Origin of the sequence: Rhizocola hellebori (genome assembly GCF_016862955.1) — a bacterium.
Lineage (GTDB): Bacteria > Actinomycetota > Actinomycetes > Mycobacteriales > Micromonosporaceae > Rhizocola > Rhizocola hellebori.
On sequence record NZ_BONY01000057.1, the window covers coordinates 1 to 57,671 of the forward strand.

The following is a 57,671-nucleotide window of genomic DNA, read 5'->3' on the forward strand; positions in this document are numbered from 1 at the left end:
CCCGCTCACACTCCCCATGGGGAATTACGTGAGCGACGCCGCCGCAGGGTGGGGAATTACGTGAGCGAAACCCAGCTCAAAGTGGGGAAATCCGTGAGCGCTGACACCCCACAGGCCCGATCCTGGCCGCAGCCGCGCGTACGTCGTCCACCGAAATGAGTTCCTGCACACCACATGCTCACCCGAGACCGCCGTCATCGCAACAGGCCGCACGCCTTATCTAGATCGAATACTTAGCGTACTGAGTGCCGTAGTTCTACGGACGACCGCGGGTACCGCGCGTGCCTACGCTCCCAATCGCGCAACGGATCGACAGGAACCGTTGCCGAGACGGAGGGATCGCAATGCACTCATTCAACCTTGGCCGGACCAGGCGGGCACTCGGCTACGCCTCCACGGCGGCCTTCGGCGCCACGCTCATCATGGCCGTCGCGCCGGCTCCGGCGCAGGCAGCACTGCCCGTCCCGGTCGCCGCGGTGGCCCCGGCTGGGACGGTCATAGTCACGACAAAGGGCATTCCACTCGAGGTACAGCTCGCTGCGAAGAAAGGTGCGGGCGAGCGGAGCACGGTGACCAGCCGGCCCGCGGCGATGGCCACGGCCGCGGGCCCGGCGGTGATCAACTGCACCGCGTCGTCGGACTGGCCGCACATCTCCAGGGAGATGCCCTCCTCGGTGGACGGCAAGTCCAAGATCGGGTGCGACGCAGTAGTGGAATATCTGGGGGTGCAGGCAGAGCTTTACCGCTACCTCGACGGGTACGGCTTTTCGCTGATCGGCATCGGGTCGCTCGACTATGACTACCGCAGCGCCGGTCCGAAGCAGTCCACGGCATTCGACTTCTGCCGAGGTATACCGCAGTACTACTACACCAAGGGTTACCAAACCGTGGTGTTCCCGGCCGGCTTCCAGCCACCGGCGGGCACCGCGCAGACGCAGAGCCCAGTGATCGAGGTAACCTGCTGACCGCCACCGGAGTCAGCTCCGGGGAGTGAGGCAGCGACGTCGTGCCGTCTGGACGGATTCGCGGCCCGCGCATGACCGCGCGGGGACTGAGGGGCCGTTCGGGCGGCACGGCGTAGTCAGCGCGCGACGGCCAGGACCATAGGTCCTCCATCCCCTTGGCCTTGTTCGCATGGGAACGGTGAGTGACACGCTTTGTCGATGTCCGCCGCTGGCCGCCTTTAGCGCTTTCGGTGCCTTGTTGCGGTCAGTTCAGGGCCGTCCGTGGCAGTCGAGTGTCCAGAGGGCGATGTGGCCTCCGCCTTGGGCAGGCAGCGATGCGCCCACGATCTGCCCACGGTCGTTGATTGCCATCGCCTCGCTGTAGATGCCGCCGAAGGTGCCCAGATCGGTCATGACACCGCGCTGCCACACAAACGCATGTTCCTCTCCATACGCGGTGTTGGCGATCCCGACCACCTGACCCCATTTGTTCATCGCGTTGGCGCGGCTGACGCTGCCGCCAAGCGTGCCCAAGTCAGTTATGACACCGTCTTCCCAGAAGAACGCGTGTTCCTCACCCGCAGCGGTGATGCCATAACCGGCTACCTGCCCGCGGGCGTTGACCACTTGGGCGCGCGAAAACGGACCGCCTAGCGAACCAAGATCTCTGATCACCCCGTCGCGCCAGATAAACGCGTGCTGCACATCGGCCACCCCAGTGGAACTCCAGCCCACCACATGGCCCGCGTCACTGATATCGGTACTCACGCTATCCGGGCCACCAAGCGTGCCGAGGTCGGTCATGACGCCACGGCGCCAGCGAAACGCATGCGTTTCCATGCCGCCAGGCAAAGCGCTGTAACCAGTGACCTCGTCACGGTTGTTGATCGCCATCGGCTGGCTATAGGAGCCGCCCAAGGTACCCAGAGGCGTGATAACGCCATCCCGCCATATGGCGCCGCTGCCAGTGCCGAGAACATCGCTTCCCCCAGTGACCGAGCCATGATTGTTGACGGCCCTGGCACCCATGGCAGGCCGACCCACGCCACCGAGGTCGGTCAACACCCCACGATGCCAGACGAAACCACGCGGCTCCCCACTGGCCAGGGAACTCGGCCCGATGACAAAGCCTGTATCACTGATGTCAGTGGCCCAAGTGAGATCTCCCCCCAACGAGCCCAAATCAGTGGTGACTCCGCGATCCCACACAAAGCCGCGCACCTGCCCTGCAGCATTCCCCGTCGTGCCAACCACCTGACCGCGTTCATTAACATCCTGGGCGAATCCGCCGTATCCAAGGTCGGCCGTGATCACCCGGCACCCCTGGGCAGCCACTGCTTCGGGCACCGCCGCTATCTGTAGACCAGCTACCACCACGAAGACCACGGTCGCCGCCATCGCCTTGCCACACAGCTGCATCGCTCCTCCTGGCACAGACGGGTCACCTCAGCGGAATCAACCGTCCTCGCCCACTGCCAACTAAGTCAAGCCAATCATTGAAATTAATATTGACATCACTCGTCACGGTGACCCATCCGGAAATGAGACGGCTGTGGGACCCCAACGCAATCGTGGCGGCCGGTCTAATCGTCGAGTCCTGCGATCGCCGCGACATCCTCCTCGGACATGCTCAAAACCGCGGCGATTTCCCTGACAAGAATCGGATGCGGGTTCCAACGGCCGCTGCGAAGGATGTTAATGGTGGACATCGACCGCACGCTTTGCACGGCTGCGTCTCTGATGGAGATCCCGCGCAGATCCATCAGCTTGCTGAACACCTTGCCGAAGGGATGAGGTTCTGGCTGCCCGGCCGGTGCATTCGCAGGACCAAGCACCATGTCGCCGATCTTGGCCTGGAATCGGATCAGCTGGTCGCCTTCAAACCTGACCCTTGCGAAGAACGGCAACGCATCGCCGGATTCGGTGCCGACGAAACCTGGTACGGATACCTCGGTGAATCCTGTCATCGACCGGTCGTGATCGCTCGCGACCTCCGATGGGCGACCGTGCTCAACGTGCGTGACCTTCCAATCGCGATTCCACCACGGCAGCTCCAGCAATAAGGCGTCGAACAACGGTGGCAGAACCGACAGATCCACAGGGTCCGTGGGGACGTCCTTACCAAGTCCGTAGCTATCTGGCCAGTATGTCAACGCCTCGATAACATCTGCGCTCAGCGTGCGGTTAGCAGAAGCCATTGCCGGAGCCTACCGATAGTGGGGCGTTAGCAGCGGTGGCCGCATTCCCGCCACAAGCGACGGGTGCAGCGGCCCACTTCGCACCACAGCCGCCGCTTCGGCGCCGTTGCGAGGTGACAGCCACGCCCATCGGGCTGAGACCATCTCGGCACACCCCACACATCACATCTCGCATCACCACCGACATCCAAAAGGGGCTAGGGAGACGGTGCGCAGCGCCGTCTCCCTAGCCGCCGACAGACCTCTTCGGTGCAGTTGTTGACGTTGGTCGCGAAGGGAACGGTGACTGAGACGAGTTCGCGCTGTCCGCGCGACGATTGCTCTATTCGTTGCTATCCATCGGAACGTTGCCGAGCAGTCGCGCGTCGGTGTCGCGCTGACTCATCTTCTCGGGGCTTGGCTTACGGGGGTGGAGGCGTCCAGCGATGCCAATGCCGATTGGGGTTTGCGTGACGGTACGCCAACAGTGACGATGGTGGTGCGCCGCCATGAGACCACCTGCCGGAGGACACGTGGACCTTCAGTTGAGACGGCTCAGCGAGATCGACTCTGCTGAGATCATCGAGCTGATGAACGATCGGTTGGTTCGACGGCACATGCCACTGGCTGAAGGCGATTTCGGCGCCGCCGAGTGCGCGGCGTTCGTCACAGGCAAGGAAGCCCTTTGGCGCGATCACGGATATGGTCCCTGGGCGTTTCTGGTCGACGGCGAATTCGCCGGCTGGGGTGGCCTACAGCCAGAACGTGACGGCGACGTCGACCTCGCGATGGTCCTGCATCAGCGGTTCTGGGGCCATGGCAGGCAGATTTTCGACCGCATCCTGGACTACGCATTCGACACATGCGGGTTCGACTCTGTGATCGTTCTCCTGCCACCTACCCGTGGCGGCGCCCACGCCGTCGTGCGGCTCGGCTTCCGCCATGACGGTGAAACCAACATCTGGAACAGGCGCTTCGTACGCTATCGACTCCACGCTGATGCCCGACTGCGGTCCTGAACTGTCCTGTCCCATCATCAGTCGATGCGTCGTCAATAGATGGAAGTCGATGACCAGTACTTCGCCCGGCGATACGTTGGCACTGCACTCATTTGGCGCGCTGTTGACCTATTGGTGGCTGGCAGCCGGGAAGGTCAACTGCGTGGCGGTCGCTCAAAGCGAGAAGGAAAGTGCCTCCGAGCAGCCGATAGAAGCTGTGCGGGGTTCGTCGATGGCACCCTCGTCATGCCGGGCTACAAGAACTGGTTGACCTTACGAACCTCCGCAGCAGAGGTAGACGCTTTGCTGTGGGCTGACAAATCGGGCTCGACCACGTCGGCGGTGAGCGGGAACTCATCGCCAAATCTCACACCTTGGTTGGCGTCCAGAGATAGGCTTTGGGAAGGGCGGGGAAGCTTCTAGCGCGGTCTGATGGAGCTCGTGCTCGAAGGAGACACCCAAGCGAGCCGACCAATCAGGAACCCTGAGGAAGATGTGTCCGGGGACTTGACTTGGGGTTAATGCTGGCATCGCAGAGTTTAGGGCTACCTCGGCTCCATTTCGGATGGTGAGGGGACTCGACTTAGCGTTGGTTACCGCTGGTCAGTGTGGTCTGGTGTAGATTCTGCGGAGTCTTGCGATCGTTGCAGGGGCAGCTGGATCCAGCCCCCGATGTCACGCCGGCCGGCGCGTTCGGCGGCGTGGCGGGCTCCCTGGTTGTTTGCGTGGATGGTGCCAACCAGGATGCGGGTCGCGTCGGGCAAGGCCCGCGCAAGCAGTGTGGTGAGGTATGGCCCGTAACCACGGCCGCGGAACGGTGTGGCCAGGACGAGTTCCTCAACGATGTACGCCGGCATGCCGAGGCTTTCACCATTGGTGCTCACGGCCAGGTAGCCTGCCCACCGGTCGTCGATGGTGACGTCGAATAAGGTGCCGTTGGCCAGGTTGTCCTGCAGGTCTTCGAGATCGGCGATCCCGGCCTGTTCGGGGTGACCTGGATGTTTGGTGGCCATGGCGTCGTAGGCCGCTCTGGCATGTGTGTAGTGTTCCAGTGAGCTGGCTGGCGCGAGCCCCAGTCCGGTGGGGACGGGTTGGCCAGCGCCGGCGCGCAGGGCCGTGACAGGGGCGGCAAGGAAGCGTTTGTCCGGGATGGTGTCCGCGAAGCGGCTTGCCGGTGCGGCACTCCATAGACGCAGATACCGGGGTTGGAGGGTGCCGTAGGTCTTGGCCGCCGCTTGCGCCAGCGCTGCCATGTCATCGGCGGTGAACGGTCTGCTCAATACCGTGGCGTCCACGAACGGCTTGGCCGGGTCGAGGCCTTGGTACCGGATGCTCATCATGGCGTGAAGATCAGCGGCAGCGGCGACCCAGTAGTTGAGGAGCGCCTGTGCCGGCTGCCGGGGTGCAAATCGCCGCGCCCGTGATGCGGCGACCGTCACATCGGTGGCCAACAACACGTCGTCGGACCGCTGCTCGGCCAGTAGCGCCAATCGGGCGCCATCGTCCACCCACCGGCGGGTGAGGGGGTGCTGAGCGGCCAAGAAGAACTCAGCCAACTGCTGTGCCGTCGGAACGCCAAATTCCATGCCCGGGACGCTAGCGCGGCGGAGCGGCTTGGCGCTCGATCTTTTTCCTCTGAACCAGCCAGGATCAGGCGGGATAGTGCATAACCCATGGGTTGAGCATCCAGCGGGCGTCCGCGCCAGGCGAGTCGGGGCCGTAGCGGAGCCGGGCCTGTTCTGGCGTGGTACCAAGCAGTGTGGCGATGTCGTGCCAGCTGCAGCCGTCCTCACGGGCTTCGGCGATGAGGTGAAAGATGAGGTGAAATAGGCAACGTCGGCTTGCTTAATCAGGCTGAACCTCCAGATCAGCGAGCCGCGATCGCCTTGCGTCTCAGAGCCAACCGCTTGCGGACAAACTGATCTGTCAGCTCCGGAAGGCTACGCACGGATTTGCCGAGAGCCGCGTGCCGACACGCTGAAGGCGGTAAGGACGGAATAGTTCGAGGTGGATCGATATCAGCAGGGAGTGGGAGGATGTGGCAGCATGGTCGGATGTCGGCAGGAGGCGATCAGGTGCTTCGCGACGCGCTGAAGGCGCTGCTGCCGGCGCGGTCGACGTTGGACGGTGTCGTGGCCGAACTCGATGCCGTCTTGTTCGTGGCCGCTTCTGCGGCTACCCCGCCAGCCGCGCGGCAGAGGCTTCTTGCCTGGTTACCGACGGTGGCGGCAGGTGGCGATAGCCGGGTGCAGGCTGTGATCCGCTTGGTCAGCCAGATCGCCCGATTTCGGCTTCCCCAAGACCGCTTGCAGGCCAGCGTCAAACGTGTCAGAAAACTTGCATAGCGTTTATCTTCGCCCGGTCATGCGCACCGCAGCCACGTTTGTCGCGCCGCGAATGCACGGGTGCGCGATCGGTCTTGCAAGTGCCGCCTCGGCGGTGAGTCAGGCACCAGCCGGCTGGATGGCCGGAACGCAGCAGGAGTCCCAAGTGATGTTGGTCAGCGGGCCAGCAGCCACGATAGGCAGCAGACACCCAGCGCGCAGACCGTCCAAGCGTTAACCGCTGCTAAGGTACCGGCCGCTACCGGCGACTCGAACCGGCGAACCAGGAAGGCACGCAGCGGCAGCGCGATCACTAGGCTCACCACCAGGAACGCTGCTGTATGGCGCAGCACGTCCCACCAGTTCGGGAACCATCCGCCGCACCTCATCGGCCCAGTGCAGGGTTTGAACGGAGCCTGCGGCTTCGCGCCGAGATCCAGGAACTCCGTACCCAGGAGCCAGGCGCCCACTACGATCGGCGCAAGCGCGGCAAAGACGTACCAGATGCCCAGCGTCGCCACGCTCCTGCGCCACCTTGCCCGATTCTTCCCGTCCCCGTGTTCATCCATGGACGGCATGGTAACCAGGATCGGTCACAGCCGCCCTTGCAGAACAGACGGCAGAGGTAGTGACAGGCACCCGTTGCACTATGCACGATCAAGCGAATTTGGGGGCGTGGACGGCGAGCAGGTAATGACCGCTTTTGCTTGATCCGCGCGTTGGTCTGAAGATGTCAACAGTGCATCAGCGGATCCGCTGGGTTCACCTTGAAAGGTCCACATGCGGGAGCGGACCTCGATCTGTAGGTGGTGCTGTCGAAGCTCTTTGTGGGAGACCACCAAGGGCAACATGAGCGACAGCAAAGTTGCTGGGTGAACCCCCGCCTCACAGAGGATCCACCCATCAAAGATCAATCGCCTTCAGAATTCTTTCGGCGCGGGTTGCTTCGTTCTATACGGTGGTATCCGCGATGTCGTTGACGGCAATGTAGGCGAACGTCATCGCGGGGCCGATGGTCGATCCCGCTCCGGCGTAGCTGTGTCCCATGACCGCTGAGCTGGCGTTGCCCGCGGCGTACAGGCCCGGGATCACCGAACCGTTCGACCGCAACACCCGAGCGCGGACGTCGGTGACCAGGCCGCCTTTGGTGCCAAGGTCGCCCGGGACGATCTTGCAGGCGTAGAAGGGTGGCAGCCATATCGTTGCCAGGCACGGGTTCGGCCCGACCGCCGGGTCGGTGTAATAGCGGTCGTAGGCGCTGTCGCCCCGCTTGAAATCGGTGTCCCTTCCGGACAGTGCGAACCCGTTGAAGCGGTTGATCGTGGACAACAGCGCGCTCCCCGACAGCCCGATCTTGCGGGCGAGCCCGGCGATGGTCCAGTCCTTGACGACAGCGCCGGAGCTGTACCAGGCGTCCGGGAACGGCAGTGTGGGCAGCACATCGCGGAACAGGTACCGGTTGCGGTAGTTCTGATCGAAGATCATCCAGGCCGGAATGTCGGGCGTGACGGCGTTCTTCTGGTACATGACGTGAACGACGTCGCTGTAAGGCGCGGCCTCGTTGACGAACCGCTTCGCGGCAGTGTTGACGATGATGCTGCCCGGCAGAGTGCGTTCGGCCAGGCAGAAGTAGGGCTCCTCGGGCAGCGGGATCGCCGGACCCCACCACGCGTCGTCCATCAGGGAGATCGCGGCGCCCGCGGCCAACCCGGCGCGGATGCCGTCGCCGGTGTTCTCTTGCGCCCCGACCGTCCAATCCACGCCGATCGGTTGCTGCTGGTAGGTCAGGCGCATGTTCAGGTTGTGTTCGAACCCACCCGAACCGATGACGATGCCCTTGCGGGCTTTGACCAATGTGGACATCCCGTTGCGCCGCACGATCACGCCGGTGGCCCGGCCCATGCCGTCGAAGCGCAGCTCTTCGAACGGAGTGTTGAGCCAGACGGGAACACCAGCGCGCATCAGACCCGCACGCAAGGCGCCGGCCAGCGCCTGGCCCATGGTCAACGGCACCTTGCCCAGGGCGACAGCGGTCAGGTACCGCGCGACGCACTCCGCCGCGACCTCGGCGCCGTGGAGATTCACCGTGGCCAGGTTGAGCCACTTGTAGTCCGTACTGAACACGGTCGTTCCTGCCGGTGTGGGCAGATAGGCGGGATTCAGGTTGGGCAGCTCCGCGCCGAGAAGGTTGCCGTCGAACAGATCGGGCTCAATTGATCGACCCCTGGCGATGCCGCCGGGCAGTTCGGGGTAATAGTCAGAGTAGCCGTCCATGTAACGGAAGCGCAGCGGACTGTTGCGCTGGACGAAGGCGATCATCTCGGGCCCATTGGCGAGGAAGGCCGCCTGCCTGTCGGGCGGCACGTCGCCCTTGACGACCGCCGCCAGGTAAGCGGCCGCCTTGGCTGGGGTGTCGGGCACGCCCGCGGCCAGGATGACCTCGTTGTTAGGGATCCAGATCCCGGCACCCGATCGGGCCGCCGACCCGCCGAAGGTCGGCGCCTTCTCGACCACGACCGTGCGCAGGCCGCGTGCCGCGCCGCGCAGGGCCGCCGTCATTCCAGCGGCGCCAGATCCGATCACGACCAGGTCGTATTCCTCCTCCGCGGCCCAGGCGACGCGGGTGAGAGCGGAGGAGGCGACAAGCGTGCCAGCGCCAAGAGCGGTAGCACCAGCAAGCACCTTGCGTCTACTGTGAGTTGCAGACATAGCAATCCTTAGATGTACTCATGCGTGGGACCGAGATAGTAACCTGTAACACGTTCTAATATCTGACGCACACTCGCACATGTCAAAGCTCAAAAATTTTAGAACATGTTCCTTTAGGTACATCGACGGTTGCGTCGTCGTCAGACCTCCACGAACGGATGATCAACATCATGGAACGAAGGCGCCAAACGGGCATAGGCCTGCAGAGTCGGACGGCGGAGTCAGGGCAGGACATGAAGAACCTCGCGGCACAAGCGATCAACCCCGCTATACCGAATTACCAAGGGAGCGGTCCAGCTGCATGACCCAAACGCCTGCCGCAGCCTATGATCCATTGAGGCGGAACGATCTTCGCCGCCTTCTCAGATGGGTGCTGTCAGAGGACACGTGAAAATGGCTCTGTTGCAATCTTGGTGAATGGCCTGCTCATGCGTTCAGCAGGATGCGTTGACGGGAGTAGTTGGTGGTTGGCGCGGCCGAACATGTTGCGTTTCAACGCCTTCACCTTGTTGATCCGCCCCTCTACCCGGCCGGAGCTGTAGGGCAGGGTGAGCCCGGCGACGACGGCTTTCCAGTCTTTTGCGTAGGCCTGCGGCGAAGGTGGCGATCTCGGGCACCAGACTGGGTTCGGCGTCGGTGACCCAGGCTTCGAGTTCGTGGCCGCGGCGCTCGCGTAGCAGGACGGTAAACCTGCGGGCAGGATCCCGGGTGGCGGCCAGTTCGGGGCTGTCGACACCAACTGGCTGCTACGCCGCCCTGAAGATCTCGACCACCACGAACAGACCACCCTGGCCGCTATTCAAGCCGCATGCCCAGACCTGGACCGGCTCGCCGCACACATCACCGGCTTCGCCAAAATGATGGTCCACCGCACCGCGACCGCCGACCTGGACACCTTGGCTGGCCACCGTGGAAGCAGACGACATCGCCGAACTACACACCTTCGCCCGCGGCATCCGCCAGGACTACGCCGCGGTCCGCAACGGCCTGTCCCTGCCACACAGCTCCGGCGCCTGCGAGGGCAACGTTAACCGGCTGAAATCCTTGAAACGTCAAATGTTCGGACGTGCAAACTTCGACCTGCTCCGAAAACGAGTACTCACCAGACAGTAGGAGCCGCCACAAGATCCTCGCCAGAACCCATGATCGTGGCAGGCGACAGTTGCATCGCCCCGCGCCCGCGAACGTCTTTCATTGCTTGAATCGACTTTCGAAGGTCTAACGTCGTGGCAACGCCATCTGGTGATGGCAGAGCGGCCAGACGCATACTTTGCGCCGCTTGTTCCACAGGTTCCTGGCTGACGCACGCAGCTTCCGTGGGGCAGAAGAGGTTACCGCAGCTGCCGTAGTGCCACATGGCCAGTTCCTTACACCGCAAATTCTCAAACAGGCATTGGACGCCTGGGTCGCAAACACTCAGTGTCGGGAAGCATCCAGTATGCCGGATCTTGCTGTAGCGCTCTTCCGTTCTACCGCACATCTACGCCCGAACGACCTCGACATCTGGCGCCGGTTCCTCGTCGATTGTCAACGGACATTGAGATCTCCGCGTGGTGTGCGGCTGTTGATCGCGGCGGGTGTAGGCACGGTGGAGGCATGCCAACGACTGCGGATCGGCCGTAAGACCGGCTATCGGTGGCGAGCCGAGACCGGCGGGCTGCCACGAGCTCAGGTAACGGCGCCGAAGCGGCCCAGTCGTGCGCAGCCAGCATCAGTACTCCAGCGCTATTTGTCGCTGCTGGAACGCCAGCGCATCGCCACCTTACGTGTCACTGACACTTGCGCCGCGAGGGTTTAAGCGTCCGAGAGATCGCCGCGCAACTAGGCAGAGCACCTTCGACCATCAGCCGGGAGCTACGGCGCAATATGGCCACCTGTGACGCGGCTACGACGGCGATTGGGCGCATGCGCGCGCCCGTGAGCGCGCAAGGCGACCTCACTGCACATGCCCACCAAACCATCCCGATCGGCGAACCGGGTGGAATCAACGACAGCCTGCCCTGTTTCCTTTCTGAGAGCCAGCGTTGGAGGGTACCTGCGACAGCCTTCCGGTGGCGGATGCCGTAGTCGCTCGTTCAGGCCGGGCCAGGCGCGGAGGACCTGAGCGGTCGTCCGCGCCTGGCGATGTGCCAGCCTACGTGGTCAGCTGTAGACCTCGAACTCGAACAGGGAGTAGCCGTATCCGGTGCCGCGTACCGTGCCGTTGATCCGCACATACCGGCCGGTGGCCCCGAGTCCTGTGTTGTCGTCGACTCCGCCGTTTCCGCCGGTGATCGAACGGACCGTCGTCCAGGTGGTGCCGTCGGCGGACGTCTGGATCTGGTACGCCGAACCGTATGCGGCCTCCCAGGTCAGCTTGACCCGGTTGATCGCATACGACTGGCCGAGGTCGACTCGTATCCATTGCGGGTCAGCGAAGGCGCTGCCCCATCGCGTGGTCAGCGAACCATCCACTGCCGCCGAGGCGACGAAGGCGCCTTCGACGCTGGATGCGGTGGCCGGCTTGTTCAGCGCGAGGTTGTTGGTCGGAGGCGGCGGTGTGCCGTCGCCGTAGACCTCGAACTCGAACAGCGAGTACCCGAAGCCGGTGCCGCGGGTCGTGCCGTTGATGCGCACGAACCGGCCGGTGGCCCCGAGACCGGTATGTTCGTCGACCCCGCCGTCAGCGCCGGTGATCGCACGCACCGTCGTCCAGGTGGTGCCGTCGGCCGAGGTTTGGATCTGGTACGCCGAACCGAATGCGGCTTCCCAGGTGAGCTTGACCCGGTTGATCGCATACGACTGACCCAGGTCGACCTGTATCCATTGTGGATCGGCGAAGGCGCTGCCCCATCGGGTGGTCAGCGAACCGTCCACCGCCGCCGACGCCACGTAGGCACCTTCGACGCTGGATGCGGTGGCCGGCTTGTTCAGTGCAAGGTTGCTGCCCACCGGGGGCTGGGTGGTGCCGGAGGTGAAGGTGAAATCGTCGATGTCGAACAGCGAGCCGGTGACGGCGCCGGTGAACACCAGGTACAGCTGGTTCGTTCCGGCCGGCACGGTCACCGTGCCGTTCACATCGACCCATGTCTCCCAGCCGCCGGTCGGAGCGACCGCCACCGTGGACACGACGGTGCCGGTGGGCGAGCCGACTCTTACGGTCAGCGTGCCGCCGACACCGGCCGAGGCGACGCGAGCCCTGAATCCGGTGACACCGGTCAGGTTGTAGGGCGTGAAGGAAATCCAGTCGCCGTTCTCGATGTAGCCGACGGCGTTGCCGCCGTGCGCGCTGGCCTTGGCGGCGAGCATGACACCGTTCATCGTGCTGAAATGCTCAGCCTGCCGGGTACGTGGCTGCAGCTGGGCCTGGGCCTGGACCGCTGTCCCGGTCGGCGGGGTGTACACGGCGGCGAGCACCCCGAACACGTTGGCGGCCGCGTCGTGCTCACCGTCCACTGTGGTCTGAATCGACCCGGTGCAGCCGGTCCTGCTGGTGATGGGGTGCCCGTGACTGTCGTGGCCCAGCACATAGTTGACCACGACCCGGTTGCAGTCGATCGTGCCGACGTTCGGGTCGGTGACCCGCACCTCGTAGGGCACCAGGTCGCCGAACTGGAACACCGAGCCGTTGGGCGGGCCGATGATCTGGATCGACGCCCGGCCGACACCGACGACGACGCTGGCCGTCGACGTGCGCCCGCCCGTGTCGCGCACCGTCAGCGTCGCGGTGTACTCACCGTTGGCCGGGTAGGTGAACGTCGGGTTGGCCGCTGTCGAATCGGTGCTGCCGTTGGTGGTGAAGTCCCAGGCGTAGGTGATCGCGTCGCCGTCGGGGTCGTTGCTGCCGGCCGAGCTGAACTGCACGGTCAGCGGCGCCGCGCCGCTGGACGGATTGGCTGCGGCCTGGGCGATCGGCGCCCGGTTGCCGCCGCTGTTGAACTCGATGCGGTAGACGGCCGAGTTGGCGTCGCCACCGAACCAGGTCGTGCCGTAGTCGAGCACATACAGGGCACCGTCGGGCCCGAACTCCAGATCCATGATCGAAGTCCCGGTGAACGGCACCGGATCGATCGCACCGGCGCTGCCATTGGCATTGATCGTGACCGCCTTGATCCAGCGGCTGGTGAATTCGCCGATGATGGCTTTCCCGTTGTACGAGGCCGGCCACTTCACGTCGGAGACCAGCGCCGGGTTGAAGTTGTAGACCGGGCCGCCCATCGGGCCGCCGCCACCCAGCTCGGGCCGCCACGGCCCCGCGCCGCCGTAGGGCAGCCAGGCTGCCTGCGACGGCGCAAGGACGGTGATGCCGGTGTTGTTGCGCGAGTTGTTCGTCGGCCCACCGGCGCAGTTGTACAGACCCAGCGACGGTCCGGTGGGGAACGTGTACTCGTTATAAGGGGTGTTGTAGTTGGAGCAGTACGGCCAGCCGAAGTTGCCCGGCGCGGTGATCCGCTCGAAGGCCACCGTGCCCGCCGGCCCGCGGTCGGCGATGGCGCCGCCGTCGGGGCCGTAGTCACCGAGGTAGACCACCCCCGTGGCCTTGTCCACGGCCATCCGGAACGGGTTGCGGAAGCCCATCGCGTACACCTCAGGCCTGGTGTTGGCCATGCCCACCGGGAACATGTTGCCCGCCGGGATGGTGTAGCCACCGGTGGCTCCCGGCCTGATCCGCAGCACCTTGCCGCGCAGGTCGTTGCTGTTGCTCGCGCTGCGCTGCGCGTCGAAGGCCGGGTTGCGGTCGGCCCGCTCGTCGATCGGCGCGGAGCCGGCCGAGTCGAACGGGTTGGTGTCGTCACCGGTTGACAGGTAAAGGTTTCCGGCCGCGTCGAAGTCGATGTCACCGCCGACGTGGCAGCACTGCCCCCGGCTGGTCGGCACGTCCAGGATCGTGACCAGCGACGCCGGGTCGATCGTGAAGTCGTCGCGCACCGTGAACCGGCCCAGCTTGTTGGAGCCGTTGAACGGGGCGAACTGCGCCGCGGTGCCGGTTGTCGGGGCGTCGCCGGCCGGGGTGCTCAGCGGCGGGGCGTAGTAGATGTACACCCACTTGTTGGTGGCGAAGTTCGGGTCGGCCTTGATGCTCTGCATGCCCTCCTCGTCGTGGGTGTACACCGGAAGGGTCATCGACACCTTGGTGTTGCCGTTGACGTCGGTGTAGCGGACGACTCCGCTGCGGGAGGTGTGCAGCACACCGCGGTTGGGCAGCACGGTCAGGCCCATCGGCTCGCCGACCTCGTCCACGCCCTTGGCCAGCGTCACCTGGCTGAACGTGCCGACCGGCGGCTGGCTGCCGACCGTGCAGCTGCCGGTGCCCTGCGCCGCGTACCGGATACCGCCGAGCAGGTGGGTGCGGAAGTTGGCCTCGCTGAAGCTTTCCTGGGTGTGCCCGAGGCCGGTGTACCACGAGCGTCCGCCGTCATAGGCGCGGCACCAGGAGATCGGGTGGTCGGCGCCCATGCTGCCACCGGTGTAGGTGGACTCGTCCAAATTGGCCAGCACGTGCACCGCCGAGCGCGGGTTGGTGCGGTAGTTGTACAGCTCGTCGGTCCGGCTCCAGTTCACCGGAATGCCGGCGGTGGACGGGTGGGCCGTGTCCTCGATGCGGACAGTGACCGGCTGGATCGCCGGGTGGCTGGCGAAGTACGCGCCCACCAGGCTGCCGTACCAGGCCCAGTCGTACTCGGTGTCGGATGCCGCGTGCACGCCGACATACCCGCCGCCGGCGCGCACGTAGCGCTCGAAGGCGGCCTGCTGGGTGGCGTCGAGCACGTCACCGGTGGTGGACAGCCAGATCACGGCCCGGAATCTGGCCAGATTGGCGTCGTTGAACTGGGTGGCGTCCTCGGTCGCCTCGACCGCGAAATTGTTCTGCGTACCGAGCTGCTGGATCGCGGTGATACCCACCGGGATCGAGTCATGCCGGAACCCCGCGGTCTTGCTGAAGATCAGCACCGTGAAGTCGGCGGCTTGCGCCGGGGTGACGTTGAAGCCGACCCCGGCCAGCACAAGGGTGACACAGAGCAGCACTCTGCGAATGAACATGATCGGTTGGCACCTCTTCCGTGGAAAAACTATGAAGACGTGCGCCGATCACGTCGGGACCGCGAACTGCCGGCCGCCCCCTGGCGGCACGAAATGCGTGTGCGCCTTCACCTCCTCCCCCTCGTTGACGATGGGAGAGCGCTCTCCAATCAGGTGCAGACAGTTAAGCAGACTCCCCCGCCCTTGTGAAGCCTCATCACGTGCCGACCGCCCGTGGCCCAGCCGACCGGCGCAACCGAATCGTGCTCCCGGCGCATCTTCCCTCCGGAAGCCACGACGCGCGGAGATGGGCAATGATTCTGGACCGGTGGGTTTGCCAGCATGAGCGGCATCTGTTCGACGGGCCGGGGTTCGTGTGGGGCGAGTTTCGCTGCCCACCGGCCGATGGCTTGTGGCGCACCGACAATCGCATTCGTGAGCACGCGGTCGTCGCTTTCGCAGGCTCGGCGGTGCGGATCACCGCGGGCCGCTTCGACACGGTCGCGACCAACGAGAGTGTCTGGTATTCGCCCGGGGTCCGCTACCGCCGCACGATGGTGGCCACCCGCGGCGACCATTGCACTTTCGTGGCCCTGTCGCCAGAATTGGCCGCGCGGCTGCGAATCCGGCCGGGCGTCCAAGCCAGGGTGTGCACAGACAGAGCGGTTATGGCCGCCTATCGTATTCGGCGCGAGATCGCCTGCGGGCATCCCGACGAGCTGGCACTCGAAGAACTCGCGTTGACCACGCTGGCCGAGCTTTCCGGTGCCGACGAGGCTTTGTCTGGTACCAGCAAAGAAGTCGAGAAAATCAAAGAAGCGATCGCCGCCGATCCTGGCCGGCAGTGGTCCTTGGCGGAACTGGCGGCCATCGCGCACTACTCCCCCTGGTTCCTGTCGCGGATGTTCCCCAGGGTCACCGGCATGAGCCTGTGGGCATATAGGCGCCAGCAGCGGCTGCGCGCGTCGCTGCAAGAAGCGCTGCGCCCCGAGGCCAACCTCGCCGCCGTGGCGCAACGCTACGGCTTCTCCAGCCACAGCCACTATTCTCGCGTGTTCCGGGAAGCTTTCGGCTGCACGCCATCGGCCGCCCGAGACGGGTCCGCTAGAGCCCTATGACGTAGACAGTGTTGCGTCCACGGGCGGAGACGAGCATGTCGGCCCGGCCGTCACCGTTCACGTCACCGAGCCCGACCACATCGAATCCGATGAGCTCACCCGCATTGGGGCCCGGATAGGTGACGATGGCCTTGCCCGTCCGTCCGGAGTAGACGGTGAATTTGCCTCCGTGATCCGCCCCGGCGCTGCTCAGGTAGGAGCCGACCACCACGTCGGCGCGACCGTCGCGATCGACGTCGCCCGCGCCCCGGCCCGGCCCCGCGCCCTCACCTGGTTCGGTGCCGGTGAAGCGCCACACCAGCTTGCCGTCACGGCCGTCGAAGACATAGGCGTCGCCGTTGGCCGTGGAGAAGTCGCTGACGTAGACATCGTCGCGTCCGTCGCCGGTGACGTCTCCGGAACTCGCGGTGAAGAACCAGCCGAAGTCGCCGCCCGGCGTCTGACCCGCGACGGTGAACCGCCACCGGCCATGGCGGTCGTAGACCGAGGCCGTGCCGCCCTGACCCTCGCCCGCGTCGGGAGCGCCGATCACGTAACCGTCCGCCAGCGCACCCGCACCCCAGCCGAACGCGTCACCTTCGCGGGCGCCGGTGTGCGTCCGCTTGACGGCCCCGCTTCGGCCGTCGATGACGACAGCCTTATTGGCACACGGCGCACCCACCACGACGTCGCCGCCGCCCGCGCTCGCCACCGCCGCGCCGAACTGGCCGCCCGGCTCCACACCCTCGTGCCTGGCGATCAGCGCTCCCGTCCGTCCGGAGTGGACATAGACTCTGCCCTTGGCTGGCGACTGGACGCAGGCCAGCTGTGCCACGCCCGGGGCGCCGACGACGATGTCGGGCACACTGTCGCCGTCCACATCGCCCGCCTCCGCGATCGAGTAGCCGAACCTGTCACCGGGCTGGCCGTGAAACTTGTGCAGCAGCTTTCCCGTGCGTCCGCTGCGAACCTCGACCAGGCCGACCACACCGGCGGTGTCGGTGTAGCCGGGGGCGCCGACAATGATGTCCGCCACCCGATCGGAGTCCACATCGGATATTCGCGCCACCGCGCCGCCATACACGCTCGCCGGCTGGCCGACGAAAGTGTGCAGGATCCGCGGCTCGCACGGGCGGGCCTGGGCTGGTCCGGTCGCGCCCAGCAGCACAACCACCGCCACCAAAGCTGTGGCCTTCATATGATGCCTCTCTACCCGCGACGGACCGCCCGCCGCGGGTGCCGTCGACGCTAAGAGGCCACGTCCGAGGTCGGCTGTCACGCAGTTGTCCAGTTGCCCCTGCCACAGCCGCTCTCACCGGGCCTAGACGTCCCGGAAGCCCGACAGCTTTGGACTTGCCTTCTGGGCGCGAGCTCGATGTCTGCAGCTGCGCAAGCGGCTGAGGCATTCCGCTTCCACGTCGCGGCAAGCGCTCCCGGCGCGGGGACCTTTCGGGTTCAGTCATTCGTCGATGAATCGCGCCTGTAAGCGTGAGCTGGCGTCAATCGACCGCTACCGCATCAACCTAACCAGACGGTGTCGCACACAGCTATTCGGTGATGACATTGCGTAGTGGCGACCTTAGCGAAGGGTGGAACTATGCGATCAGTTGCGAGCCTACGGCGTCGCATCTCACTGTTTGCCCTGGGTATTGTCGCTGTACCGCTTGTGGTTCTGCTGCGACCTGGCGCCGCCAATGCCACCTCCATTGGTGAACCATGTCCGTCGCCATTTACCGTCTACTCCTTGCCCACAGCGGACAGCAATCCCTATGCCGTGACGACCGGCCCGGACGGGTCTGTCTGGTTCAGCGAGCTCACGGGCACGCACAGAATCGGCCGGATCACGCTTGCGGGCCAGATCACCGAGTACAACACCGAAGTAAACCAAATCGCGAGCTTGGTCGCCGGTCCAGACAGCGCTTTGTGGTATGTCACCAGTTCGGGCAACAGCGGTGTGGTCGGCCGCATGACGACCGACGGCGCATTTACCTCGTTCTCCCTCGGCTCGTCCACGGACGCCTACGGCCTGACCGCAGGACCCGACGGCGCATTGTGGTTCGGCATGACAGTTCAAGGGCAGCCCAAGGTTGGGCGAATCACGACAGGCGGCGACGTTACCAGCTTCACCGTCCCAGTCAGCGCCTACGAGATGACGGCCAACCCGCAGATCTCCGCCATAACAACTGGACCTGACGGCGCGCTTTGGTTTCTTTTCGAGGGTCGCGCCGAAGGCAACGACATTCCGGTCGTCGAAAAGATCGGCCGCGTGAGCCTGGACGGGCAGTTCACCCTCTACCCCTTGGGCAGTGAGCTTAAGGGATTGGTCAGCATCGTGGCCGGGTCTGACGGCGCGCTGTGGTTCACCGAATATCGGACCCACAAGATCGGGCGGATGACGACCGATGGTGAAGTAGCTGAATATGACGCCGGGCCGAATCCGTTCGCGATAACCTCCGCACCTGACGGTACATTGTGGTACACCGGCGGCGACAATGCGGTAAATCGAATCACCCTCGCGCCGTTCGGCATCAGCGCGTTCTACTCGCCCAACCTCGAGTCTGCCCTGCGCCAGATCACCGCTGGCCCAGGCAACTCTTTATGGTTTGCCGACCAGAGTTCGGCGGCCGGCGGAAACCACATCGGCCGGATATCCTTGGACACCCCCGCCATGCCGATCCCGCAAGGATTGACAGCGCCGCAAGAGTGGGTCAGAGCTGCGAGCTTCAGCTGGCAGTCGTTGCCAGGGACGAACCACTACAACGTATGCCGCGACGGGATCATGATTGACTCCACGTCTCAGCCCAGTTATACCGACACCCAAGCAGTTGTTGAAGGCCCACACACCTACACCGTCACGGCCGTGGACCAGTTTGGCCAGGAAAGCTGGCATGCGAGGCAAATCCAAATCGGTGTCGACAACACTGCGCCCTCGATATCGAATGTTGCCTGGACCCTCAACCCCATCGTGGCGGGAGACAACACCACCCTCACCGCCGACGTGGCAGATCACGGCTTAGGTGTGGTCAGGCCGGTCCAGTATCGAGTCGATGGCGGTCCGGCCAAACCGATGACGCTTAGCAGAGGAAAATGGCGGGCAGTTTTCAGCTCCGGCTTGGGCTCGCAAACCGACCTGCCCAACGGCAACCACGCCATCGAAATCGTGGCCGGCGACTCCATCGGCAACGTCAGTGTGTTCACCACTCAGCTCGTTGTCGGGCTGCCCTCACCCACCAACCTGGCCGCCACCAGCCCCACGGGGCTTCCGGTGTTGACATGGCAGGGGGTCACCAACGCTGACCACTATGACGTCTATCGCGACTCGATTCTGCTCGGCTCCACCACCAGTCTGGTGTACAGCGACAACACGGCCAACGACGGCAGCCACAGCTACCACGTTGTTGCCGTCGACGCGTTCGGCTCGACCGGCGCTGCCTCGAACACGATAACGGTCGTGGTCGACAAGACCGGTCCCGCCATTTCAGCGCTGACTTGGACATCCAATCCGCTGTCACAGGGCCAGCCCACACAGCTGAGTGTCGCGGCGAACGACAATCTGACGAACGTAGCGTCCGTCGAATACACAGTCGATGGCAACGCCAGGCAGCCGCTAGGGTACGACGCGGCCACCAACACGTGGAAAGCCGTTCTGGGGGCGAACCTGGCCGTCAACACCTACAACATCGAGGTCTTCGTCACCGACGGCGTCGGAAACGAGAGTGTGGGCGTCGACGTCCTGGCGGTGTACAACGCCACCAACGGCTATGTCACGGGACACGCTAAAGTCCTCCCCAACGCCACAGACACCTTGCCCATCGCCCGCGACGCCTCCAACAACCCAGCCAAAGTGATTGTCGGCTTCACCAATGTCAAGGCTGCTACCTCCACCACGCCAACCTCCGGCAGCTTCGACCTCAGCTATGTGGTGAAGAACAACAAGGATGAGTTCAGCATCTCCAGCACGTCCGTCGACTGGCTTGTGGTGCCCGATAGCCTCCACGCCAGCATCCTCGGCCATGCCACCCTGACGGTCTACAACGGCGGCGTGCAGACCACCACGGCCAACGTGTCAGTGCGCTTCGACCTCACCCTTGGCTCGGCCGGCTCCCCGGATCACCTCAAGATTCGCATCTACGATCCTGGCATCGATCCGTCCGCTGCCCCGCACTGGGTCATCGACGACGATGTACTCGCGAACGGTTCTCACCTGATGATCAGGCAGTAGCCACGATCTGCGCTCAGCACGGGACACGCGAACAGTCGGCTGCACCACGGCGGCACGATAAGCTTCAAACCGGTTATGAGTCGATTGGCTTTGCCGCGTTCGCCCCACAAGCGCGGTGCCGAACGATCGCTGCGCCGCCAAACGGGCTGTCCACCGGCTTCGATGCCGCGCCGGCCGTCCCCAGCCGTCAGCGTTTCCATGTCCTCACGGAAGCGCTCCAGAGCGACAGCTTTTCAGTGCTGTTCGTGGGTGAAATCTAAGCGGGACAGGGTGTCAGCTGAGAACGACGTCCCGAGCGACGCACTGGCCGTCCAGTGAGATTTCAATCGTTGTCCAATCGCGTCTATGAAGCTTCATGCCAACTCGTTGACCATGGCACCTGTTAACGGAAAGGCGAACACATGAAATCCTCGATACGGCGCATATGCACCCGACTCGGTGCGGTCGCCATCGCGACGGCCTTCGCCGTCGGCATCGCCCAGCCAGCCTCTGCAGGCTGGGTCCCCTATGGCTTCTACGACTACTACACAGAGTGCGAAGCCATCGGCAATGGGCGCGAGGGCACCGAGTGGGTCTTCTGGTATTGCGTGATGCTGTCAGGCGGCAACGGGTATGCCCAGCTCATGGTGTTCATGCCCGACGATGTCTGACCGTCTGGGGGGTCGATGTCGTCCTGGGCGTCGATAACGTCGAGACTTTCGCCATCGACCTCTACTCATGTGCCCCACGCGACACTCATTGGTGAAACGGCGTTTGACGCTCGGGCCGAGGCTGAGGGTCCGGCGGGCTGCGCGGCCGATGGATTCCCGGCGGGCGTTGGACCGCAAGGCCGGCAGCTTAGGACTTGCCTCGAACCGCGAGGGGCGGCTCAGGCCGGGTCGGCGCCGGGGATCTCGAGGTTGGAGTAGTAAGGGTTGGTGAAGGGGAAGCAGTCGCGCAGCCAGTGCCGTAGGGCCAAGTACACCTTGGTGTAGTAGCCGCGCTCGTATGCCTGCGGCGTGACCCACCAGCTCGCATCCACATCGTGCTCGATCAGCTGCTCGGTCAGCGGTGTCCGTCTTCCCATCGGATACAGGTAACAGCAGCCGAGGTAGCCGCCTTCCGAGTCGTACAAGGCGTAGGAGAACGAGTAACCCTCACGAAACTCGCACTCGTGCCAGACAAGGTCGACGTAATTGAACTCCTCCGTGACCGGCTCCACGGGCCAGCCGCCGCCCCTGGTCCGTTGAATGAGCTCGATGCTGGCATTGACGCCCCGTACGTCATCGTGCAGGTCCATGCGGCCGAGCACTCGGGCGTGGATGTCGTCGTAGGCCAGCTGTGTGGGCGCCGGGTGGCCCGGCGGAAGCTGCAGGCTCTTGACCAAACCGCTGTAGTCCACAGTTCCCCCATTCGCGCGCAAAGCCCTGCCTGGTCACCTTACTCGGTGCCGGTCAGCCCGACCCGCGAGCGCGGAGCGGCCGGTGAGAATGAAGCGAACATCGAACTCGACCGCCGCCAGCTGACCGAATTGGAGGGAGGGCTGAGGCTGGCCATGCTTTTCGTTCTGCTCGTCGCCGCCGCCGTCACCATCACCGTCGCGGCGGCCGCGCTGCCTCTGGTCAAGACCACCACCGAGCACGACGCGATCCGGTTCGAATGAGCCCGCACTCGCTATGGTGAGCTTCAAACGCTCACCACCGCACGACCAATCCCCGCGCTGAAGGGCAACTCCTGCATGACGTCTCCCACCCACTAGCGGCCCGCGATGGGAACCGGATCCATCGTCGTGGGCCCCGCCTTCTGGATCGTGCTGGCAGTGCTCTGTGCCGCAGCAACGATCGCCTCCGCCGCGGGCAGGTTACGGGTGTGGCGGGCGATGCTCACCGCGTCGGCGCGGGCAACCGTGCAACTGGCGGCCGTATCGCTGGTGATCACCGCGGTGCTCACCGCGTGGAGCCTGACAGCGGCATTCGTCACCGTCATGGTTCTCGTCGCCGCCGCCACCAGCGCCCGGCGCATCACGCGGCACCGCACCGGGCTGTGGGCGGCCGCGGCCATCATCGCCGGTGTCCTGCCCGTGCTGTCACTGGTCGTCGCCGCCGGCACGGTGCCGTTGGCGACCGTCGCGATCGTCCCCGTGGCAGGCATCCTCATCGGCGGCGCCATGACCGCTACCTCGCTGGCCGGGCGGCGGGTGATGGACGACCTGACCCACCGGCGCGGCGAATACGAGGCGCTGCTGGCCCTCGGCTTCACCGACCCGGACGCCGTCCGCGAGCTGTGCCGGCCGTCGCTACGCCACGCGTTGATCCCCGCGCTGGATCAGACCCGCACCGTCGGCCTGGTGAGCCTGCCCGGCGCCTTCGTCGGCGTCCTGCTCGGCGGAGGCGGCCCGGTCCAGGCCGGCGCCACCCAGCTGCTTGTCCTCATTGGACTTCTCGCCACCGAAACCGTGGCGGTCATCGTGATCACCGAACTGATCGCCCGCAACATCATCCAGCACTCCGGTGGGCGCATCAAGAATTGATTCCGATGGCGTTTGTTGCGCGCCGACAATGCCTTTCGCTGCTGTTCGTGGGGGAAGCGCCTGCGGACGCGGCGATCCGGTGACGGCGCACAACGTCCGCTACCCCAGCTCAGCTCAGGGGGCTAACATGACCCCGCTATCGCCGTAGGTGATGACAATTGACCATACGTCGTCGCTGTCGTCTGGGCAGTCCTCGGGTACCTCTACAAAGACCTCAACGCCAGCCTGGGGGAAATGGTATCGCAGATAGCCTTGCACGCTGTCAGCCGTAGGTATCGAGCCGTTGGCGGCTTGGATGGCCCTTGCGAGGTCAGCCCAGACGACTCGGCCCGTACCTTCACCTAATAGCGGTAACTCGGGGCCTGATGGCGGATGGGGACTGTTCTGAACACGGTGCAATTGGATCCCGACAGTGCGGCATCTCCATGCGTCATCGCGGAAGAAATGGAACTCCACAATTCCGTAGTCGCGCCGCAGGAAACGACGCTTCTTGTCCCAGACATCCAGGTATTCGTTACCCATGGCACGCTCTACATCGTCAGGCGTTGGCCGTGCTGCGAAACCACGTAGGCGGCCCGTGAGGCAGATGCTTGCAAGTTCGTCGATTCGGCTCATTTTATCTTGGCCAATGCTTTTATGAGGAAGTTCATCTCACTGGCTCGATTCAACGAGTTTCCCCAGTTGTGACTGTTCATCTCGACCATAGCTGCACCGGCTTTCGCCGTGATGTCCTCGCGAAGAGCGGCACACGACGCGACACAGTCGAGCACATGTTGCACCTGAGTCTCCGTCGCCGATCCCGTTCTCAAACGAACTGGTTCCGCGCCGACCCCACCCGCACCTGTGGGGAACACTCTAACCTCGTTTGCGCCCACGTGGACATGTGCGCCCTTGGTTGCCCAGTCCGATGCCATCGGCGAAACACGTATGTCATTGCAGTTGTGGACGAGGACCGGCGCATCGCCGCCTACCACATAATAGGTATGGAGGTCTTCGACTGTGAGGTTGTTGGCCCGCACCGTGGCGGAACGCTTGCCGACCTCCTGGACGACGACCTGCTCGCCGCTCACGGTGCGCAGGAGGTCGCCCGCTTCGAGGTCTTCGGCGTTGACCCAGGTTCCTTTGCCGGCATCCCAGAAGGGGTGCTCGGTAGTCGCGGTGATGGTGTCGCCCTGGATCTGGATGTCGACGAGTTTCTTTTCCCCTTTGCCTTCGATCAATGCGGTGACGGGCCGGGCACCGCTCTCACCGGTCTGGGGGTCGGTGGCGAGCACCTCCTCGCCCTGTTCGATGTCCGCGATCGGTTTGGTGGTGCCGTCGGCCATCAGCACAGGCGTGTCGGGGGTGAAGCTGTTGCAGGGACGGGGGATCCTGGCGATGTCGTCGAGGAGCGCAAGCTCCGCGCCCATTCCGGCGGTGATCACGTTGAGCGCGCCGCCTATGAAGGCGTCAAAACCTACCTGGCTCCAGTCGACTTTGCGGCCGGACAGGCGCTGCATGCCAAAGCTCATCCCCCCGCCGATCAGAGCGCCGGAGATGAAGGTGGCGGCGATCGGCACAAGTGCCGCCAGGAACGCGAACGTGCCGTTCGGGTCGACAAGGTTGGTGGGGTTGTTGTCGGCGTAGGCGTATAGGTTCGAGCCGCCGGCGTAGCCGATGGGGTCCTGGCTGATGAACCGTTGCAGACCTGGGTGGTAGTAGCGGGCCCGGTGATAGGACAGGCCGGTGCCGTCGTTTTCCCTTCCTGTGTACTGGAACGTGTTGTCGTCGGCGGCACCGCTGGTCTCGGCCGCGCCGAAAGGCTCGTAGGTGTACTCGGTCGCGGGCGGGCCTGCTTGCCCAGCAAGGCCTACGGTGCTGCCGAGCGCGTCGGTGAGGTAGCTGGTGGTGGTGCCGGCGTCGTCGGTGCGGGCGTAGAAGGCGTCGGTGCCTCCGGTCAACAGGTTGGCGGTTGGGGTGGTGCCGTTGAGCTCCTGAACCGGGGTGTCGCCGTCGTGTAGATAGCCGACGGTGGTTGCGTTGACAGTCTTGGCGATGCGCCGTCCCACAGCGTCGTAGCCGAACGCGGCGGAGGTACCGGGCCTGGTGAGGCCGGTGAGCTGGCCACGCGCGTTCCAGGTGTAGGTGGTGCTGCCATCGCTGGTCAGATTGCCGTCCGCGTCGTAGGTGTAACTGACCGCGCCGAGGTTGGTGAGCTGGTCGGCGGCGTTGTAGACCGATCCGGTGAACGCGTTGGGGATAGCTGTGCGCGCGTAGCTGCCGCCCGCAGTCGTGCGCCGGCCGAGGCGGTCGTAGCCGTAGGTGATTTCGCCCAGCGTGCTGGAGCCGCGCTTGTAGGTGATGCTCGTGAGCTGGCCGGCGTCGTCGTAGCCATACGTCTGGCTGACGCCGGTAGGCAGGCTGAGGGTGGAAGGCCGCCCGGCAGCGTCATAGGCGTAGCCGACCGTCTGACCACCTTTGGTGATCGAGATGGGCTGGTCGGCGTTGTTGTAGCCGTAGGTGACCGCAGGCTGCCCGGCGATCTGCATCGACGTGCGGCGCCCGGCGTCGTCGAAGCCGTACGTGATGGTGCCTTGCGCGGTGGTCTCCTGGATGACACGGTCACGGTCGTCGGGGGTCAGCACGATGGCACCGGCCTGGGAGTCGACGATCCCGGTCAGACGGTTACCCGGGTCGTAGCTGTTGGTCACCGAGCTTTCACTTCCGGCCCCGACTACGCCGTACCTGGTGGTGGTGATCCGGTCCAGCTCGTCGTAGTCGAAGGTGGTGACTTTGCCGCTGCGAGCGGTAAGGGTCGTGAGCCTGCCCGCCGCGTCATAGCCGTAGCGCGCGATGCGGCCCAACGGGTCGGTGGAGGTCTGCATCTGGTCGTTGTGGTCGTATGTCCAGGTCGCTGTGTGTCCGTTGGCGGTCCGGCTCAGCATGTTGCCGTTTTCGTCATAGGTAAAAGTGGTGGTGAGCCCGAGCGGGTCGGTCACAGTGGTGGGCTGGTTGCGCTGGTCGTAGGTGAGCCGGGACACCCCGCCGATGGGATTCCTGCTTTCCAGCACCCGTCCGGCGGCGTCGGTGAACATGTGCGTGGTGCGGCCGAGTGGGTCGGTCGTGGCGACCAGGTCGCCGAGCTGGTAGTGGAAGGTGGTGGTTTTGCCGAGCTGGTCCGTGGTCGTGGCGACCTCGCCGGTCGGCGTGTGGGTGAACGTCACCGTCCGGCCTTCCGGGTCGGTGAGGGTGGCGAGGTTGCCTTCGGTGTCGTACGTGTAGCGAGTGGTGTGGCTCAGCGGATCAGTGGTCTCGGTGATCTGGTTGAACGGCCCGCCATACACGGTGGTGGTGGTCGCCGGGTGAGCGGTGCCGTCGAAGGCGGTGACGGAGGTGGTATTGCCGAATCCGTCATGGGCGTAGGCGGTTTCGCGGCCGAGCGAGTCGATGCTGCGTGTGACAAGGTTGGTGCCGGGCTGGCGGACCAGCGTCTTGGTCTGTTCCTTGTCCGTGTCGACGGCGTAGGTGTCGTTGGTGGCGAACCCGTCGGCGTTGAAGATGACTCGGCGCACGTGACCGTTGGGGTCGGTGGCACGGGTCGAGACGACCTTGTCCCCGTTGAGGGTGTAGACGAACTCGGTCACGGCATTGCCCGGCAAGGTCTGGCGCTGGACGCGGCCGTTGCCGTCGTACTGATTGGTCAGGTAGGTGATGCCGCGCGGATCGGTGATCGTGGCGACCTGGTTGGCTTCGTTCCAGCCGTATGTGGTGACCTTTCCAGCCGGGTCGGTGACGCTCGTGAGCCGCAGCCGGCTGTCGTAGCGGTATTCAACGACCCGGCCTAGGCTGTCCTCGGCCCGGCTGACGAGGCCGCCGCCAGTGAGCTTGATCCACTTTCCGTTGGGCGAGGTGATCCTGGTAATGGCGCCGGCACTCGGGTTGCCGTTCACGCCGGTGCGGGTGATGGTGATCTGGTTGCCGTGGCGGTCGCGGATCGCCTGCAGCGGAGTGGTGTCGCCGAAGACGTAGGTCATGCCGTCGCGCCGGCTCAGGTTCCATCCGTTGCCGTTCCAGCTGATGGTGGAGTGGTACCACTCGTTCGGTGTTTTCGTGTTGAGGAATACCGCATCGCCGAAACCTGTCCCAGGGGAAATGCGGTCGTAGTGGACTTTGCCACCATCGGGCAGCACCAGGTCAACCTCCTCATACTCCTGTTTCGAGTGCAAGAAGATGCCGTAGTTGAAATTCTGGCCGAGCCCGAAAGCGCGGACCGTGCCGTCGGCTTGCCGATAGGTGCGGCTCAGCGATATCGGCATCACGTCGGGCAGGAACAGGTCGGTGTGGGTGTCGATGAACAGCCCTGTCCCCAGATCGACAGGATCGCCGCTGAGCCAGTCGAGGAAGTCCTGCTGCGGCCCCGTGCTGGGTCCGGTCAGTGGGGTTCCGGGCTGATTGATCATCGCGCCGGTGAACTCGTACACCCGCACCCCGGGGTCGGGGACGACTTGCTGGCCGTTGGCGGTGACCGAGCCGTGTCCGTAGACGTGCCAGCCGCGCTCCTGCGGGTCGTAGCTCCAGAACTCCACCCGGGTTCCCGGATCCAGATGGGTGTAGTTCGGGTAAACGATCCGGGCGCCCTTGGGGAACACATAGGACCCGCCCGGCTGCACCGTGAAGTAGATCGGCACGATGATGTGCTCGGGCAGCGGGAAAGGCGGCCGGTCAACAGGAATCGCGGTGATCCCCAGCTCGGTCACGACGCGGCCGCGCGAGTCCTCGACGACCGAACCAGCCGGCAAATGGACCTCCAGCCCCGGAATCCGCGGAGTGGTGATCACCACCTCGCTGGTGGTGGGTGAGGGAAACTGCACCTTGTTGCGGGTATCGATGCGGGTGAGCCAGATCGGATAGGGCAGCACAGTGGTACGCCCGGCGGCAACGTCGACCCCGATCTCGTAGATGCCGTATTCACCGCCCTCCACGAGCAACTCGTGATGGCCGGCCGACAGCCCGGTGAGCCGGAATCGGCCGTCGGCGTCGGTAGTACCCCTGGTGTCGTCGATGCTCACGCTTACGCCGCTCAGCGGCCGGCCGGCCAGCGTCTGTACGTGACCCGCCAAGGCGGTCACGCCTTGCGGCGTGCGCTGGGCCGCCGCGTGCGCGTATTCCGGGCTGGGCAGGCGACTGCGCCAGTCTTTTCCCGCGAGGTTGACGGCGCCTGGGATCCACTCGTCTTGCACACTCACACCGAAGCCGGGCGACTTCATTCGCATGGCTCGCATCGCCAGCCACTCGTCGTGATCGGACATCGCGCCGGCGTCAGGCTGATCCTCAATCGTGGCCACGGCTGCGTTGGCATTGGCTGCGGCGGTGAACCTCAGCGCGACCGTGGTCGAGCCGGTTTGCCCGGCGATCGGGTCAACCAGGATCTCGTAGGTACCAGTCGAAGGAAGGGCCGATAGGGCAAGGGTCGCCGTTCCCGCCATGTTGCGGGTGGTCAGCACCGTTCCATCCGGCTTGAGCACACTGAGCCCGACCAGGCCGCTGAAGGTGGTGGCGCTCAGCGCAACCGTCAGCGATTGGCCCGCGGTACCGCCGAACCGGAGCCGGGCGTTCTGCCCTGGACGCGCCAAGGTGGCCACGATGCCAGCACCACCGATAGTGACGACGCCTGCGTCCACATCGGACGATAGGGTAATCGTCACCGACCCGGTTTTGGCCAGCTCGGGGTCGATGAGCACCTGGTAGGTTCCGGTCACCGCAAGCACCGGAAGGTCAAGTTCGGGCGCCGTGCCGCTCAGGACCTTCGGCGTCACCAATACAGTCCCGTCCGGCCTGAGCACGCTGACGGAATATGAGCCGCCGAAGGACAGATTGGTACCCGCCAGGCTCAGCCGCTGCCCTGCCGTTCCAGCAAAAGCCACCCGTGCGTCCTGCCCTGGCCGCACGACCGTAACCGCCGTCCCGGCTCCCACGGCATCGACGATGCCAGCGTCCACTTCGGACGATAGCGTCGCCGTCACCGAGCCGGTGCGGGCGGCGGACGGGTCAATCAGGACCTCGTAAGTCCCGCTTACCAACAGAATCGGCACATCGACGTCGGCTGCGACGCCGCTTATCGATGTCGACGACATCAGCGACGTCCCGTCGGGCCTGTACACGCTCACCCGGTAACTGCTCAGGGTCGAGGCGGTGAAACCCAGGCTCAGGCGCTGCCCGGCTGTCCCGTCAAAGCGCAGCCGCGCGTTCTGGCCCGGCCGCGTGATCGTGACCCCGACCCCGGCACCGGTGGTGGTGGGCACCCCGGCGTCCAGGTCGGCCGAGAGGGTGACCGTGGCGGTGCCCGTGCGGGCGGCCACCGGGCTGATGACCACCTCATACGCTGCGGTCACCGGCAGGATCGGCAGATTGAGCGAGTTCTCTCCGGAGAGGAATTCGACTGGTACCAAAGCCGTGCCGTCGGCTTGGAACACGTTGATGGCAGACGATCCGGTAAACCACGTTCCGGTGAACCCCAGGCTCAACCGCTGCCCGGCTGTCCCGTCAAAGCGCAACCGCATGTTCTGCCCCGGACGGGCCACCGTGATGACGGAGCTGGCGCCGGTCGTGGTGAGCGTCCCGCCGTCCAGCTCCGACGACAGCGTGATCGTGGCACCCCCGGTGCTGCCGGAGGCCGGGCTGAAGAACATCTCGTAGGTCCCGGTCAACGGCAGCTGCGGCACAAGCAGCGTCGCCGAGAAAGCCATCGGGATGACGGTGAGTGGCTCACCGTCGGGCTTGCGCACGGTGACGCTGAGGCTGGAGCTGTAGGTGGAGGCCGTGAGCCCGACAGCGAGCAACTGCCCGGCGGTGCCGTCGAAGCGCAGCAATGCGCTCTGCCCAGGCCGGGCCGAAGAGATGGCGACCCCGGGACCGGTCAGGCTGATCGATCCCAAGTCGGTTGGCGTGGAAAGACTGACCGTGAACGATCGGGGGGTGATACCCGAGTCGACGACGACCTGGAACCGGCCCGTCTGGGGCAGCGGATCCAGCGCCAGCGTCCGGTTCCCCGAGAAGCTCACGGTCGACAGGAGCGCCTCGCCGTCGGGCCAAAAGACGCTGAGCACCATCGTGCCGCTCGCGACGGTGTTGCCCGACAAAGCGACGGTGTAGCGCTGCCCCACCGTCCCGTCCAAGACCATACGGGCCCGCTGGCCCACCCGGGAGATGGCGACAGCGGTGCTCGGCCCAATCCGGTCCAGCGTGCCTGCGTCCAGGTCCTTCGACAACGTCGCCACGACCGAGCCCGTCGCGGCGCTATCGTTCGGGTCAAGAACGACCTGATAGGTCCCGGTCGCCTCCAGCGGTGGCAGGGATATGCTGGTGCTGTTGACAAACGAGTAAGACCCGCTGAACTCGTTGCCACTGAACTCGATTCCGACCGGCTGGTAGAGGCGCACAGTCACAGCCCCCGCAATGGTCTTGCCGGTAAACGCCAAACTGAGCCGCTGCCCCGCCACGCCGTCGAAGCGCAGCACCGCAACCTTTCCAGCAGTGCCGACAGTCGAGGTCGCAGTCGCGCCATCGACCGCGACACGGGTGGTCGAAACCACATCGGCCTGGGCGTAGGTGCCCGGCGCGACGCTGAAGTCCTCGGCGCTGACGGCAACGCCCGCACTTGTCCGCACGGCAATCTTTCCAGCGCCTACCTTCGGCACCTCGACCGTCAAGCTGGTCGACGTGGCCGCGGTGACCTTCCCACGGGCCGCCTGGTTGAACAACACCGTGTTACGGGCGGGGTCCGGGTCGAATCCGGTGCCGCTTATGGTGATGACGGTCCCCTCGCCTCCGCTTACCGGCGAGAACCCGGCGACGGTCGGCGCGTTGGCGGCGACCTCGAGGGTAAACGGCTGGGTGCTGGACGCACTGCCCGCAGACGTCACCACCGCGACCGTCCCAGTCGTAGTCCCGGCCGGGACGGTGACCACCAGCTGTGTCGCGCTGGCCGAGACGACCGCGGCGGGGGCACCCGCGAACGTCACCGCGTTGGCGCTGGCTGTCGCGCTGAATCCAGTGCCACTGACGATCACCTCGGCACCCACCGAGCCCCGGCTTGGGGTTAGGCTCAAAACCGAAACCCGCGACGACGGGTACCGGTTGATGCCGGTCAGGTTGCCAGCCGCGTCGTAGGCGTAGGAAGCGGTGTCACCGGTTGGATCGGTCACCCCGACCAGGCGCGAGGCGTCGTCGTACGAGTATCGGATCGGCTCCGCTCCAGGCACCGCGCCAGCCCGCGCAATCGGGAAAGCCACATTGAACACACCGACAGTCATGGCAAGCAGCATCGCCAGCGGCTTGCGGATAGGGCTGGCCGGCGGGCGGAGACTCACGACACCAACCGCATTCGACCCGGGGCGTTGGACTGCCACTTCGGCTCCCTCTTTCACGTGGGGCTGGAATGCCGCGGCCAGCCTCACCGCTGACCACCTTTGCTCGGCAAGCCTGCGCCCGGCCATCACGGTGGCGTCACGGTCACGTCAGGGTCGGGGAGCAACAACCCCGGGCCCTGCACACCTCGGCCGCGGCGGAAAGGCAGCTGAGCCCACAGCGCCGGCCATGCGTGACCCCGTTAGCCGGCCCGGCTGCGCACACCGGTGTTGGCCGACTGACCGAACCTCTGGCCTTCGGCGGGCGGGCACGCAAAAGCGGGTGGCGAACGAGGTTCGCCACCCGCTTTCGGGGAGAGCGTGGTTCATCGGCCGATGGCGGCCTTGATGTCGTCGAGCTTGACCGCCGCTGTCGCACTGGACTCAAACGGCGCCGGTCTGGGGAAGGTGACCTGTCCACCGGCGTCTATGGGCGCGACGCGGCCCCGGTAAAGGTTGTTTTCCTTCACGGGGATGCTCCCCTCGTTGGGCTGAGCGAATATCGCGAAGGTCGCGCCGTTGAACTCGGCCGGGGTCTTTAACGTGCCGTCATTTTTCTGAAGGTTCGCCATATGCTCGTAGGTGTAGGCGATCCGGCTTTCCTTTTCCAGGGTGTTCCACTTGCCGCTCATATAGATGATCGTCATGGTGGCGCCTGGGACGAGGTCGCCCTTGAGAACGCTTTCGACTTTGAAGGAAACCGTCCCGAAGATTTCGGGACCGTCCGTTTCGGTGTTGCCCTCGGCGTTGGGGTCAACCGGGACTTCGTAAGCGCGATCATTCACCGCGACGACCCTGCCGGTGGCGATGACGGGCCGGTGAGCGAGGAACTCTTGGAGGGTTTTGAACGGGATAGTCGAGGCATTGTACGGAGCAACGACCACCGACGAGGTCTCACTAGTTGGGCTAGCACATCCCGCCAGCAGCAACGCTGCCGCAACTGCGATCCATTTTCGCATATCGGCCCCCATCAGTAAGCGCCGTTGATATGGGAAATCATGTCGTCGGTCAGCACATTCGAGGGCGGAATCCAATAGGGGAAATCGGCCCACATGCAGCCTTCATCAGAGTGCCAGAATCCCACTGCGTGACCGATCTCATGGCAGGCGATGGCAAAGCCGGCCTCCCCTGAGATATCGCGGGTGAAGCGTTCGTTGAATAGAACCTCGGCACGGTCGCAGACCTGGTTCGGGGGAGGGTAGGACTTTCTGCACCTCTCCATGCCGGTCGTTGTCACTCCGGTGTCGGGATCGGCGACTCCGAGGTCCCACGCGTACCAGACAATGTCGGTGTGGTCGTTCCAGCATCGTCGGCACTTCTCGCTCACGGTGAGATCCGTTCTGGCACCGTACTGGTCGTAGTTCTGGAAATGGACGAAGTGGTTCCAGAACAGGTGATGGTCGTCGATAGACTCGTCGGACGCGAAATCCATGAACGCGTCGTCCATCCTTATCAAGTTGAATTCATGCGCCATCGCTGGCGCCGGTCCCAGACCTGCGACTGTGACCAGAACTGCGACGGAGACTGCCAAGAACTTGCTGAGGTGCATGACTTTTGCGCGCCATTGCCGCATGAGGCCTCCCGTGATCTGTCACTGTGGTGAGTGATGGAGGAGAATCCTCACATCCACATATATCAGCGTCAAGATCACGGCGGCACTTTCGGGTATGACCGAAGTGGTTACATGGTAAGCAATCCGCGGCGCGGGACAACGACTTCGCGGCCTTGACCAATACATTTCCAGATACGAATGTTGACGTTGTGTCCGCTTGTTGCCAGGCCAGACCTTGCCAATAGTTAAGGATGTCGATTGGCTCGACGGTGGTCGATTATGTGGGGCATCTGCTTCCTTGACTCGTCCAGGAGGATCGCCTTGCTTCGTCTCACCACCTCACTCCCCCGCCGGCTGCGCTGGTGGGTCGCCGCCGGCGCGGCGCTGGTCGTCAGCGCGGTCGGTGTCGCCGTCGCGCTTCCCGCGGCATCGGTGCCGCAGGCCATGACGACCCTCGACTCGGCCTGCACCCGGATCATCTTCGGGATTCCGTTCTACCTCGATCCCTGCGTGCCGGAAAGCGAACCGCTGCCCGAGGACATGGGGCCGTGGATCGACGACATCCGGCACATCATCGACTGCACCGGCGCCGAGGTGCAGCCCTATGAGCCGATCTCCCTTGCGGCGACGGCATTTCCGACGATGACACAGACGGCGACGAGTGTGCCGACGCCAACCGGGGTCCCGCCGACAGCGACCGTGCCGCCGACGCCCACGGCCGATCCTTCCCAGCCACCGACGTCAAGCCCGACCGGCAGCCCCAGCGAGAGCCCGTCACCGTGCCCGTCACCGACTGTGCCGCCGACAGTTCCGCCCACATCCCCGCCGTGGACACCACCACCCACGTCGGCTCCGCCGTCGTCACCGCCGCCGACGTCGATCCCGCCCTCCCCCTCGCCGGAGCCGTGCGTGACTTCGTCGGCCACCCCGATGGCCGAGCGCGCGGGCGTGAACAGTCCCAAGGACAAGGAGGAGGACCGCGTCTGCAAGAAGCCCGAGGACGCGGCCAAGGACGCCGTGCTGGTCGCCACCGGCGACTCGGTGACCTCGGCCTACCACCAGACGGCAAGCGCCGACTCCACCGACTGCACGAAGAACAACTCCGCGCAGGACGCCCGCAAGCTGCCCGGCAACGACATGATGTTCAGCTACGCGGGCCGCTACTACAACATGAACAAGAACATCAGCGAGTACTACAACTTCGCCCGGGTCGGGTTCAGCACCGACGACATCATCAAAGCCGGCGCTGCCAAAACCGACTCGTGCGCCAACCCGTGGAACAGGGTGAAGCCGCCGCTGGACCTGGCCGACGACGCGGTGAAGGCGGCCAAGCGGGCCGGGAAGAAAGCCTTCTTCGTGACCACCGGCGGCATCAACAACACCAACTGGACCACCATCCTGACCCAGTTCGCGCTCTGCCAAGGGCTCGAGGTGCTCACCGACGCGTTCAAGGCGACCGTCTTCTCGACCAACCAGACCTCGTTCCAGTGGTGGGCCAAGCAGGTGCTGCCAGGCAAACCCGACAAGATCATCGACAATGGCGGGGGCTGCCGCGCCACCTGGTGGGTCAACCGCGGGCCGTTCTGGCCGCCGCTGCTGCTCAACCCGATCCGCATCGGCATCCCCGCCTATGACGGGCCGGGATCGGGTGCCAACGAAAGCGCGTTGTCCAAGCAGATCCCGGGCGACGCCAAGACGATCGTCAACACTATGCTCGCGGCCGGCGCCGACAAGGTCGTGTGGATGCTCTACTACAGCATCATCCCGGCCACCGTCGACCTCAAGGCGGCCGTCTCCGATGTGCTGGGTTCCTATCCGGGCATCAAATATCTCAAGAACATCGTGCCCGCAATATTCAATCTGGGCGATGCGTCGCTGGTGCCGGTGGCGCTGGTCGGCCGAATACGCCAGCTGGAAAAGGACCTCAACGACGCGATCAAAGCGCAGCTGCCGGTCAATGCGAAGCTGGTTGCCCAGCCCGCGCCCGCGCTCGGCGCCGGCGACATCCAGAAGACCGTCCCGATGGGGTGCCCACATCCCAACGGCAAAGGTCACGACAAGCTAGCGGCAGCACTCAAAGCTGCCATCGGCGAATGACCTGACGACGCGGATCCGCACAGGCCGCCGCCCAGTCTCGGGCGGCGGCCTGGTAGGCATGGGGCTGCGTGTCCAGGTGCTCGCACTGCCCGCCGGTGCCCAGGCGAGCGGGTTTGTGCCGATGACGCAGCCTGACAAGGACTCCAGCTGTATGAGCGAATCCGGCAGCGGGCTCCTGCGACACGACGGGGGATCAGCTCCCGTTTCACCGAGCTGGTCGGCGAGACCCCCAGCGCCTACGCCGAGCGGTCCACTGCGCGGCGGTCAGCGGTAAGGCTGATTCAGAGCCAGGTGGTGCCCAGCCATACGGTGACGGCGGCCATCGCCAGCAGAACGATGTTGAGGCCGATCAGGCGGGCCTCGCCGCGCGACAGATGCAGCGCTATGCCGCCGGCCTGGATCAGGACGAATCCGATCGCGGCGGCGACGGCCAGCCAGGCCGCGATGCCGGTCAGCGGGGGCAGGATGAGGCCGGCCGCGCCGAGGACTTCCAGCACGCCGATCGTCCTCACCAGCGGCATGGGGATCTGGTCGACCCAGCCCATCATCGGCTGCAGCTGCTCCTTGCTCTGGGCGACCTTCTTGCCCCCGGCGTAGAGGTAGAACACCGCAAGCAAACCCGCGATGATCCAATAGGCGAGCTCCATGGCAACCCTTCGACGACGAAACATGGGTGGTGAACCGGCTACATGATGCGTCACCGTCAGGCGACTTGCCAAAGGCACCTGCGGGTCGGTGCGGCAGCCAGTGCGCAGGTGAGCCGGTGGTAGGCGGGCTTGGCGGCCAGCGTGGCGTCCAGCAGGGTGGCCGCGCCGTAGCCGAAGTAGTAGTCCGGGATCCATGACACCGCATCGGTGAACCCCCACACCGTGATCGAACGGCAGCGGGGAGCCGACAGGCACACCCGCGCCGCGTGGGCGTAGACCTCGGCCTGCCGGCCCAGGCTGACCGCGTCGGCCGGCAGCGGCACCCGCACGTCCAGCTCGGTGATGGCCACGTCGACGCCGAGCTGGGCGAAGTGGCGCATCACGTCGCCAAGCTCCGACAGACTGGTCGATGACCGCACATGGGTCTGGAATCCCACACCATCAATGGGTACCCCTTGCGCCTTCAAATCCCTGACCAGTGCGCGCAGCCCATCCGCCTTGGCGCCAGCGTGCTCGGCACCGTATTCGTTGAGGTAGAGCCGAGCCTGCGGGTCAGCGGCGCGCGCCCAGCGAAACGCCTCGGCAAGGTAATCGGGCCCGAGGCGGTCCAGCCAGAACCCGCGACGCAGGGTGCCGTCCTCGGCCAGCACCTCATTCGCGATGTCCCACACCGCGATCCGGCCGCGATAGCGGGTCAGCACCGTCTCGATGTGCGTCTTGAGGATGCCGCGCAACTCGGTGACGCCGAACCCGCCGCCGGTGAGCCACTCCGGCAGCGACAGATGCCACACCAGGGTGTGCCCGCGCACCGCCTGACCGTGCTGCACCGCGAAGTCGACTATCCGGTCGGCATCGGTGAAGTCGTATTGCCCGCGCGCAGGCTCGACCGCCGACCATTTCAGCGCGTCCTCGGGGGTGACCGAGCCGAACTCGGCGCCGAGGCGGTCGCGGTAACTTTCGTTGTCGCGCAACGGCCCGGCCGCCACCGCCGTGCCGACGGCGATGCCGCGGGCGGAGGCCAGGTCGCGCAACGGCGGCTGCGGCTGCGCCGCAACGCCTGCCATCGGCAGCACCATCACCACCGCGATGGCAAGGGGGACAAGGCGATCCGCGTGCAGCTGCCGGCAGCCGGGCGTCAGCGACGGCAGCATGAGCAACATGAAGACCACAGCGATCGCGTTCACGGCGCCCCAATCTACCCATGCCCGCGCGTCGGCGCAGGCCGCCGCCCGGTCAGCTGGGCGGCGGCGGGGCGGTGTCGAGCTTTCGGCGCACATCGGCGGCCTGCGGATGGCCGACGTCGGTGAGCGTCTGATGGGCCTGCTGCCAGTGCTGGCGGGCCGTGGCGTGCTCGCCGATGCTCTGGTGCAGGTCGCCGAGGTGGATGGTGAGCTGGGCCTGCATGATGGGATTGGCTATGGCGTGGGCCAGCTTCAGGCCCTGCTGATAGTGGCCGATGGCGGTCTCGTGGTTACCCAGATGGTGGTGGGCCTGGCCCAGGTTGTCGTGGGCGACAGCCTGGTTGGCCCGATCTCCGGCCTGCTGCTGCAGCGCCAGAGCCCGCTCGAAATAGGGCAGCGCTTGGTGATGGCCGCCCAGCTGGGCGTGGTACCAGCCGACGGCATTGCTTGCCCTGCCCTCCCAGCCGGGATGGCGCACCTGCGCCCACAGGGTCAGGGCGTCCTGTGCGTGCTGCAGGGCGCGGTCGTGATCTGCCTGCAGCCAGCAGATGTAGGACATCCTGAACTGGCTGTCGGCTTGGGCCTGCCGGTCCTGCGCCGCCCGGCTCAGCTCGGCGGCTTGGCGCATGTGGTCGTGGGCCTCGGCGAAGCTGTCCAGCCGGCCCGCGACGACGGCCAGGAAGTGGTGGGCGTGCGCGGCGGCGGCGCGGTCCATCAGCGCGGTGGCCGCGCGCAGCGCCACCGTCCACGCGACACCCTGGTCATGCCAGTGGTTGTGCTGGTACAGAAAGGTGTCCAAGGCCCAGCCCAGCTGCCAGGCGTGCCGGTCCAGACCCTCCTGCTTGGCCTGGCGCAACGCCGACAACAGCACCGCCCGCTCAGTACCCATCCACTCCAAGGCTTCTTTGACCTCAAGCGGCTCGGCAGGCTGCGCGCCATCGGCGGGCGTGCCCAATTCCATCAGGATCGCCACACGTGTCGGATTCAACACCAGCTCAGCCTGGTACGCGGTGTGCGTGTAATGGTCCAGCAGCCTGGTCAGCGCGTCACGGCGCACCTGCGCCGGGTCGGTCTGGTAGGCCAGCTCGCCGGCATAGACCCGCAGCAGGTCATGCAGCTGAAACCGGCCCGGCGCATGCTCGATGAGCAGGTTGGCTTCGGTCAGCTCGCGCAATGTCCGATGTAGATCGCCGAGCGGAACAGCGGCCAGCGCGGCCACCGCGGCGGTGGCGATGTCGGCCCCGCAGACCAGGCCCAGCAAGCGGAACAGGCGCGCGGCCGGGTCGCCCAGCAGACGATAGGACCAGGTGAACACCGCGCGAACGTCGTCCAGCGCGGCCGGGTCGGGCTGGCGCAGCTCACCGGCGAGGGTGGCCAGCGGGAAACCGGTCTGCCGGGCCCGCGCCGCGACCAGCGCCAGGGCCAGAGGAAGCCGGCCACACGCGGCCACGACCGCAGCCGCGGCCTGCCGGTCCCCCGGCGCCCCACCGATGCGCTGGCGCGACAGCGCAGCCGCCTTCTCGGCGTCCGGCAGAGCCAGCTCGGCGGGTTGCGCACCGATGCGCCGGCGCGACAGCGCAGGCGCCTCCACCGCGCCGGGCGGATCCGGCTCGGCGGGCTGCGCGCCGATGCGCTGGCGCAACAGCGCAGCCGCCTCCTCGGCGTCGGGCAGAGCCAGCTCGAGCGGTTGCGCGCCGGTCTCGGCGACCAGTGCGGTCAGCCTGTCCCGGCTGGTGACCACGGTGCAGACGGTGGAGCCCGCCGCCAGCAGCGGGCGAACCTGGTCGGCGTCGCGGGCGTTGTCCAGCACCACCAGCATCCGGCGTCCCGCCGACATGCTGCGGTACAACGCGGCCTGGGCATCGCGGCCCCGCGGGATGCGCGAGGGCTCCACGCCCAGCGCCTCCAGGAACCCGCGGATCGCCTCCGCCGGATCCATCACTTCCTGGCTGCGATCGAAGCCGCGCAGGTTCACGTAGAGCTGGCCGTCGGGAAAGCCGGCAGCGGCACGATGTGCCCAATGCACCGCCAGCGCGGTCTTGCCCACCCCCGCCGTCCCGGTGATCACCACCACCTGCGCGGCGGCATCGTCGAGAGCGGCCAGGGCTTCGGCGCGGCCGGTGAAACCGTCGACGTCGACCGGCAGCTGGGCCGGGGCCGGCGGCGCGGCGGCAGCGCGGCTCTCCGACCGGCGGCGCAGCTCGGTGTGCACGCCGACGAGCACCTCGTGGCGTCGCCGCCACTGCGCCAGCTCCGTCTCGGTGCCGCCGCACGCCTGGAGGAACGGCCGGACCACGTCGCCGAAATCCGGCGGGCGTTTGATCTCCCCGTTGAGGATCGCGTACAGCTGGGCCCGGCTGATCCGCACCTCACGCGCCACGCTGGCCAGATCGCGGCCCGACTCACGCCAGCGCCGCTTCAGATCGGCGCAGAAGACCGTCACGGGGCTGTCCCCCGCTGCCGTCATCGGCCACCCCGCTTCCGGTGAAGTCCGGCATTCCACCCGACCGGACACACCCTACCAGCGTCGATGTGAGCGAATTCCGGACTGCGCCGGTGTCGGCCCACCCGCACCCGGGCACCGGGTTTGCTTTGCCGTGCACGGCCCGGGTACCCCGGACTCCCCGCTTGACCGATCCCTTGTGGATCAACCTGGGTACCCGAGCCGAGCGCAGGGATCGATATCCGGTGCAGGCGTTCCACATCACGGGGGAGAACGCCTCACACCGCGTAGCGGTCCGGCGACGGTCCGGTCCGATGTGGACCGGACCGTCTCAATCACCCTGTGTCGTCGCAGGGACCTCGGCATTGACGAAGCACGATCAGCCCACGACGATCGTTGGTGGACGGGGGTCGCGGATCGGCAAGGGCGTGAAGCCGTGGTTCCCGATCCAGTTTGCGGAATGTCCACTGGTTCTTCCCATCCACAGGAGTGTGCGATGAATCGGAACATCCTGAGAACTGGCGCGGCCGTTGTCGCAGCGATGGTGCTGACGACCTTCACGGTTGCCGTGCCCGCACAGGCGTCGCCCCTGCCCAGCTACGGCTCGGCCGTCGAGGCGATCGCTCCACCCGCGCCGGGCGGATCACGGTCGGCAACCGGCGCCTCGATCGCCGCCGGCTCCCCCACGATCTCGCCGTCGGCCAATGTCATCTACGTCCCGCCGGGCTACCCTTACAGCTGCGGCTCAGGAAACCTCTGCACCTTCGTCTGGGATCCCAATTACCTGTGGACAGACGGTCAAGGCGGGGCCATCCTCGGTGTTTGGGCGCTCTTCTATCTCTACAACTGCCATGAGTACGCGGTGTCCAACTGGAACGGCAACGGGTATTACGTCGACAACCAGACGCCGTCCGGGCCCAACGGCGTGAGGTCCTACTTCCGCAACGTGTTCCACAACCAGATCGGCAGCTACATCACCCCCGACAACACGCTGCACGGGCCGTACAACTGGAACCCGGTCTATTACGTCAAGAACTGCTGACCCCGCGGCGGTCCGGTCCAATGTGGACCGGACCGTCTTCTCAGCCCGAGTGGGCGATACCTGCCGTGCGTGCGTCCTGCGGATGCACCCACTGTTGACAGCCGCAGCATTCTGGGACTGTCCCGGACACGATCGGGTCAACCGGCACCGGCCAACGACACCATAATCAGCGGAATGAGCCGAGTATCGACGAGCTACAGCGTGATTGTTCGCGCTCCTCGTGCGGTCCTGCTGCTGTCCGAGCCATCCGGGTGGTCGCTGCCTCGCCACACCTTGCGGGAACCGCCCGAGATGAACGCAGAGATCAAGCGGATGTTCCGGCTTGAGGTGACGACGTTGGATCGGATCCAGGCGCCGACGACCGCCGATCCGTCCAGCATTTTCGTGCATGAAACGCACGGCACGTTGCCACCGCTCCCACCGCACGCCCGGTGGTGTGACAGTTCTGACCTGGACAAAATCGAGCTGGCCGTACCCGGCCAGCTACGTGTGCTGACGGCCTGGCTCGCCGCGAATGACAACGCGAGGGCAGAACAAACTCTGCCGTGGACAGACATTGGCTGGAACGCCGCCGCCAGCGCTTGGATATCGACGATGTTACAGGAGTCGGGAGTGTCGGCAGCCGGTCCGGTGGAGCAGATGGGCTTCCGTGCGTGGTCTCGCCATTCTCGGGTGAGGACGGCGACCGGCTGGGTCTACTTCAAGGCATCGGCACCGGTGTTCACCCACGAGCCCGCCGTGACACAACTCCTGGCGCAATGGTTTCCCGAACATCTGCCCAGGGTCATCGCCGTCGACGCCAATCGTGGCTGGATGATGACGGCTGACTTCGGTGATGTCCCAAGGCGTCGCAGCGGTGCCGAGCTGCTCGCCGACTACCTAGCCGTCGCGCCGCGGCTGGCACGAATCCAGCGGCACGCGGCCGGCGCAGCACCAGCGATCGCGATCCTCGGCTGCCCAGACCACCGCCTCGAGACGCTGCCGGAGCAATTCTGCGCTCTGGTCCTAGGCGTCGCTGCGCGCGCGTCGCCACGACCTGGCGGGCACAGCCAGGAAACGCTTTCAGACGCCGAAGTCAACCGTCTAGTCACCTACATTCCCGAATTCGCCCGCCGCTGCGCCGCCCTTGCCGAACTCGGCATTCCAGAATCCATCGCCCACCTCGACATATGGCGTGGCAACTTCGCGGTGCGAAATGGGGAGGTGCTGATATTCGACTGGGCTGAGAGCGTTGTCGGCCACCCGCTGTTCTCCTTGGACAAGCTCTTGCGGGACGTGAGAACCACGATGCCGAACGATCTATCTGCTCCAGCGCAGGTTGCCGCCGCCTACATGAACGAGTGGGCGGAGGACTTGCCTGCGGATCGGTGGACACAGGCACTCCGGTTGGCCGCGGCTCCGGCCATCGTGAGCAGGGCGTTGTTGTGGCGTGCCGCCACCGAGAGCCTCAGCGGGGAGCGGCGGCGCATCTACGCCGACGCCGTGACGGCGCACATGCGGGAAGCACTTACCAATTTGGAGGAAGCGCCGTGAACCGAAGACTTCTTGGTGCCAGGGGCATAGCGTTCGCGCTTGTTGCTGTTACGCTGCTCGCCACAAACCCATTGCCACAAGCGGCTTGGGCGTGGCAATCGACTGCCGAACCCAACCCGGTGGCCTGGGCACCGTGCCTTCAGGTGATCGGCATACCGCTCGATCCCGCTGTGGCCGACTGCGCAATGTACCAAGTGCCGCGTGACTACATGAGTGGCAGACAGGATCTAATAAGCATCGCGATGCTGCGCCGCAGAGCGACCGATCCGGCGCGGCGAATAGGTTCACTGTTCGTCAACCCGGGTGGGCCGGGAACGTCGGGTCTTCACATGGCCTATCGGGCAGAACGAATCCTGGCCCCGGACGTAGTGGCGCGATACGACATTATCGGCTTCGACCCCCGCGGAGTCGGGCTAAGTGGTGCGGTTAAGTGCTTCGAGAGCCAGGAACAGTACGAGCAGACCTTTGCCAGCAGGCTCGTAGTGCCCGTCACCAAGGCAGAGGTGACCGCCGCGATGCGCGCGTACCGCGATTACGCGCTGCTGTGCGCCGGCAACGCCGGTCCTTTGCTGCCGCATCTGACGACATTGAACGTCGCCCGTGACCTGGACCTCATGCGAAGCAGCGTCGGCGAGGAACACCTGAACTTCGTCGGGCTCTCCTACGGCACCATGATCGGCGCGACCTACGCCAATCTCTACCCCGAGCGGGTTCGCGCCATGGTCCTGGACGGCAACGTCGACCCGCAGCTGCGCACGCACAACGGGCTCGAGTACGACCGGCAGCGCGCGGCCGGTCTCGAGCTGGTGCTCAACGCATTCTTGGACTACTGCACCGCCGCGGGCTCAAGTTGCGCCTTCAGCGAGGGCGACGTGCGGGCCAAGTTCGTTTTGCTGCGGGAGCGGTTGCGTCAAGGACCTGTCGTGCTGCCAGACGGTACGCAGGTGACGCTCAGCAATTTCACCGGCCGTCTCGTCGACGGTCTTTCCGTGGCCGCCCAGCTTCCCGAGCTTGCCCGGTCACTGGCCGACCTGTACGAGCTGGTCCAGCAGGGCACCGAAGGGCGCCGTGAGAGCGGCCCTACCGACGTCGGTTCTGCCGGCTGGTTCGCCATTCCCGCCGCAGATGTCGCGGGCCGGGAGACGACCGGCGAGACACCGTACCGGTTCGGCGACTCGGGACAGGGCTTCAACTGTCTCGACAAGCCATACCCGCCGGCGCCCACGGTGCTGCCGGTGCTGGCCCGGCTATGGGAGCATGAGTCCCCCACATTCGGGCGGATGCACGCGTTCGAGGGTGTTCCGTGCACGGTGTGGCCGGTGCACTGGTGGAACGCCGACCGTTTCTCCGGGCCTTGGAACAGGAACACGGCCGAGACCGTGCTCCTGTTGGGCAACCGCTACGACGCGATCACACGCTACGACTTCGCTCGCAGTATGGCGTCTCACCTAGCCAATGCCACGCTGGTCACCGTCGACAGCTTCGGTCACACGGCGCTGGGCCTCAACGAGTGCGCCGACGAGATATCCACGCGCTACCTTCTCCATGGCGAGCTACCGTCGCCCGGCATGACATGCTCGGCAAACTCGCCAGCATTCCCCACGGTCGGTGCGTGACGACGAGCGGGACGCTTGATACCGGCCGGCCGTGGTCAAGGCAGCTTTGCGGCCGGCCCGGGGGTGGATACCGATTGCTCGGCTCTGGCGTGTTCCTGCGCAAGCAGCCACACGAGATTGTTCATGCGATAGCGCCCCGGACCGATGCTCTCCACCAGCCCTGCATCCACGAGCCGTTCCATCGCCCGGTCCACCTCCGCTGTGGACATCTCCAGCAGCGTCGCGGCTTTCGCCACCTCGAGCTCAGGTTGCGGTGAGGCGCCTATGAGCAGAAAGGCCCGCAGAGCACAGCGATCGGGCTGGTCACCGATGATGAGTTGCCGGTAGCTAATTTCGAGACTTGCTCTGACGTCGAGGTCGTCGATGCGAAGCTCATCGAGTCGCTGACGTTGGTCGGCAAGGCGTTCGACGAAGGCGCCGACCGGCAGATCCCGGCGGACAGTCAGCCGGGCGGCTGCCACTCGCAGAGCCAGTGGAAGGTATCCGCACATCTTCGCAAGGCGCCTCACCGCGGCCGGCTCCGCCCTTACCCTGTCGATGCCGAGTAGTTGTTCCATCAGCGCCACGGCTTGTATTGGCGACAGGTTGGTCAGGCTGAGGTGATGTGAACCGTCCAAAGACGTCAAGCCCGCCCGCGAGGTCACGAACACCACGGCGCCCGGGCCAAGCGGCACCAGGCATCGCACTTGTGCCGCGGCCACCGCACCATCCAGCAGGACGAGAACCCGGCGCCCGGTGGTTACCGTGCGCAACAGCGCAGCCGCCTCGTCGACCGTCGCCGGCACCTGTGCCCCATCGACGCCCATGCCGGACAGCAGGCGGCCGGCAATATCGATCGGCGAGAGCGGCAGCGCCCCCGGGGTGGATCCCTTGAGATCTACGTAGAGCTGCCCGTCTGGAAAGTGGGACACGGCCTTGCGTGCGGCAGCCACCGCCAGCATCGACTTACCGCTGCCCGGTGGCCCGCTTACGATCGGGACCCCGCCACTTCTGCGGCATTCAAGCAGCAGAGTCGTCAGATACATCAGCTCGCGCTCGCGCCCGATTGGATCCGATATCTGCGTAGGTAGCTGCCGGGGTTGCGCCGGCGCGTCTGAGGATTCAGCATCGGGCTTGTGCCCGGCGGCGGAGAGCCGTCTGCGAGCTTGCAACCAGGGTAGCGGATCCTGTCCGCAGGCGTGCACGATCGCCTGCACAAGTTCTTGCCGTGGCAGGGTGTTTCGGCTTAGCACCGAGGCGACGGTGCTTCGCGCGAGCCGAAAGCCGAGTCTCTCCGCGCGTATCTCCATCTGGCGGTAGGTGAGCCCGGAACACTCCTTGAGCTGGCGCAGCAGCGCGACGAACTCTCTCTGAGTCTGCGCACGATAAGGCTGTGGTACTGGAAACTCTGCGCTCACGCGCCCCTCCGTAGAGTCTCGGTGTTGCCATAGCTCGAAACCGCCACTTTCGTGTGGACGCGCTTCGGCCGGTAAGGTAGATCGCTTCACAAGCACAGTCCAGAGGCGCCTCGCCTTCGCACGGTCTTCGTTGAAACCCCGGGATGACTTCCACGGGGCTAGCGGATTTGGCTGTCGGATCAGGCAGATTGAACCCTATCGCACCGTCGATGCACATAGGGGGCAGGTTCGACGCCGCCGCCTTCGTCCAACACGGACACATCGTGATCACCGACAGATACCTAGCCAGTCGTTGCCTATGGCCGATCCGATGTCGCAGATCCATCCGGGACAGTCCGAGAATCCCGAGATCGCTTGCCTGTTAAGACATTCTGTCGTTAGCTTCCTCCTATCCACAGCCGCCGAATTGATGCTCGTCATCTTTTCGGCCTGAGAAATGGGAAGGAGGAACAGTGAAGGTGAACACTCCTGCGGTGACATCGATCGCCGCACGGTTGGCCAGTAATGCACTCCAGCAGCACATGTACGCGGCCCCGACGACCGTGGCCGAAGAGTGCAGGTCTCCTGGTGAGAGCTGCTGGTGGGACTCGGACTGCTGCAACGGCCCGCCCACCCCGTCCTACTGCGAATGGTGGACCTGCCGCAAGGCGTAGCACGAAACTGCTTCACGGGTCGTCAGGCGGCGAGTTCTTCCTCGCCGCCCTGGCGGCCCCACGATTTGCCAGACCCGGACAGAGCGGCGAGGAAGTTGTCGATGTTGGTGAGCGCAGTGGTGACCGCGCGGGACTTTGTGCAGTCTGCTCGGCAAGACGATGGCAGCTATCGGCTCAACGATTGGCCACAAGTACGAACCAGGCGCGGACGGGGCCTCAATCCGCGCAAGGCAGTCACGCGGCTACGAGTGGCCCAGCGGTTGCTGATGGGTTTTCTCGACCCGGTGGAAGACGCCCTGTTTCTCACCGCAGGGTTACGGCGACTGGGCGTGCGGTCGTTGTTCCAGCTCGGGCGAGAACTCGCCCCGGGTATGGGACCCGCAGGCTTCTACGCATGGGTCGAATGCGCCGGCGAGGTCGTGAGTACCTCTCTACCTGTTCACGAGGAGTACATCGTGGTCCATCGCTCGGCGGAAGGTTAAGAAGGTGCTCGGCGTAGCGGAAATTGTTGACGGCCTGCTGCGGTACACCGACCCAGACTTGAGCCTCGAGTCTTGTGGGGTAAGGACGCAACGCACAGCCACTTCGCTCGAGCTGAGCAGGGACCGCATCGGCGACGCCGTCTACTACCGCCTCGGCTATGGCCGGCTCGAATGGGGCGTTGATCTTGAGGGATTCGTGACCGGATCCGCCCTACCGGCCATCGATCCTGGCGCGCTGCTTCTCCTGGTCGAGGGGTACGCAGCTGCTCCCGACGCCGTCCCGATACCCGGCGTGCAGCGATTGTCAGTCGGGACGACCGTCCGGCTTGATGCGGCCGGCGTCACGGTGACCCGCCGTCCAGCTCCACTGCCGGCGAATGGTCCCGGTCTGGTGGATGCGGTGGGAGCGGCATTGCGGAAATTAGGCCCGCAGTACTCCATCGCCTACAGCGGAGGCGTCTCGTCGGCGTTCCTCGCGGCGTGCGCTCTGTCGGCAGGCCATCGACCCCAGCTCATCCATGCCGACTTCGGCCCGCTGTTCGCGAGGAAGGCACTGTCAGAGATCCGGGGTCTGGAGATCCAGCGGATCCGGACCGATCTGTCGGAACTTCTTGACCGGCATCGGTTCACTGGCCCAAGGTTCCTGCCCCCGCTGCTGGACACCGAGGTGCCCAGGCTTCTGGCCGACAGGCTGGCTGAGGCCAACCACCATGTGGCGCTGGTCAGCGGTGGGCTGCTGGAGGACGTGGTGTCGGCCCGGCTTCCCGAGGTAAGCGTGGGCACGCGCGGCTGGCGGTTGCTGGCCTGCGAGCCATTCCACATTGCCGGCACGCTTGGTGGACTCGCGGAGGCCCGCGTCCTGTTGGGCAAAGGCGTAGTCTACGTGCCTAACGCGAGCCAGGACGCGCAGCCGGTGGCCGCGACACCACCGCCGTCTCCCACGGGCGGCAGCCGAGTGCCCGGGCTTACCGACGAAGGCAAACAGGCCCTTGAGTCGGCGCACCGTGCCGCCATGGCGGTCTGGAAGGAACACCTGGACGCCCTCGACCCGGTCCTTGGCCGGGTGGTGGCGGGCATTGAACAGCGGGGGCATCCCGGGATCGCTATGCCGGCCCTCGATCCTGGAGTCATCGCCGCCGCCGGCGCACTCCCGGTCTCCAAAATCGCGAACATCCGGCAGGGCTCATTTCGAAACCACCGCCCTTTATACGGCGCGCTCGCTGCCCTCGGCGTCAAGGACCTTCGCCAGGCGTCGCCCGCGTTCCGGCTGCGGCTGGGCGCCATACAGCACCTGCACCGCGAAAGGGAGAAGATAGTCCGGCAGCTGTCTCGTGAGTGTGCGCTCGCTGATCTTGGCCTCGTGCGGCCCCAGCCGCTCATCAACATTCTGCGCGACGGCACGACGCTCGCCGCGAATGCCTTGCCCCTTCTTCGGCTGGTGTGGGTCGACCAGTGGCTGCGAGACCACCGATGACGACACCAAGACTGGCTCGGCATGTCACTCTCACCCGGCTGCCCTATGGCGGCGCGGTTTTGGTCTGTTCGCTCACGCTGCGGCTAGCCGAATACGGCGAGACTGACGCCGACATCCTCGGCCGATTGCTAGCCGACGCCACAGCCGCCAGCGACGGCGAGCGGGCAGCGCGCCTGACCAAGCATCTGCTCGAGTCCGGATGGCTCGTGTTCGACCAGGAACCCCGATAAAGGAGTTAGCCGTGCTGTCTACGCTGACCGACATACTTGTGGCGGTTCTAGCCGGTCCGCTTCTGGCAGCTGGCTTTGCGAAGCTTTGGGCCTCCCCTGCCAGCCTCGAATGGCCAATATCCAGTGGCCCACTGCGAGCCCCGCGCGGGCCCCGTATTACCGGCGGAGCTGAACTCGTCGTGGCCGCCGCGATGGTCATGCTGCCCGGGAGGTGGGCCGCAGTTCTCGCTGCGGTGGCATACGCCGCGCTTGCCTGCATCGCTTACGGCATGCGCGGCCAAAGGTGCGCATGCTTCGGGGCGACCGCTCTTGCTACCGTTAGCTGGGTCCACATTGGAGCGAACACCGCCGGTGCCCTCGCCTCGGTGGGCGTCGCCGCGCTGGCGAGGACTGACGGCGGGCAGCCGGCGCCGCGGGTCGCGGTGGCGCTGCTGGCCGCGGTCGCCACGTGGGGCATCCTGTTGGCGGCAGGCCACCGGCGCAGGAACACACGAGCGATCCCTTCTGCGTGCGCGGAGCGGATCAGCGGAGTGCACCTGTTCATTTCCGAGGACTGTCCTTCCTGCCGATCGCTGAGCTACCTGCTGAGCATGATGGAGGCAGCACGTCTCAGCGCGGTCACGACGACGGTCATCGAGGCGGAACGCGAGATGCCGCAGGCGTTGCACGGTCTGGGGGTGCCTTCCGCATTGCCGTTGGACGCGGCCGGAAACCCGATCTGTTCCCCGGTCAGTGGAATCGGGGCCGTGAAGATGCTGATCAACTCCATCACCATCGGCGCACCGGTGGGCGACCGTGGGCGATGACTTCGGACGTTTGCTGATCACCACGGACCACGCCCCGAGCGGCGTCGCCAGCGCAGTCATCTCAACGCCCGCGTTCCCACCTCTGGCCGAGTGCCGTCCTGAGGCGGTCCGATGGCGGAGCCTGAGGGTGTGCCCCGACCTGATCGGGTTGGTCCCCACTCGGGCACGTCCGGTCCAGATAGACATAGAGCTGGCCGAGCAGAGCGAGCGGTGGACCATTCCGGTCGTCGACGTGCTGGCAAATACCCTCAGCTGGCACCCAGGCCGCCCGGTGGTGGCCGGTCTGGCGTTCGACGGCGCAAAGGTCACACCGTGGGTGGCTGACTATCAGACTCGCACAGTGCGGCGCTATACAAATATTAGGGCCGCCACATCGTTTACCAGCCAAGGCGGCAAGGGACATCCACCGCTTGTCTGGTGCGCTGAGAATCAGCTCGCATTGCTGATCGCCGCATCAGACTGCGCGCCGCCGTCTCCAGCGGCTGCCGGACCGACCTGGCGGCCAGCGGTGTATGAAGCCATCGGGCCCGGGTACGTCACCTTCGAGCCGGAACAGCGCGAGCTGGCGCTACTGGCAGCGGCGCGCCCGGCGGTTTACGACCTGGAAACCTCGAACATCACCGCGCTAGGCCCACCCCTGTTGATCCGGAGCCTGACACTGGCACCCGACGGCGACGCCCTTGTCATCGAGCATGCCGACAGCCAAGGCGAAAGCCCCGACGCCAACGGATTGCGGTGGAGCAGCTCCCAGTTAGACCTCGTCGGCACGAGCCGTAAACCGATAGCCCCTGCTGCAGCCATGACCCAGCCGCCGAAGCCGGCAGCCAGCGGCTCGGCGGGGCTGGGGACGAGCCGGTCGGTGCAAGCAGATCGCGGGAGAGCACGCGTCGACCTGCTTCCGGCCGACCCGGCAAATCCGCTGATCCTGTGGATCCGCAATGCCGGGTCGGGCCAGGTGCCACCGGCCACCGGCTGCGCTACCGCCATCCTGGACCTAACTCTTGATTGGCCCGACGACGCCGACCCTGAGATGTTGCGCCGGCAGATCGTCACCGCCGTCAGGTCGGCATTGGCTATCGCTCGCAACGAGTACGCAGCAAGCCACAACGGCACAGTGGTCGTAGGCGGGCACAGCTTCGGCGCGACACTCGCCCTGTTCGCTCTCGCCCACGTAGCCGAGCTCGCGGGGGCGATCGCCCACAGCGGCTGCTACAACCGCACCCTCACGCCCACGGGTTTTCAGCACGAAAAGCGCGACTACTGGAGGGTTCCCACCATCTACCATGCCTTCAGCGCATTGCATTTCGCCGACAGGCTCGACCGTCCGGTGCTCATCGTGCACGGCGCCGCGGATCTCAACCCGGCGACCACTCCTGACCAGGCGGTCGATCTCTACCGGTGCATAGTCGCCACGGGCGGCCGGGCGCGGCTGGTGTTGCTGCCCCATGAGGGGCACACCTTTCGGTACCGCGAGGTGTGCCAGGCCCTTGCCGTGGAGCACCAGTCCTGGCTGAGCCAATGGCGCTGATGGGTCACCGTCGCCTCTCAAGACCATTGGCCTTCGCCATTCGGCTGGTTTGGTCTGCCGACCGCCGCAGCCTGATTCAGGTGCTGTCGATACAGGTCGGGATGGCGGCCGGGCTGATGGGTGTTCTCCTGCTCATGCGCAGCCTGCTCGGCGACGTCCTGGCCGCTGGGTCGCGCAGCACCACGCTCGGTTTGGCTCAGGTGGGCCCTACCATGATCGCCTTGGTCGCGTTGGGCTCGGTCAGTGGAATCCTGCGCATTGTCAGCAGCGCCCGGCAGCGAGTGCTCGCGGTGAAGGTCGATCAGCACATCATCTCCACGGTCCTGCGGGCCGCGGCACAGGCGGAACTGTCCGAATTTGAGAATCCTCATTTTCACAACCGCCTGCAGCGAGCCGTGTTCGCCTCCCGATCCCAACCCGTCACCGTGATCACGGCCATGCTGGCCGCTGCGCAAGCTGCGCTGACGATCGCGGCGGTCAGCACCGCTTTCGTCATGATGGTGTGGTGGTTGCTCCCGTTGGCTGCGCTGGGTGCGCTGCCAATCTTCCGGTCGGCGAGGCAGGAGCGTCAGGCCAGCTACGACCTGAACCACCAGTGGGCCGAACAGCGGCGAATTCGGCAGTACCTCGAACGGCTCCTGACCGGGCGAGACGAGGCGAAGGAGCTAAGGGGGCTGGGGCTCGGTGACCTGTTGAGGGCTCGGTGGGCAACCGAGTACAGCAAAGAGATCGACGACATGATCGCGATGCACCGACGCAACACGCGCCGGCGCATCCTGGCCCGGCTGTCCTCTGACGCAGCGATGATCGCCATTATGGGCGCGATGGTCGCGCTGGCCGCTTCGAAACTCGTGAGCGTTCCCACCGCGGTCGCCGCGCTGGCCGGCCTTTGGCTCCTATCCAACCGCGTGCAGATGGTCGGCGGCATCCTGAACGGTGTCGGCGAATCGATTCTCTACCTTGACGATCTGCGTAGCTTCGCGGAGTCGCCGGCGCCGGGTCCCTATCCGTTGGCCGCTGGGCCTTTCACTGTCCTGCGCGTCGCGCAGATCAAATTCGCCTACCCGGGCTCAGCCCGCCCGGTCCTGAAAAATGTCAGCATCACCCTGCGCTCAGGAGAGATCACGGCGCTGGTGGGGGTCAACGGCTCAGGCAAGACCACGCTCGCCAAGATCCTTGGTGGCCTTTACCAGCCGGACTCGGGCTCGCTGTGGCACGACAACACGACAGTGTCCGACCTGCGTACGCTGCGGGCCGGGACAGCGATGGTATTCCAGGACTTCGTCCAATATCGACTGTCGGCTGCCGAGAACATCGCCTTCGGCTCCCCGGGCAATCCCGTCGACATGGACCGGATCGTCGCCGCCGCGCATCAGGCTGGGGCACATGACTTCATCGCCAACCTTCCGCGCGGGTACGACACTTTGCTGAGCAGCGAGTTCACCGGTGGTTCGGACCTATCGCTAGGACAATGGCAGCGGCTGGCCCTCGCTAGGGCGTTCTATCGCGACGCGCCATTCGTGATCCTCGACGAACCGAACGCCTCGCTTGATCCACAGGCCGAAGCCGCTCTCCTTGCCAGCATCCGTGACCTGTTCTCCGGGCGGACCGTGTTGCTGATCTCGCATCGGTTCTCCAGCGTGCGCGGCGCGGACAAGATCTACGTACTGGACGACGGCCAAGTGATCGAGGAGGGTACCCATCAATCCTTGATGGCGGCAGACGAGACCTACGCCCGCCTCTTCCGCCTCCAATCCGAGGCTTACCAAGAGGTTGCTTGACAACGGCGGTGAATGAATACATCATTCCACTAACCGAATAGTGAAATGATGGTTGTCGTGATCGACTTTCACCTTGCGCGGGCATCTGGCGTACCGACCTACCAGCAAATCGTCAACCAGGTGAAGCACTCCTTGCGGCTCGGCGTCCTAAAGCCAGGCGATCGACTGCCAACGGCCAAGGAGGTCGTGTCCAGACTCGCGATCAACCCCAACACAGTGCTCAAGGCATATCGGGAGCTGGAGCGTGACGGCCTCGTGGAGGCACGTCCTGGGCTGGGAACATTCGTTCGGCGATCCCTGGGAAGCGGGTCGGTGACGGACAAGGCCAACTTATCCCGCGACCTGACGGAGTGGGTGCATGCGGCGCGCAAGGCAGGGCTGGACTGGGAAGACGTTGAGGCGCTCATCACCTCTGTAGTCACGAACTCGATGCGGAAGGAAGTTGGATGAAGACGGGCACCAGCAGACCGTCCACGGCCCTTGAAACGGCCGGGCTTGGGCATCGGTACAGGCAAACATGGGCGCTGCGAGACTGCGCACTGCACATCCCGGCCGGGCGAGTGGCCGCCCTGGTGGGGCCGAATGGTGCGGGCAAGAGCACGTTGCTGCACATCGTGGTGGGCCTGCTCACGCCGACCACCGGCAACGTTGACGTGTTGGGCGAACCGGTCGGGCAGCAGGCGGCCGCGCTGTCCCGCGTCGCGTTTATGGCGCAGGACAAGCCACTGTATGAAGGATTCACGGTCGCCGACATCCTGCGCTTCGGTCGTCACCTCAATCCCCAGTGGGACAACGGCCTCGCCGAAAACAGGCTCAACGCGCTCGGGATTGCGCTGAAGAGCAAGGTGGGCAAACTGTCCGGCGGCCAGCAGGCGCAGGTGGCGCTGACCGCAGCGATCGCCAAACGGCCCCATCTGATCGTCCTCGACGAGCCCCTGGCCAACCTCGACCCGCTGGCCCGAAACGAGGTGATGCGCAGCCTGATGACAGAGGTCGCGGAGACAGAGATAACCGTTCTGCTGTCTTCCCATGTCGTATCCGATCTGGAGGACACGTGTGACTGGCTGATCCTGCTCAACGGCGGCCGGGTTCAGCTGTGCGGCGATATCGAGGAGCTCCTCAGCAGCCACCGCATGATCTCCGGTCCGGTCGAGCTGGCCGATCGGCTGCTGGAGGAGGTGCAAGTCATAGACCAGAGTCGAACAGCCAGGCAACTGACGTGCGTGGCGCGCATCCAGACCAGCGAACCGGTGCTCCATCCTGATTGGAGCATCAGCGCGGTGAATCTTGAGCAGCTCGTGCTGGCCTACCTGCGTCGGCCCAACGTTGGCGTGCTGCCTCATCCGAACCTGGCCAGTGCCTGACAACGAAGGAGATCGATCGTGTTGTGGGTTACCTGGAGGCAGCACCGGACACCGGTGCTGCTCACCGCTGGGCTGCTGCTGGTGCTCGGAACGATACTGCTCGTGCATGGCTTGCTGACCGCAGACTTTATCCGTGACCGCGCTTCAGCTGGCTGTCCTGGCACCGGACCGGACTGTCTTGCCTTCGAGCAAGAAGTGCGGCTCCGCTACCAGCAGATATATCAGCTGATTGGCTGGCTCCCGGTGGCACCGGCCCTGATCGGCGCGTTCTGGGGCGCCCCGTTGCTGGCCAAGGAGTTCGAACATGGCACCCACAAGTTTGCGTGGACCCAGTCGGTCCCGCGGCGCCGCTGGCTGACCGTGAAGTTTGGCTTGCTGGGGCTGACAACCGTCCTTAGCGGCCTCGCTCTCGGCGGCATGACCACGGCATGGCTGTCCACCTTCCGGGGTACCGGGTTGGGTGACGCATTCGGCGACAAGGGGCTCTTCGCCGTCGCCGGCGTCGTGCCGGGCGCCTGGTGGTTGTTCTCCTTTGCGCTTGGCGTTGCCGCAGGCGCAACGATAAGGCGCACTTTGCCTGCCATGGCAGTCACCCTCGCAGTGTTCGCCGTCTCGCTTTTCGGGGTGTTCGCGGCGCGCCCCTTCTACGCGGCGCCGCAACGAGCGGTGCAAGTCAGCGCCGAGGTGAGCCCGCTGCCAGCCGATGCCATCCTCATGAAGGATGTCTGGCTAACCACTTCCGGGCAGGAGGTCTCCCGGGCCACCATGGTCAACGCGATCGCCGACGCGTGCCGGGCGGTGTCTGCAAGCGTCAAGTACTACCAGTGCGCCTTCGAAGAGGGCTACACCCAGGTCGTGTACTTTCACCCGTCGACCAAGTTCTGGCAATTCCAGTGGACGGAAACTGGAATCCTGGTCCTGATTTCTCTCGTGCTGGGCGTTCTAGCTTTCGTAAGCGCACTGCGGCGGCGAATCTGATGCTCTGACAAGCATTTGACGGCCGGTCGGGTCCAATATGGACCTGACCGGCCTCATTCTGAGCCGTCGCCGATCGTGGTCTGCAGGATGCTGCGCCCGAACGTCGCCGCGAACAGTGTTTTGGTCTCCTCGTGGAAAAGCAGGTCGTTGACCGGGACCGCCGGGAAGTTCTCGCCGACCTTGAGCCAAACGCGGCCCAGGTTCGGGGTGAAGAACACGCCCATGTCGGTGCCGACGTAGAGCCAGTCGCCATGCTTGGGATGGCGGATCACGTCGTTGACCGGTGCCTGCGGCAGGTCGCCGGAGATGTCCACCCAGCTCGCGCCGCCGTCGCTGGTCATCAGCACGTGGGGCTGGGTTTCGCTTTCCCATTTGAAGCCCGAGTAGGCGACCCAGGCGGTGCGCGCGTCCTGCGGGTCGACGGTGACCCGGGTGACCCACCGGTCGGGCAGGTCGGGGTCGGTGAGCCGGGTCCACGTGCCGCCACCGTTGCCGGTGACCCACAGCCGCCCGTCGTCGGTACCGACGTACACCGTCTCCTTGTCGGTGGGCGCGATGCCGATCGCGGTGATCGTCCCGTACGAGGTGGAGTTGCGCGGCGTCGGCCCGCCGGTCAGATCGGGGCTCACCGCCCGCCAGGTGACACCGCGGTCGTCGGAGCGGTTGAGGATGTTCGATCCAAAGTAGACGGTGTCCCCGCCGGCCGAGATCTCCAGCGGTGACACCCAGTTGAACCGGGTCCCGGCGAACCGGGCGCGGATGGAGGTCATGGTGTCGCCGGCGTTGTCGGATCGCGCGCAGCCGCCGTTCTGCGAACAGGCGAAGACGTTGTTGTGGTCGACCGGGTTGATGCGGTTCATCATCCCGTCGCCACCGCGGTACAGGTTCCAGCTCGCACCGTTCCAGGACCGCAGCGAGCCGTTGTCCTGGGTGCCGCCCGACGCCCGCGTCACATCCTGCACGCTGACATCCATCGCGTAGAACTGCATGTAGGGCTGCACGCTGGCCCTGCTCCACGGCCCGGTGACGTCGCCGTTCTTGTCCGACCAGTACAGCCCGCCGTCGTTGCCGAGGTAGACGCGGCCACGCTGGTGCGGGTCGAACGCCAGGGCGTGCTGATCGGCGTGGAATCTGTTGCCCGGACTGGAAATCCAGGACAAGCCGCCGTCGCGCGACTCCATCATCGGCACCCCGGCCGAAAACACGTGGTTGGCGTCGAACGGGTCGACCCACAGCCGGCCGAACCACCAGGCGAAGCCGCCGTCGCCGGCGTCCAGCGCGGGCTCGCCGGTCAGCGGCCGCGTCCAGCTGGCGCCCGCGTCGTAGGACACGAAGAAGCCGGTGAGGTTGCCGATGCGGTCGTTGGTGATGGCGTAGGCGCGCCTGGGATTGCTGCGGGCGAAGGCGACCCCTATCCGGCCCGACTCGGCCTCCACCGCCGGCAGCGGCGCCCCGGCCCGCGCCCAGGTGCGGCCACCGTCAGTGGACCTGTACACCCCGGAGCCGGGGCCGCCGTACTCGCGCCCGTCGGGGAAGCGCAGCTTGTCCCACATGGCTGCGAGCACGATGTTCGGGTCGGCCGGGTTGATGGCCAGGTCGATCGCGCCGGTGGAGTCGTTGCGGCCCTGCAGAACCTGACGCCAGCTCGCCCCACCGTCCTCGGACAGGTAGACGCCGCGCTCGCCGGTGGTGTCGAACAGCCGCCCCTGCGCGGCGACCAGAATGCGCCGTGGGTCGGCCGGATCCACGCCGATGCGCCCGACCGCGCCGGTGTCGGTCAGGCCCAGGCTGCTCCAGCTCGCACCGCCGTCGGTGGAGCGGTACACCCCGGCGCCGTAGTAGGAGCCACCGCCGCCGTGGTCGGGCTCGCCCGTGCCGGCGTAGAGCGTGCCGTCAGGCGTGATCGTCAGCGCGCCCATCGACTGTGGCAGCTTGTCCGACCAGGCGGCGGCGAAAGTGACGCCGCCGTCAGTGCTTTTCCATACGCCGCCGGTGCCGGCCGCCGCGTACACGATGCCAGGGGTGCGTGGGTCGACCACGACGTCGATGAGACGCCCGCCCACATTGCTCGGTCCGAGCAGCTGCCACTTCGCCTGCCCCAGCTGGGGATCGCCGGTACGGGTCTCACCCTCGATCTGCCGGGTGCGCGCCAGCGCGTCGCGGTAGGCGGTGGCCGGGATGGAGCCATCCGGATTGGCCCGCTGCAACCACATCCACTCGTAGGGCTCGGCCGGATTCTCGTGCTCTCCCGCACCGGCCGGCGGCAGGAGGGGCCTGCCGAAAACGTGCACCGCGCTGGCCACCAGCATCAGGGCGAGCGCGCCGGTTACGGCGCCCATCATCCGATGCCGCACCCGCCTCGACCGGATCAACCGCATCAGCCACACTCCGCAGCAGAGATCGGCAGCATCGGCGCTGCTCGATATTTGCAGCCTAACCGGCTCGCAGTCACAGCACCAGCGGCGCACGGCGTACATTGGAGCCCGGCGATGCCGTGATCCGGGCGATCGGCATCGACCTTCAGCCGCTAAGGAGACAGCGACATGTCTAGATCTATTGCCCGGATGAGTGCCCTGTGTACCGCCATCGTCGTGATGGTGGCGGGATCGACCGTGCTGGCCCAACGCGCGGCGGTCGCGCTCGATCCGTTCACCGGCTACCTGATGGCCCACTTCACCGGCGAGTCCGCCAACGGCGAGCAGATCTACCTCGCCCACAGCACCAACGGTTTGACCTGGACCGATCTCAACAACGGCGGGCCGGTGCTCACCTCCGCCATCGGCACGCGAGGGGTGCGCGACCCCGCGCTCGTGCGCTCCCCCGCCGGCGATCGCTATTGGATCGTGGCGACCGACCTGCGCATCGCCAGCGGCACCTCATGGAGCGACGCGGCCAACCGCGGCAGCACCTCCCTGGTCGTATGGGAGTCGGCGGACCTGGTGAACTGGTCGGCACCACGGCTGATCAACGTCGCTGCCGGCATCCCTGGCGCCGGAAACGCCTGGGCCCCAGAGGCCATCTACAACGCGGCGACCGGTGACTATGTCGTGTACTGGGCCACCAACTCCGCGCGCAACGGCGTCACCAAGCACCGCATCTGGTATGTGCGCACCAGCGACTTCCGCAGCTTCACCGCGCCACAGCTGTTCATCGAGCGCGCCGGCAGCCAGGGGGTCATCGACACGCAGATCATTGAAGTGCCCAATAGCCTTGGCGGGTACCGTTACTACCGCGCCTCGGCCGACGGCCAGATCACCATCGAGGCCAGCAACTCGATCCTGGGTTCGTGGACGACGCTGGGAAATCTGTCGCACCTGGGCATCTCCAACGGCGCCACCGGCGGCAACGTGGTCGAAGGCCCGATGTGGGCGCAGTTCAACGGCCGCGACGAGTGGAACCTGTGGCTCGACCAGTTCGCCACCGGGCGCGGATACATGCCCATCAGCTCCACCAACCTGGGCAGCACGCAGAACTTCCGCACCCGCACCGACTACAGCATGGGC

39 protein-coding genes and 1 pseudogene (1 of these 40 running past the window's edge) are annotated in these 57,671 nt (G+C 65.5%); 24 read left to right on the forward strand and 16 right to left on the reverse strand.

Annotated features, from left to right (window positions below; genetic code table 11):
* The first annotated feature begins 344 nt into the window (after positions 1 to 344).
* The gene (locus Rhe02_RS34370; protein ID WP_203912621.1) at positions 345 to 965 is read left to right on the forward strand and encodes a hypothetical protein; all 621 of its coding nucleotides are present in this window, start codon (positions 345 to 347) and stop codon (positions 963 to 965) included.
* Between the two features lie 249 nt (positions 966 to 1,214).
* Here the strand turns inward: Rhe02_RS34370 and Rhe02_RS34375 are convergent, their stop codons facing one another.
* Together Rhe02_RS34375 and Rhe02_RS34380 are read right to left on the reverse strand one after the other, a co-directional pair.
* Positions 1,215 to 2,363 carry a hypothetical protein gene (locus tag Rhe02_RS34375; RefSeq protein WP_203912622.1) on the reverse strand — a complete coding sequence of 383 codons (1,149 nt, stop codon included), beginning with the start codon at positions 2,361 to 2,363 and terminating at the stop codon, positions 1,215 to 1,217.
* Between the two features lie 164 nt (positions 2,364 to 2,527).
* Positions 2,528 to 3,142: a helix-turn-helix domain-containing protein gene (locus tag Rhe02_RS34380; RefSeq protein WP_203912623.1), complete on the reverse strand. Its 615-nt coding sequence runs from the start codon at positions 3,140 to 3,142 to the stop codon at positions 2,528 to 2,530.
* Positions 3,143 to 3,654: 512 nt separating this feature from the next.
* Here Rhe02_RS34380 and Rhe02_RS34385 point away from each other — a divergent pair.
* Complete coding sequence (locus tag Rhe02_RS34385; RefSeq protein WP_203912624.1) at positions 3,655 to 4,140, forward strand: GNAT family N-acetyltransferase; 486 nt, start codon at positions 3,655 to 3,657, stop codon at positions 4,138 to 4,140.
* 572 nt (positions 4,141 to 4,712) lie between these two features.
* Here the strand turns inward: Rhe02_RS34385 and Rhe02_RS34390 are convergent.
* Positions 4,713 to 5,705, reverse strand: a complete 993-nt coding sequence (locus tag Rhe02_RS34390) for a GNAT family N-acetyltransferase (protein WP_203912625.1) — start codon at positions 5,703 to 5,705, stop codon at positions 4,713 to 4,715.
* A 489-nt stretch (positions 5,706 to 6,194) separates the two neighbouring features.
* Here Rhe02_RS34390 and Rhe02_RS34395 point away from each other — a divergent pair, with 489 nt between their 5' ends.
* On the forward strand, positions 6,195 to 6,464 hold the full coding sequence (locus tag Rhe02_RS34395) for a hypothetical protein (protein WP_203912626.1): 270 nt from the start codon (positions 6,195 to 6,197) through the stop codon (positions 6,462 to 6,464).
* A gap of 155 nt (positions 6,465 to 6,619) precedes the next feature.
* Here the strand turns inward: Rhe02_RS34395 and Rhe02_RS34400 are convergent, their stop codons facing one another.
* Both Rhe02_RS34400 and kstD read right to left on the reverse strand, forming a co-directional pair.
* Positions 6,620 to 7,012 carry a hypothetical protein gene (locus tag Rhe02_RS34400; protein ID WP_203912627.1) on the reverse strand — a complete coding sequence of 131 codons (393 nt, stop codon included), beginning with the start codon at positions 7,010 to 7,012 and terminating at the stop codon, positions 6,620 to 6,622.
* Positions 7,013 to 7,394: 382 nt separating this feature from the next.
* The gene (gene kstD, locus Rhe02_RS34405; protein ID WP_203912628.1) at positions 7,395 to 9,152 is read right to left on the reverse strand and encodes a 3-oxosteroid 1-dehydrogenase; all 1,758 of its coding nucleotides are present in this window, start codon (positions 9,150 to 9,152) and stop codon (positions 7,395 to 7,397) included.
* A 900-nt stretch (positions 9,153 to 10,052) separates the two neighbouring features.
* On the opposite strand from kstD, the gene Rhe02_RS34410 reads away from it, so the two are divergent.
* Together Rhe02_RS34410 and Rhe02_RS51145 are read left to right on the forward strand one after the other, a co-directional pair.
* The gene (locus Rhe02_RS34410; RefSeq protein WP_275412666.1) at positions 10,053 to 10,265 is read left to right on the forward strand and encodes a transposase; all 213 of its coding nucleotides are present in this window, start codon (positions 10,053 to 10,055) and stop codon (positions 10,263 to 10,265) included.
* A 424-nt stretch (positions 10,266 to 10,689) separates the two neighbouring features.
* A pseudogene (locus tag Rhe02_RS51145) lies at positions 10,690 to 11,024 on the forward strand (helix-turn-helix domain-containing protein); the annotation flags it as partial.
* Positions 11,025 to 11,294: 270 nt separating this feature from the next.
* On the opposite strand, the gene Rhe02_RS34420 reads toward Rhe02_RS51145, so the two are convergent.
* Positions 11,295 to 15,173, reverse strand: coding sequence for a ThuA domain-containing protein (locus Rhe02_RS34420; RefSeq protein ID WP_203912631.1), 3,879 nt, complete (start codon positions 15,171 to 15,173; stop codon positions 11,295 to 11,297).
* Positions 15,174 to 15,373: 200 nt separating this feature from the next.
* Between Rhe02_RS34420 and Rhe02_RS34425 the strand changes: the two genes are divergently transcribed.
* On the forward strand, positions 15,374 to 16,270 hold the full coding sequence (locus Rhe02_RS34425; RefSeq protein ID WP_203912632.1) for a helix-turn-helix transcriptional regulator: 897 nt from the start codon (positions 15,374 to 15,376) through the stop codon (positions 16,268 to 16,270).
* On the opposite strand, the gene Rhe02_RS34430 is transcribed toward Rhe02_RS34425, so the two are convergent.
* Positions 16,257 to 17,447 (reverse strand): FG-GAP-like repeat-containing protein, encoded by a 1,191-nt coding sequence (locus tag Rhe02_RS34430; protein ID WP_203912633.1) that lies wholly within the window; start codon positions 17,445 to 17,447, stop codon positions 16,257 to 16,259. The two genes, Rhe02_RS34425 and Rhe02_RS34430, sit on opposite strands and share 14 nt — an antisense overlap.
* 546 nt (positions 17,448 to 17,993) lie before the next feature.
* Between Rhe02_RS34430 and Rhe02_RS34435 the strand changes: the two genes are divergently transcribed.
* Together Rhe02_RS34435 and Rhe02_RS34440 are read left to right on the forward strand one after the other, a co-directional pair.
* Positions 17,994 to 20,471 (forward strand): virginiamycin B lyase family protein, encoded by a 2,478-nt coding sequence (locus Rhe02_RS34435; RefSeq protein ID WP_203912634.1) that lies wholly within the window; start codon positions 17,994 to 17,996, stop codon positions 20,469 to 20,471.
* A gap of 401 nt (positions 20,472 to 20,872) precedes the next feature.
* Positions 20,873 to 21,121: a hypothetical protein gene (locus Rhe02_RS34440; protein WP_203912635.1), complete on the forward strand. Its 249-nt coding sequence runs from the start codon at positions 20,873 to 20,875 to the stop codon at positions 21,119 to 21,121.
* 218 nt (positions 21,122 to 21,339) lie between these two features.
* On the opposite strand, the gene Rhe02_RS34445 is transcribed toward Rhe02_RS34440, so the two are convergent.
* Positions 21,340 to 21,852: a GNAT family N-acetyltransferase gene (locus Rhe02_RS34445; RefSeq protein WP_239124241.1), complete on the reverse strand. Its 513-nt coding sequence runs from the start codon at positions 21,850 to 21,852 to the stop codon at positions 21,340 to 21,342.
* Positions 21,853 to 21,897: 45 nt separating this feature from the next.
* On the opposite strand from Rhe02_RS34445, the gene Rhe02_RS34450 reads away from it, so the two are divergent.
* Entirely contained in the window at positions 21,898 to 22,113 is a 216-nt protein-coding gene (locus Rhe02_RS34450) for a hypothetical protein (protein ID WP_203912637.1), read from the forward strand.
* Positions 22,114 to 22,218: 105 nt separating this feature from the next.
* Positions 22,219 to 22,980, forward strand: coding sequence for an ABC transporter permease (locus Rhe02_RS34455; RefSeq protein WP_203912638.1), 762 nt, complete (start codon positions 22,219 to 22,221; stop codon positions 22,978 to 22,980).
* 611 nt (positions 22,981 to 23,591) lie between these two features.
* Here Rhe02_RS34455 and Rhe02_RS34460 read toward each other — a convergent pair.
* The 3 genes from Rhe02_RS34460 to Rhe02_RS34470 all read right to left on the reverse strand — a co-directional run bounded on the left by Rhe02_RS34460 (position 23,592) and on the right by Rhe02_RS34470 (position 32,937).
* The gene (locus Rhe02_RS34460) at positions 23,592 to 31,328 is read right to left on the reverse strand and encodes an RHS repeat-associated core domain-containing protein (RefSeq protein WP_203912639.1); all 7,737 of its coding nucleotides are present in this window, start codon (positions 31,326 to 31,328) and stop codon (positions 23,592 to 23,594) included.
* Positions 31,329 to 31,690: 362 nt separating this feature from the next.
* Positions 31,691 to 32,323, reverse strand: coding sequence for a hypothetical protein (locus tag Rhe02_RS34465; protein ID WP_203912640.1), 633 nt, complete (start codon positions 32,321 to 32,323; stop codon positions 31,691 to 31,693).
* Between the two features lie 11 nt (positions 32,324 to 32,334).
* Positions 32,335 to 32,937, reverse strand: coding sequence for a zinc metalloprotease (locus tag Rhe02_RS34470; RefSeq protein ID WP_203912641.1), 603 nt, complete (start codon positions 32,935 to 32,937; stop codon positions 32,335 to 32,337).
* Positions 32,938 to 33,237: 300 nt separating this feature from the next.
* Between Rhe02_RS34470 and Rhe02_RS34475 the strand changes: the two genes are divergently transcribed.
* Positions 33,238 to 35,013, forward strand: a complete 1,776-nt coding sequence (locus Rhe02_RS34475; protein ID WP_203912642.1) for a hypothetical protein — start codon at positions 33,238 to 33,240, stop codon at positions 35,011 to 35,013.
* Positions 35,014 to 35,294: 281 nt separating this feature from the next.
* Here the strand turns inward: Rhe02_RS34475 and Rhe02_RS34480 are convergent, their stop codons facing one another.
* Genes Rhe02_RS34480 through Rhe02_RS34490 form a run of 3 tightly spaced genes read right to left on the reverse strand, consistent with a single transcriptional unit; the run spans position 35,295 to position 39,308 of the window.
* Positions 35,295 to 35,660 (reverse strand): DoxX family protein, encoded by a 366-nt coding sequence (locus Rhe02_RS34480; protein WP_203912643.1) that lies wholly within the window; start codon positions 35,658 to 35,660, stop codon positions 35,295 to 35,297.
* A 56-nt stretch (positions 35,661 to 35,716) separates the two neighbouring features.
* Complete coding sequence (locus tag Rhe02_RS34485; RefSeq protein WP_203912644.1) at positions 35,717 to 36,844, reverse strand: endo-1,4-beta-xylanase; 1,128 nt, start codon at positions 36,842 to 36,844, stop codon at positions 35,717 to 35,719.
* 49 nt (positions 36,845 to 36,893) lie between these two features.
* On the reverse strand, positions 36,894 to 39,308 hold the full coding sequence (locus Rhe02_RS34490) for a tetratricopeptide repeat protein (RefSeq protein ID WP_203912645.1): 2,415 nt from the start codon (positions 39,306 to 39,308) through the stop codon (positions 36,894 to 36,896).
* 472 nt (positions 39,309 to 39,780) lie between these two features.
* On the opposite strand from Rhe02_RS34490, the gene Rhe02_RS34495 reads away from it, so the two are divergent.
* The 3 genes from Rhe02_RS34495 (at position 39,781) to Rhe02_RS34505 (ending at position 43,475) form a co-directional block, all read left to right on the forward strand.
* Complete coding sequence (locus Rhe02_RS34495; protein ID WP_203912646.1) at positions 39,781 to 40,326, forward strand: hypothetical protein; 546 nt, start codon at positions 39,781 to 39,783, stop codon at positions 40,324 to 40,326.
* Between the two features lie 174 nt (positions 40,327 to 40,500).
* Positions 40,501 to 41,859 (forward strand): hypothetical protein, encoded by a 1,359-nt coding sequence (locus Rhe02_RS34500; RefSeq protein ID WP_203912647.1) that lies wholly within the window; start codon positions 40,501 to 40,503, stop codon positions 41,857 to 41,859.
* 209 nt (positions 41,860 to 42,068) lie between these two features.
* Positions 42,069 to 43,475, forward strand: coding sequence for an alpha/beta hydrolase (locus Rhe02_RS34505; protein WP_203912648.1), 1,407 nt, complete (start codon positions 42,069 to 42,071; stop codon positions 43,473 to 43,475).
* Positions 43,476 to 43,510: 35 nt separating this feature from the next.
* Here the strand turns inward: Rhe02_RS34505 and Rhe02_RS34510 are convergent, their stop codons facing one another.
* On the reverse strand, positions 43,511 to 44,872 hold the full coding sequence (locus tag Rhe02_RS34510) for an ATP-binding protein (RefSeq protein ID WP_203912649.1): 1,362 nt from the start codon (positions 44,870 to 44,872) through the stop codon (positions 43,511 to 43,513).
* 754 nt (positions 44,873 to 45,626) lie between these two features.
* On the opposite strand from Rhe02_RS34510, the gene Rhe02_RS34515 reads away from it, so the two are divergent.
* The 9 genes from Rhe02_RS34515 (at position 45,627) to Rhe02_RS34555 (ending at position 54,168) form a co-directional block, all read left to right on the forward strand.
* Complete coding sequence (locus Rhe02_RS34515) at positions 45,627 to 46,007, forward strand: lasso peptide biosynthesis protein (RefSeq protein ID WP_203912650.1); 381 nt, start codon at positions 45,627 to 45,629, stop codon at positions 46,005 to 46,007.
* Between the two features lie 4 nt (positions 46,008 to 46,011).
* Positions 46,012 to 47,481 carry a hypothetical protein gene (locus tag Rhe02_RS34520; RefSeq protein WP_203912651.1) on the forward strand — a complete coding sequence of 490 codons (1,470 nt, stop codon included), beginning with the start codon at positions 46,012 to 46,014 and terminating at the stop codon, positions 47,479 to 47,481.
* Positions 47,478 to 47,711 (forward strand): actinodefensin-associated protein B, encoded by a 234-nt coding sequence (gene adfB, locus Rhe02_RS34525; RefSeq protein WP_203912652.1) that lies wholly within the window; start codon positions 47,478 to 47,480, stop codon positions 47,709 to 47,711. Before Rhe02_RS34520 ends, adfB begins: the two co-directional genes overlap by 4 nt.
* Before the next feature lie 179 nt (positions 47,712 to 47,890).
* The gene (locus Rhe02_RS34530) at positions 47,891 to 48,517 is read left to right on the forward strand and encodes a hypothetical protein (protein ID WP_203912653.1); all 627 of its coding nucleotides are present in this window, start codon (positions 47,891 to 47,893) and stop codon (positions 48,515 to 48,517) included.
* Positions 48,507 to 50,045, forward strand: coding sequence for an alpha/beta hydrolase family protein (locus Rhe02_RS34535; protein WP_203912654.1), 1,539 nt, complete (start codon positions 48,507 to 48,509; stop codon positions 50,043 to 50,045). Before Rhe02_RS34530 ends, Rhe02_RS34535 begins: the two co-directional genes overlap by 11 nt.
* A gap of 80 nt (positions 50,046 to 50,125) precedes the next feature.
* A complete protein-coding gene (locus tag Rhe02_RS34540) occupies positions 50,126 to 51,826 on the forward strand; it encodes an ABC transporter ATP-binding protein (RefSeq protein WP_203912655.1) in 1,701 nt (566 codons plus the stop codon).
* A 57-nt stretch (positions 51,827 to 51,883) separates the two neighbouring features.
* Entirely contained in the window at positions 51,884 to 52,276 is a 393-nt protein-coding gene (locus Rhe02_RS34545) for a GntR family transcriptional regulator (protein WP_203912660.1), read from the forward strand.
* A complete protein-coding gene (locus tag Rhe02_RS34550) occupies positions 52,273 to 53,190 on the forward strand; it encodes an ABC transporter ATP-binding protein (RefSeq protein ID WP_203912656.1) in 918 nt (305 codons plus the stop codon). Before Rhe02_RS34545 ends, Rhe02_RS34550 begins: the two co-directional genes overlap by 4 nt.
* Positions 53,191 to 53,208: 18 nt before the next feature.
* On the forward strand, positions 53,209 to 54,168 hold the full coding sequence (locus Rhe02_RS34555) for an ABC transporter permease (protein ID WP_203912657.1): 960 nt from the start codon (positions 53,209 to 53,211) through the stop codon (positions 54,166 to 54,168).
* A gap of 53 nt (positions 54,169 to 54,221) precedes the next feature.
* Here Rhe02_RS34555 and Rhe02_RS34560 read toward each other — a convergent pair whose 3' ends face one another.
* Positions 54,222 to 56,546: a VPS10 domain-containing protein gene (locus Rhe02_RS34560; protein WP_203912658.1), complete on the reverse strand. Its 2,325-nt coding sequence runs from the start codon at positions 56,544 to 56,546 to the stop codon at positions 54,222 to 54,224.
* A 165-nt stretch (positions 56,547 to 56,711) separates the two neighbouring features.
* Here Rhe02_RS34560 and Rhe02_RS34565 point away from each other — a divergent pair, with 165 nt between their 5' ends.
* On the forward strand, positions 56,712 to 57,671 hold the 5' portion of the coding sequence (locus Rhe02_RS34565; RefSeq protein ID WP_203912659.1) for a glycoside hydrolase family 43 protein. Its footprint extends 495 nt past the window's final position; 960 of the gene's 1,455 nt are visible here — the first part of the coding sequence; the start codon lies at positions 56,712 to 56,714; the stop codon falls past the right edge of the window.

Bases quoted from the DNA above. Each gene is read 5' to 3' on its own strand.
- Rhe02_RS34455 (WP_203912638.1), top strand. From the start codon at position 22,219: ATGGGAACCGGATCCATCGTCGTGGGCCCCGCCTTCTGGATCGTGCTG.
- Rhe02_RS34465 (WP_203912640.1), bottom strand. From the start codon at position 32,323: ATGCGAAAATGGATCGCAGTTGCGGCAGCGTTGCTGCTGGCGGGATGT.
- Rhe02_RS34370 (WP_203912621.1), top strand. From the start codon at position 345: ATGCACTCATTCAACCTTGGCCGGACCAGGCGGGCACTCGGCTACGCC.
- Rhe02_RS34380 (WP_203912623.1), bottom strand. From the start codon at position 3,142: ATGGCTTCTGCTAACCGCACGCTGAGCGCAGATGTTATCGAGGCGTTG.
- Rhe02_RS34505 (WP_203912648.1), top strand. From the start codon at position 42,069: ATGAGTGGCAGACAGGATCTAATAAGCATCGCGATGCTGCGCCGCAGA.
- Rhe02_RS34400 (WP_203912627.1), bottom strand. From the start codon at position 7,012: ATGGATGAACACGGGGACGGGAAGAATCGGGCAAGGTGGCGCAGGAGC.
- Rhe02_RS34480 (WP_203912643.1), bottom strand. From the start codon at position 35,660: ATGGAGCTCGCCTATTGGATCATCGCGGGTTTGCTTGCGGTGTTCTAC.
- Rhe02_RS34470 (WP_203912641.1), bottom strand. From the start codon at position 32,937: ATGCGGCAATGGCGCGCAAAAGTCATGCACCTCAGCAAGTTCTTGGCA.
- Rhe02_RS34430 (WP_203912633.1), bottom strand. From the start codon at position 17,447: ATGAAGGCCACAGCTTTGGTGGCGGTGGTTGTGCTGCTGGGCGCGACC.
- kstD (WP_203912628.1), bottom strand. From the start codon at position 9,152: ATGTCTGCAACTCACAGTAGACGCAAGGTGCTTGCTGGTGCTACCGCT.
- adfB (WP_203912652.1), top strand. From the start codon at position 47,478: ATGACGACACCAAGACTGGCTCGGCATGTCACTCTCACCCGGCTGCCC.
- Rhe02_RS34420 (WP_203912631.1), bottom strand. From the start codon at position 15,173: ATGTTCATTCGCAGAGTGCTGCTCTGTGTCACCCTTGTGCTGGCCGGG.
- Rhe02_RS34440 (WP_203912635.1), top strand. From the start codon at position 20,873: ATGAAATCCTCGATACGGCGCATATGCACCCGACTCGGTGCGGTCGCC.
- Rhe02_RS34560 (WP_203912658.1), bottom strand. From the start codon at position 56,546: ATGCGGTTGATCCGGTCGAGGCGGGTGCGGCATCGGATGATGGGCGCC.
- Rhe02_RS34375 (WP_203912622.1), bottom strand. From the start codon at position 2,363: ATGCAGCTGTGTGGCAAGGCGATGGCGGCGACCGTGGTCTTCGTGGTG.
- Rhe02_RS34550 (WP_203912656.1), top strand. From the start codon at position 52,273: ATGAAGACGGGCACCAGCAGACCGTCCACGGCCCTTGAAACGGCCGGG.
- Rhe02_RS34390 (WP_203912625.1), bottom strand. From the start codon at position 5,705: ATGGAATTTGGCGTTCCGACGGCACAGCAGTTGGCTGAGTTCTTCTTG.
- Rhe02_RS34515 (WP_203912650.1), top strand. From the start codon at position 45,627: ATGTTGGTGAGCGCAGTGGTGACCGCGCGGGACTTTGTGCAGTCTGCT.
- Rhe02_RS34500 (WP_203912647.1), top strand. From the start codon at position 40,501: ATGAGCCGAGTATCGACGAGCTACAGCGTGATTGTTCGCGCTCCTCGT.
- Rhe02_RS34490 (WP_203912645.1), bottom strand. From the start codon at position 39,308: ATGACGGCAGCGGGGGACAGCCCCGTGACGGTCTTCTGCGCCGATCTG.
- Rhe02_RS34495 (WP_203912646.1), top strand. From the start codon at position 39,781: ATGAATCGGAACATCCTGAGAACTGGCGCGGCCGTTGTCGCAGCGATG.